The sequence below is a fragment of the Comamonas flocculans genome (assembly GCF_007954405.1).
Taxonomy (GTDB): domain Bacteria; phylum Pseudomonadota; class Gammaproteobacteria; order Burkholderiales; family Burkholderiaceae_C; genus Comamonas_C; species Comamonas_C flocculans.
The window spans coordinates 111,762-168,730 of the sequence record NZ_CP042344.1 but is presented as its reverse complement, the minus strand read 5'-3'; the positions used below and the strand labels follow the sequence as shown (position 1 = coordinate 168,730).

General features: G+C 68.5%; 46 protein-coding genes, 2 tRNA genes and 2 riboswitches (2 of these 50 cut by a window edge). Of the genes, 18 read left to right on the top strand and 30 right to left on the bottom strand.

The genetic code is table 11. The features are described 5' to 3' along the window. A protein-coding gene (locus FOZ74_RS00775) for an acyl-CoA dehydrogenase family protein (RefSeq protein ID WP_146911218.1) crosses the window boundary here: on the bottom strand, positions 1-1,297 show its 5' portion. The gene continues 392 nt to the left of window position 1, outside the view; 1,297 of the gene's 1,689 nt are visible here — the first part of the coding sequence; its start codon is at positions 1,295-1,297; its stop codon lies beyond the left edge, outside the window. Between the two features lie 278 nt (positions 1,298-1,575). Further along, positions 1,576-2,166, bottom strand: coding sequence for a TetR/AcrR family transcriptional regulator (locus tag FOZ74_RS00770; RefSeq protein ID WP_146911217.1), 591 nt, complete (start codon positions 2,164-2,166; stop codon positions 1,576-1,578). A 111-nt stretch (positions 2,167-2,277) separates the two neighbouring features. Here FOZ74_RS00770 and FOZ74_RS00765 point away from each other — a divergent pair, with 111 nt between their 5' ends. Genes FOZ74_RS00765 through FOZ74_RS16490 form a run of 4 tightly spaced genes read left to right on the top strand, consistent with a single transcriptional unit; the run spans position 2,278 to position 4,781 of the window. Beyond that, on the top strand, positions 2,278-2,934 hold the full coding sequence (locus FOZ74_RS00765) for an NADPH-dependent F420 reductase (protein WP_146911216.1): 657 nt from the start codon (positions 2,278-2,280) through the stop codon (positions 2,932-2,934). A 29-nt stretch (positions 2,935-2,963) separates the two neighbouring features. Further along, positions 2,964-3,734, top strand: a complete 771-nt coding sequence (locus tag FOZ74_RS00760) for an SDR family NAD(P)-dependent oxidoreductase (protein ID WP_146911215.1) — start codon at positions 2,964-2,966, stop codon at positions 3,732-3,734. 33 nt (positions 3,735-3,767) lie between these two features. Then, positions 3,768-4,556 carry an SDR family NAD(P)-dependent oxidoreductase gene (locus FOZ74_RS00755; RefSeq protein WP_349291074.1) on the top strand — a complete coding sequence of 263 codons (789 nt, stop codon included), beginning with the start codon at positions 3,768-3,770 and terminating at the stop codon, positions 4,554-4,556. A gap of 9 nt (positions 4,557-4,565) precedes the next feature. After that, positions 4,566-4,781: a hypothetical protein gene (locus FOZ74_RS16490; RefSeq protein WP_349291073.1), complete on the top strand. Its 216-nt coding sequence runs from the start codon at positions 4,566-4,568 to the stop codon at positions 4,779-4,781. A 63-nt stretch (positions 4,782-4,844) separates the two neighbouring features. On the opposite strand, the gene FOZ74_RS00750 is transcribed toward FOZ74_RS16490, so the two are convergent. The 16 genes from FOZ74_RS00750 to gcvT all read right to left on the bottom strand — a co-directional run bounded on the left by FOZ74_RS00750 (position 4,845) and on the right by gcvT (position 22,800). Beyond that, positions 4,845-5,750 (bottom strand): UbiA family prenyltransferase, encoded by a 906-nt coding sequence (locus FOZ74_RS00750; RefSeq protein ID WP_146911214.1) that lies wholly within the window; start codon positions 5,748-5,750, stop codon positions 4,845-4,847. 166 nt (positions 5,751-5,916) lie between these two features. Further along, entirely contained in the window at positions 5,917-6,633 is a 717-nt protein-coding gene (gene ubiG / locus FOZ74_RS00745; protein ID WP_146911213.1) for a bifunctional 2-polyprenyl-6-hydroxyphenol methylase/3-demethylubiquinol 3-O-methyltransferase UbiG, read from the bottom strand. After that, positions 6,605-7,762: a sedoheptulose 7-phosphate cyclase gene (locus FOZ74_RS00740; protein WP_146911212.1), complete on the bottom strand. Its 1,158-nt coding sequence runs from the start codon at positions 7,760-7,762 to the stop codon at positions 6,605-6,607. The genes ubiG and FOZ74_RS00740 overlap by 29 nt, the downstream gene beginning before the upstream one ends. Beyond that, positions 7,759-8,253 (bottom strand): S-ribosylhomocysteine lyase, encoded by a 495-nt coding sequence (locus tag FOZ74_RS00735; RefSeq protein WP_146911211.1) that lies wholly within the window; start codon positions 8,251-8,253, stop codon positions 7,759-7,761. Before FOZ74_RS00735 ends, FOZ74_RS00740 begins: the two co-directional genes overlap by 4 nt. 3 nt (positions 8,254-8,256) lie before the next feature. Next, positions 8,257-9,498, bottom strand: a complete 1,242-nt coding sequence (locus FOZ74_RS00730; RefSeq protein WP_146911210.1) for a sugar phosphate isomerase/epimerase family protein — start codon at positions 9,496-9,498, stop codon at positions 8,257-8,259. A gap of 104 nt (positions 9,499-9,602) precedes the next feature. Further along, positions 9,603-10,364 carry a Crp/Fnr family transcriptional regulator gene (locus FOZ74_RS00725; RefSeq protein ID WP_146911209.1) on the bottom strand — a complete coding sequence of 254 codons (762 nt, stop codon included), beginning with the start codon at positions 10,362-10,364 and terminating at the stop codon, positions 9,603-9,605. 102 nt (positions 10,365-10,466) lie between these two features. Then, positions 10,467-11,708 carry an acyl-CoA dehydrogenase family protein gene (locus FOZ74_RS00720; RefSeq protein WP_146911208.1) on the bottom strand — a complete coding sequence of 414 codons (1,242 nt, stop codon included), beginning with the start codon at positions 11,706-11,708 and terminating at the stop codon, positions 10,467-10,469. A gap of 36 nt (positions 11,709-11,744) precedes the next feature. Continuing rightward, positions 11,745-12,830: a phosphotransferase family protein gene (locus tag FOZ74_RS00715; RefSeq protein ID WP_146911207.1), complete on the bottom strand. Its 1,086-nt coding sequence runs from the start codon at positions 12,828-12,830 to the stop codon at positions 11,745-11,747. A gap of 112 nt (positions 12,831-12,942) precedes the next feature. Next, a complete protein-coding gene (locus FOZ74_RS00710; protein WP_146911206.1) occupies positions 12,943-13,662 on the bottom strand; it encodes a Crp/Fnr family transcriptional regulator in 720 nt (239 codons plus the stop codon). A gap of 95 nt (positions 13,663-13,757) precedes the next feature. Next, entirely contained in the window at positions 13,758-14,579 is an 822-nt protein-coding gene (locus FOZ74_RS00705; protein ID WP_146911205.1) for an SDR family NAD(P)-dependent oxidoreductase, read from the bottom strand. A 54-nt stretch (positions 14,580-14,633) separates the two neighbouring features. Beyond that, positions 14,634-15,389: an RluA family pseudouridine synthase gene (locus FOZ74_RS00700; RefSeq protein ID WP_146911204.1), complete on the bottom strand. Its 756-nt coding sequence runs from the start codon at positions 15,387-15,389 to the stop codon at positions 14,634-14,636. Next, on the bottom strand, positions 15,386-17,569 hold the full coding sequence (locus FOZ74_RS00695) for a PAS domain-containing hybrid sensor histidine kinase/response regulator (protein WP_146911203.1): 2,184 nt from the start codon (positions 17,567-17,569) through the stop codon (positions 15,386-15,388). The genes FOZ74_RS00700 and FOZ74_RS00695 overlap by 4 nt, the downstream gene beginning before the upstream one ends. Before the next feature lie 31 nt (positions 17,570-17,600). Beyond that, complete coding sequence (locus FOZ74_RS00690) at positions 17,601-18,014, bottom strand: FKBP-type peptidyl-prolyl cis-trans isomerase (protein ID WP_146911202.1); 414 nt, start codon at positions 18,012-18,014, stop codon at positions 17,601-17,603. Positions 18,015-18,193: 179 nt separating this feature from the next. After that, the gene (gene gcvP / locus FOZ74_RS00685) at positions 18,194-21,124 is read right to left on the bottom strand and encodes an aminomethyl-transferring glycine dehydrogenase (RefSeq protein WP_146911201.1); all 2,931 of its coding nucleotides are present in this window, start codon (positions 21,122-21,124) and stop codon (positions 18,194-18,196) included. A 135-nt stretch (positions 21,125-21,259) separates the two neighbouring features. Beyond that, positions 21,260-21,631, bottom strand: coding sequence for a glycine cleavage system protein GcvH (gene gcvH / locus FOZ74_RS00680; RefSeq protein WP_146911200.1), 372 nt, complete (start codon positions 21,629-21,631; stop codon positions 21,260-21,262). 41 nt (positions 21,632-21,672) lie between these two features. Further along, positions 21,673-22,800, bottom strand: coding sequence for a glycine cleavage system aminomethyltransferase GcvT (gene gcvT, locus FOZ74_RS00675; protein ID WP_146911199.1), 1,128 nt, complete (start codon positions 22,798-22,800; stop codon positions 21,673-21,675). Between the two features lie 46 nt (positions 22,801-22,846). Next, positions 22,847-22,960, bottom strand: a riboswitch (glycine riboswitch). A 12-nt stretch (positions 22,961-22,972) separates the two neighbouring features. Further along, positions 22,973-23,075: riboswitch (glycine riboswitch) on the bottom strand. Positions 23,076-23,221: 146 nt separating this feature from the next. Here gcvT and FOZ74_RS00670 point away from each other — a divergent pair. The 3 genes from FOZ74_RS00670 to FOZ74_RS00660 are packed head-to-tail and all read left to right on the top strand — an operon-like array spanning position 23,222 to position 26,433. Next, positions 23,222-24,286 carry an MBL fold metallo-hydrolase gene (locus FOZ74_RS00670; protein WP_146911198.1) on the top strand — a complete coding sequence of 355 codons (1,065 nt, stop codon included), beginning with the start codon at positions 23,222-23,224 and terminating at the stop codon, positions 24,284-24,286. Positions 24,287-24,310: 24 nt separating this feature from the next. Beyond that, entirely contained in the window at positions 24,311-25,492 is a 1,182-nt protein-coding gene (locus FOZ74_RS00665) for an acyl-CoA dehydrogenase (RefSeq protein ID WP_146911197.1), read from the top strand. Then, positions 25,492-26,433 carry a DMT family transporter gene (locus tag FOZ74_RS00660; RefSeq protein WP_146911196.1) on the top strand — a complete coding sequence of 314 codons (942 nt, stop codon included), beginning with the start codon at positions 25,492-25,494 and terminating at the stop codon, positions 26,431-26,433. Before FOZ74_RS00665 ends, FOZ74_RS00660 begins: the two co-directional genes overlap by 1 nt. Positions 26,434-26,530: 97 nt before the next feature. Here FOZ74_RS00660 and FOZ74_RS00655 read toward each other — a convergent pair whose 3' ends face one another. From FOZ74_RS00655 to FOZ74_RS00625, 7 genes are all read right to left on the bottom strand, one after another. Beyond that, complete coding sequence (locus FOZ74_RS00655) at positions 26,531-27,325, bottom strand: ABC transporter ATP-binding protein (RefSeq protein WP_146911195.1); 795 nt, start codon at positions 27,323-27,325, stop codon at positions 26,531-26,533. A gap of 17 nt (positions 27,326-27,342) precedes the next feature. Beyond that, positions 27,343-28,251: an ABC transporter permease gene (locus FOZ74_RS00650; protein ID WP_146911194.1), complete on the bottom strand. Its 909-nt coding sequence runs from the start codon at positions 28,249-28,251 to the stop codon at positions 27,343-27,345. A gap of 87 nt (positions 28,252-28,338) precedes the next feature. Continuing rightward, positions 28,339-29,304, bottom strand: a complete 966-nt coding sequence (locus FOZ74_RS00645) for an ABC transporter substrate-binding protein (RefSeq protein ID WP_146911193.1) — start codon at positions 29,302-29,304, stop codon at positions 28,339-28,341. 156 nt (positions 29,305-29,460) lie between these two features. Next, complete coding sequence (locus FOZ74_RS00640; protein ID WP_146911192.1) at positions 29,461-31,155, bottom strand: electron transfer flavoprotein-ubiquinone oxidoreductase; 1,695 nt, start codon at positions 31,153-31,155, stop codon at positions 29,461-29,463. 159 nt (positions 31,156-31,314) lie between these two features. After that, positions 31,315-31,390: transfer RNA gene (locus FOZ74_RS00635), tRNA-Asn, on the bottom strand. A gap of 48 nt (positions 31,391-31,438) precedes the next feature. Beyond that, positions 31,439-31,514 (bottom strand) — tRNA-Asn (locus FOZ74_RS00630). A gap of 58 nt (positions 31,515-31,572) precedes the next feature. Continuing rightward, the gene (locus tag FOZ74_RS00625) at positions 31,573-31,992 is read right to left on the bottom strand and encodes a YbaN family protein (protein ID WP_146914023.1); all 420 of its coding nucleotides are present in this window, start codon (positions 31,990-31,992) and stop codon (positions 31,573-31,575) included. Positions 31,993-32,033: 41 nt separating this feature from the next. On the opposite strand from FOZ74_RS00625, the gene def reads away from it, so the two are divergent. Then, positions 32,034-32,570 (top strand): peptide deformylase, encoded by a 537-nt coding sequence (def, locus tag FOZ74_RS00620; RefSeq protein ID WP_146911191.1) that lies wholly within the window; start codon positions 32,034-32,036, stop codon positions 32,568-32,570. Here def and FOZ74_RS00615 read toward each other — a convergent pair. Continuing rightward, entirely contained in the window at positions 32,525-32,893 is a 369-nt protein-coding gene (locus tag FOZ74_RS00615) for a thioredoxin family protein (RefSeq protein WP_146911190.1), read from the bottom strand. The genes def and FOZ74_RS00615 overlap by 46 nt on opposite strands. 17 nt (positions 32,894-32,910) lie before the next feature. After that, on the bottom strand, positions 32,911-34,059 hold the full coding sequence (moaA, locus tag FOZ74_RS00610) for a GTP 3',8-cyclase MoaA (protein ID WP_146911189.1): 1,149 nt from the start codon (positions 34,057-34,059) through the stop codon (positions 32,911-32,913). Positions 34,060-34,263: 204 nt separating this feature from the next. Here moaA and FOZ74_RS00605 point away from each other — a divergent pair, with 204 nt between their 5' ends. From FOZ74_RS00605 to FOZ74_RS00580, 6 genes are all read left to right on the top strand, one after another. Continuing rightward, on the top strand, positions 34,264-35,154 hold the full coding sequence (locus FOZ74_RS00605; RefSeq protein WP_146911188.1) for a DMT family transporter: 891 nt from the start codon (positions 34,264-34,266) through the stop codon (positions 35,152-35,154). 67 nt (positions 35,155-35,221) lie between these two features. After that, complete coding sequence (locus FOZ74_RS00600) at positions 35,222-36,913, top strand: type I restriction-modification system subunit M (RefSeq protein WP_146911187.1); 1,692 nt, start codon at positions 35,222-35,224, stop codon at positions 36,911-36,913. Continuing rightward, entirely contained in the window at positions 36,910-38,238 is a 1,329-nt protein-coding gene (locus FOZ74_RS00595; protein ID WP_146911186.1) for a restriction endonuclease subunit S, read from the top strand. Before FOZ74_RS00600 ends, FOZ74_RS00595 begins: the two co-directional genes overlap by 4 nt. Before the next feature lie 2 nt (positions 38,239-38,240). Then, complete coding sequence (locus FOZ74_RS00590; RefSeq protein ID WP_146911185.1) at positions 38,241-39,155, top strand: HipA domain-containing protein; 915 nt, start codon at positions 38,241-38,243, stop codon at positions 39,153-39,155. After that, complete coding sequence (locus FOZ74_RS00585) at positions 39,152-39,931, top strand: HIRAN domain-containing protein (protein ID WP_146911184.1); 780 nt, start codon at positions 39,152-39,154, stop codon at positions 39,929-39,931. The genes FOZ74_RS00590 and FOZ74_RS00585 overlap by 4 nt, the downstream gene beginning before the upstream one ends. Further along, positions 39,921-42,980: a type I restriction endonuclease subunit R gene (locus tag FOZ74_RS00580; protein ID WP_146914022.1), complete on the top strand. Its 3,060-nt coding sequence runs from the start codon at positions 39,921-39,923 to the stop codon at positions 42,978-42,980. The genes FOZ74_RS00585 and FOZ74_RS00580 overlap by 11 nt, the downstream gene beginning before the upstream one ends. 6 nt (positions 42,981-42,986) lie before the next feature. On the opposite strand, the gene lon is transcribed toward FOZ74_RS00580, so the two are convergent. The 3 genes from lon to FOZ74_RS00565 all read right to left on the bottom strand — a co-directional run bounded on the left by lon (position 42,987) and on the right by FOZ74_RS00565 (position 46,373). Continuing rightward, positions 42,987-45,290 (bottom strand): endopeptidase La, encoded by a 2,304-nt coding sequence (lon, locus tag FOZ74_RS00575; protein WP_255437825.1) that lies wholly within the window; start codon positions 45,288-45,290, stop codon positions 42,987-42,989. Between the two features lie 113 nt (positions 45,291-45,403). Then, positions 45,404-45,802 carry an Hsp20/alpha crystallin family protein gene (locus tag FOZ74_RS00570; protein WP_222434175.1) on the bottom strand — a complete coding sequence of 133 codons (399 nt, stop codon included), beginning with the start codon at positions 45,800-45,802 and terminating at the stop codon, positions 45,404-45,406. Between the two features lie 70 nt (positions 45,803-45,872). After that, positions 45,873-46,373, bottom strand: a complete 501-nt coding sequence (locus FOZ74_RS00565) for an SRPBCC family protein (RefSeq protein WP_146911182.1) — start codon at positions 46,371-46,373, stop codon at positions 45,873-45,875. A gap of 376 nt (positions 46,374-46,749) precedes the next feature. Between FOZ74_RS00565 and FOZ74_RS00555 the strand changes: the two genes are divergently transcribed. The 4 genes from FOZ74_RS00555 to FOZ74_RS00535 form a co-directional block, all read left to right on the top strand. Then, a complete protein-coding gene (locus FOZ74_RS00555; protein WP_146911181.1) occupies positions 46,750-48,129 on the top strand; it encodes an efflux RND transporter periplasmic adaptor subunit in 1,380 nt (459 codons plus the stop codon). 154 nt (positions 48,130-48,283) lie between these two features. After that, positions 48,284-51,544 (top strand): efflux RND transporter permease subunit, encoded by a 3,261-nt coding sequence (locus FOZ74_RS00550; RefSeq protein WP_146911180.1) that lies wholly within the window; start codon positions 48,284-48,286, stop codon positions 51,542-51,544. Positions 51,545-52,103: 559 nt separating this feature from the next. Further along, positions 52,104-55,310 carry an efflux RND transporter permease subunit gene (locus FOZ74_RS00540; protein WP_146911178.1) on the top strand — a complete coding sequence of 1,069 codons (3,207 nt, stop codon included), beginning with the start codon at positions 52,104-52,106 and terminating at the stop codon, positions 55,308-55,310. Between the two features lie 233 nt (positions 55,311-55,543). Continuing rightward, positions 55,544-56,969: the 5' portion of an efflux transporter outer membrane subunit gene (locus FOZ74_RS00535; RefSeq protein ID WP_255437824.1), read on the top strand. 26 nt of this gene lie beyond the right edge of the window; the window shows 1,426 of its 1,452 coding nt (coding positions 1-1,426); it begins with the start codon at positions 55,544-55,546; its stop codon lies off the right edge, out of view.

The following is a 56,969-nucleotide window of genomic DNA, read 5'->3' as shown; positions in this document are numbered from 1 at the left end:
AGCCCTCCCAAAGGCCGTTCAACGGCGCTTCGCGGTAGAGGCGAGCAGTGATGGTCTCTTCGACGAAACCGTTGCCACCGATGCTTTCCAGGGCCTCGGTCACGAAGTACGGAGTGCGCTTGCATACGAGGTACTTGGCCGCAGGCACCAGAATGCGAGCCAGCAGGCGTTCTGATTCGTTTTTCTCGGCCCTGTCTGTAGCTTGTGCCGCGCGCATGGCCAGAAGAGTAGAAGCCTCGCTTTCGATGGCCATGTCAGCCAAGGTGGATTGCATGAGCGGCTGCGCAGCCAGCAGACGTTTGAACGCTCGGCGATGGCGCGTATGGTTGATGGCTTCGGTCAAGGCACGACGCATGATGCCGGCCGAGCCCAGCGTCACGTCCAACCGCGTCAGATGGCCCATTTCGAGAATCACGGAGATGCCCTTGCCTTCGGGTCCGACCAGGTAGCCGCGGGTGTTGTCGTACTCGATTTCGCTGGACGCGTTCGAGCGGTTTCCCACCTTGTCCTTGAGCCGCTGGATGTGAAACGGGTTGCGGCTTCCGTCTGGCATCAGGCGGGGAACCAAGAAGCAAGAGACCCCATGCTCGGTTTGTGCCAATGTGAGGAATACGTCGCTCATGGGAGCGGAGCAAAACCATTTGTGACCGGTGATACGGTATTCGTTGCCCAGGTCGCTACGGCCAACCGGCACTGCATAGGTACGGGTGGCGCGCAGGTCCGAACCGCCCTGCTTCTCCGTCATGGCCATGCCGATGGTGCAAGCTGCCTTCTCGTACCCCGGAATCCGGCGGGCGTCATACCCGGGCTCGATGATCTTGGGCTCCCAGAATTTCGCAAGCTCGGGCTCCTTGCGTAGCGCCGGCACGGCCGCAAAGCTCATGGCCAGCGGACAGCAGACACCGTTCTCCGCCTGGTGCCACGTGTAGGCCATGGCGGCTCGAGCAGTGTGTGCTCCTTCTCGGCCTTCGGCAAGCCAGGCGGATGAGTGCACTGCAGACTCGTAGCTCATTTGCATGAGCTCGTGCCACGAAGGATGGAAGTCGACGACGTCGATGCGATGACCTTGCCGGTCATGGCTACGCAACTCGGGCTTGTGATCGTTGGCGGCCTTGGCCAACTCTTGGACATGCTCGCTGCCTGCCTGTGCGCCAAGGGCATCGAGGCGTTCACGGGCCCATGCGGCACCTGTGCGTTGCACGGCCTGCTGGATCGCGACATCTGCCTTATACAGATTGCCGGTGAATGTGGGGGATTGGTTGGTAGGCTCGCGACTCTCGGAAGGGGACAACTGCATCTGGGCTCTCCTGGTTGGCGGCTGCGCTCATTTGAGTTCAACAGATTGTCTCATATTTTAGAGTTTCATAATTTTATATGAGACATATATGGTCTTGATCCCAGGGTTGGCCTGACCCCTGGACAGCCTCGTTGACGCCGGCCTGACAGGCGGCGGAAATACTTCCGCCAACGCTCCATGCCCAGCAGCATTGAAGCGTTGAGTTGATACCAATTTGCGAGCACTTGAGTCACACCCGTCATGCGCGGAGCCGATACCGGATCGTTGTCCGGCTCTCTTCAGGCTCCGCGCTCTGGCCAGGTGGAAAGCGCCTGCTCGGCAATGGCTTCCAGCTTTTCTCGGCTGAAGCCGGCCTTGGCCTGGACAGCGATCCCGTGAAGCACGGTGCAGACGTAGGCGGCCAGTACCGCCGCGTCGGCAGCTTCGGGCAGATCTCCCTGTTGTCGGGCCCGTTCGAAGCGCTCGCGCAGCGCTGCCTCCCCGTCTGCGCGGGCTTGCACCAGGGCGCGCCGGATCGGCTCCGCGTCGTCCGAGCCCGCTAAATCGCCAAGGACGCCAAGACATCCGGTGTGGTCCGGATAGCGGGTGTTGAGTTCGGCCGCGCTGTGCAGGATGTGCGCTGCCACCTCTCGCGAGGTCGGCAACTGCAGCGCTGCAGGAATGAAGTCCAGATAGTGCTCGTAATAGCGCTCGAGCGCTCGGCGAAAGAGCGCCTCCTTGTTCCCGAACGCCGAATACAGGGCAGGCCGTTCCACGCCGGTCGCCTCGGTCAGGTCGGTGTACGAGGCCCCCTGGTAGCCCTTGCGCCAGAAGACGCAAAGCGCGGCGTCAAGCGCTTCTTCCACATCAAATTCGCGAGGGCGTCCCATCAGTCCAGTCCCGTGACTTCCAAGTTTGCTCGTCGGTACGAAGTCTCTTGACAACTATCATACCGATCGTTATCATACCGATCATTACGTTATTGCTTGAAGTCACTTCCAATGACAACCATCGGAATCATCGGCGCAGGCGAGATGGGCAGCCAGATCGCGCGTGCCGCCATCGCTCAGGGTTATCGGGTCGCCATCGCCAATTCGCGCGGCCCGCAAACCTTGGCGCCGCTGATCAGTGCGCTGGGGCCATCCGCACGTGCCGCCTGGGCGGCCGATGTGGCCGAGGCGGGCGATTTCGTCGTGGTAGCTGTTCCCCTCAAGAGGGTCAACGACTTGCCTGCGGCCGCGCTGGCGGCAAAGGTCGTGCTCGATACCAACAACTACATGAGCTGGCGGGATGGCCATTTTCCCGAGATCGACGCCGGTCGAAAGACCGTCCATGAGCTGCGTCAGGAACATCTTCCTTCTTCGAAGGTGGTCCAGGCCTTCTCGCTCATCCAGGCGCCCCGCATCACCACTGTCGGCAGGCCGCCGGGCGCCCCGGGGCGCTGGGCCTTGCCCATCTCCAGCAACTTTCCCGAAGCGATCCAGTTGGCAGCACGCCTGTACGACCAGTTTGGCTTCGACACCGTTGACAACGGCCCGCTCAGCGAGGCCTGGCGCAGTGCGCCAGGCCAACCCGCCTGGACGGCCGCATTTGAGGGCCAGAGCCGGGACGAGCTGATCGTGAACCTGGCCCGGGCCCGGCGCATCGTGGCGGCGTGACGCCATCAACACACTACGAAAGTTTTTTCATGCACGAATCGCAGAATTCATTGCGGGGCAAAGTTGCGCTGGTCACCGGCGGCTCGCGCGGACTGGGGGCAGCCATTGCGCTCGCGCTCGCACGGGAAGGAGCGGACGTGGCAATCAGCTACGTGGCGTCCGCCACGAAGGCCGAGGCCGTGGTCCGCAAGCTGGAGGCCCTGGGCGTGCGGGCACTCGCGCTGCAGAGCGACCAAGCCGACATGGCCGCCGCCAGGCCGCTGGTGGAAAAGGTGGTGGCGCACTTCGGCCAGCTTGACATCCTCGTGAACAATGCGGCGATCGTCGCGAACGGGCAGAGGGTGGACGATCCCGCCCTCGACGCGGCCGCGCTCGACCATCAGTGGCAAGTCAACGTCATGGGCGTGGTAGCGACCACCCGCGCGGCGGCGCCCCGGCTTTGCGATGGTGGGCGCATCATCTTCATCGGCTCGCTCAATGGCACCCACGCCCTGATTCCCGGCGTGGCGGACTATGCGGGGAGCAAGGCCGCGATCAACGGCTATGCGCGGGGTGTCGCCCGCGATCTGGGGCGGCGCAACATCACCGTCAACGTGGTTCAGCCCGGTGCCATGCCCACCGACATGATGGCGGCCGTCTTCGGCAGCACGGTGGCCCCCGCCGAACTTCTCGATCTCCTTCCCATTCGCCGCATCGCGACGCTCGACGAGGTCTCCGCCCTGGTCTGTTTTCTTGCGGGGCCGAACGGCGGCTACATCACCGGCGGCGTGCTGGACGTTGCCGGTGGCGCTGGGATCTGACAGTTTTTCAACAGCTGGAATCAAAGGCAGAAAATGACCAAGAAATTTGGTGCGAAATCGACCATCGATGAAGTGCTCGCCGGTGTGGACCTGAAGGCCAAGCGGTTTTTCATCACGGGGGTCTCGTCGGGCATCGGCCTGGAAACCGCTCGCGCTCTGGTGGCCCATGGCGCCAGCGTCGTCGGCACCGTCCGCAACCCGGCCGAAGCCGCCCATGCCCGGGACTCGACCCGCGATGCGGCCGCGCAGGGTGGCGGCGGCCTGCAAGTCGTCGAGCTCGATCTGGCCTCGCTGCAAAGCGTTCGCGCCTGCGCGGACACGCTGCTCGGTGACGGTCAGCCGTTCGATGTCATCATCGCCAACGCGGGGGTCATGGCCACGCCAAGGGGGCACACGGCCGAGGGTTTCGAGACGCAATTCGGCATCAACTATCTGGGGCATTTTTCCTTGATCAACCAGATCGAGGCGCTGCTCAAGGATGGCGGGCGTCTGGTGGTGGTTTCATCGCAGGCGCACCGCATTGCCGATGTCGATCTGGAAGATCCGGATTTCGAGCACCAGGATTACGACCCCTGGGTCGCCTATGGCCGATCAAAGACGGCGTGTGCGCTTTTTGCCGTGGAATTTGACCGACGCCACCGCGGCCGTGGTGTTCGCGCCGTGTCCGTGATGCCCGGGAACAGTTTCACCGGTCTGGTGGCGCATTTCTCCGACGTACAGTTGCAGGGGTTGTTCGAATCGGTTGCCAAGGCACGCGCCGACGCGGGTCTTGCGCCAGCCGAGTTGAAGGAGGTCGCGCGGGCGGCAGCAACGTCGGCCTGAGCAGCTGTGGTGGCGGACAAGGAGGCAATCGGCGGCAGCTATCTTGAAGACTGCGCCGTCGCGCCGCTCGACGATACGCCCAACCCTTTTGCCGACGGAGTCAAGTCCTATGCGCTCGATGCGGACAGGGCCAGGCGGCTTTGGGCGAAGAGCGAAGAATGGCTTGTCGCCGCATCGCGAGCTGATGGGGCACGCGTGAATCGCACGGAGGCGATTGACGCCTGAAAGAGGGCCGGATCGCAGCGCTTGCGGTTCGGCCTTTTTCATCGGCCTGCTTGTGCCGTCTTTTCAGCTCCAGGCCTTGGCAAGCACGAACAGCGTGATGATGCACAGCTGCGCCAGTGGGTAGAGGCTGGCGCGGTCGAACAGGCGGGCGGCGGCGCGCGGGGCGTGGGTGCGGGTCAGGTGCAGGCCGGGCAGGAGCAGCAGGTAGACCGCGGCGGCCAGTGTGGCGGCGAGGTAGGGCCAGCCCAGGGGCAGGGGCGACATCACGGGCAGGGCCAGGCTCAGGGCGGTGGTGGCCAGCAGGGCCAGGAGCACGGCGGCGCCGGCGATGCGCGGGCCGAAGACGAGGGGGATGGTTTGGGCACCGACGCGGCGGTCTTCTTCGACGTCGTTCCAGTCGGCAGGGATGTTCTGGCCGCCGATTTCCCAGCACATGAGCCAGGCGAGCATGAGGGCGAGCAGGCCGGGGTCGGGCCGGGGCACCACGACCAGCACGGCGGCTATCGGCCCCAGTGCCTTGACGATGCCGCTGACGAACACGCGCCACCAGCCGACCTTGAGCAGTTTGCAGTAGAGCGTCTCCAGCACCGGGGCGGCGAGCACGATGGGCACGAGCCGCGGGTTGAGCCACCAGGCTCCGGCCAGGGCCACGAGGTACCAGAGCGCGAACCAGAGCATGGCGGGGGCAAAGCCGAGCTTGCCCTGGGCGATGGGGTAGCGCAGGGCGGAGGCTTCGACGGAGTAGCCGGGGTTGATGCCGTTGCCGGCGAATTTCTCGCGGTCGGCCTTGACGCCGACCAGGTCGTTGAGCGCGTAGATGGCGGTGTAGCCGGCCACGGCGGTGAGCAGGGCCACGCCCAGCACGGTCAGCGGCGGGAAGGCGCCCAGCCAGAGCAGGGCGGCAAAGCCGGGCATGGCGATGTCCAGGATGCCGTGGGTGGAGCGCGAGAGGGCGAGGAATTTGCGCATGGGTTCAGAGCTTCAGAGGAAATTGTCCGTGCCCGAAAGGCGCGTCAAAACGCTGCCCATCGAGACGCAAAACGCAGTCATGGCTAGTGCCATGGCGAGTATTTGCAACGAAGAGTGGTGGTGTTTTGGCGTGCAGGGCGGGCATGGGGGATGGCCTCTCAAGCTCTCAGGCCTCCTTGACGCAGCTCATCATGTAGTTGACGTCTTCCTTGCCCGCGGCGACGCGAAAGCGCTTGAACAGCGGGTGGTACATGAGGCTGGCGCTGCGCAGGTGCTTCAGGCCGGCCTGGCCGGCCCAGCTGCGCAGCTCGTCCGGGCGGATGAGTTTGGCGTAGTCGTGCGTGCCGCGCGGCAGGATGCGCAGGATGTATTCGCCGCCGATGATGGCGAACAGCCAGGCTTTGAAGTTGCGGTTGATGGTGGAGAAGATGGCGTGCCCGCCGGGTTTGAGCAGCTGGGCGCAGGCCTGGATGATGGCGGCGGGGTCGGGCACGTGTTCGAGCATTTCCAGGCAGGTGACGACGTCGTAGCTGCCGGGTTCCTGCTGCGCCAGCGTTTCCACGGTCTGGAGGCGGTAGTCGATGGACAGGCCCGCCTGGGCGGCGTGCCGGCGTGCCACCTGCAGGGTGAGTTCGGACTGGTCGAGTCCGATGACATCCGCACCGGCCTTGGCCAGGGTTTCGGTCAGGATGCCGCCGCCGCAGCCGACATCGACGACGCGCTTGCCACGCACGTCCACGTGGTCGAAAGTGAATTGGCTGCGCAGCGGATTGATGACGTGCAGCATGCCCATCTTGCCCTTGGGGTCCCACCAGAGCCGGGCGATGCGGTCGAATTTGTCGACCTCCCGGCGGTCAACGTTGGAGGGTGGGTTCGTCGTCATGGAGCAGTCTTTCTTGCAGTTCGGCGCTGGCGCGCGCGATTTCGGCGCGCGTGATGTCGTGCGCGAAGGTGCATTGGCCAATGGCGGTGGGCAGGGGTACGCGCTGCAGGCCGTTGCGGTGTTGCACGCGGTCTTGCAGGGCCTGCCACATCAGCTCGACTTCGAGCACGTCGGGCTTGGGCGCGATGGCCAGCTGCCGCACCAGAGCGAGGATGCGTTGCAGCGCAGCGTCGGGCAGCAGGCCGCGATGGGCGGCGATGAGGCTGCAGAGCAGGCAGTCGAGCAGGACGGCTTCGCCGTGCAGCAGGCGTTGCGGATGGCGGGTTTCCAGGCCGTAGCTGAAGGTGTGGCCGAAGTCCACCTTGCGCGAGAGTTCTTCTTCGTGCAGGTTGGGGGCAAGTTCTGCCAGCATGCCGGTGATGGCGCGGTCCAGGAGGGCGTCGCCCTCGGGCGTGGCGAAGGCCAGGCGCAGGCTGCGTGCGCCGTGGGTTTCGAGCTGGGTGAACAGGGTGGCGTCGGTGACGATGGCGAGTTTGATGATTTCGCACAGGCCGTTGGCCAGGTGCCGCCGGGGTAGGGTGCGCAGAAAGGCCGGCTCCAGCAGCACGGCCAGCGGCGGCTCGAAGCTGCCCAGGCGGTTTTTGCTGGTGCCGAAGTTGATGCCGTTCTTGATGCCCAGGGCGGCGTCGATGTAGCCCATGAGGGTGGTGGGCAGCTTGACGTGCGGGATGCCGCGCCGGTAGCTGGCGGCAAGGTAGGCGGCGACGTCGGTGAGCACGCCGCCGCCGATGGCGATCAGGGGTTCGTCGCGGCGGTGGACGGGGAAGGCGTCGAGCGCGCGGGCGAGGTCTTGCAGGGCGTCGATGTTCTTGTGCTCTTCACCGCCGGGGAAGATGGCGTAGTGGGCCTCGATGCCGTGCGCGGCAAACCAGGCGCGGATCTGGCTGCCGTGCAGTTGCCAGACGCGGGCGTCCAGCACCACGAAGCGCCGCCCGCCGGGGCGGCCGTAGCCGAGCAGGGTGGTGTTGCCGGGGGCGAACAGGCCGGGGGTCTTGACAACGTCGTAGGCGATGGGGCGCTGGCTGCGCACCTGCCAGAGGGTGGTGTGGTGCGGGGAGGCGGGGCTCATGCGGCGTCCAGCCAGGTGGCGCGGTGGGCGAGGATTTCCTGCGCGAGCTGGCGCGCAGCCTGCAGGTCGTGGTCTTGCCAGTGGCCGCATTGCCCGATGTTGGCGTAGGGCACGGCGGCTGCGGTTTGCATCTCCTGCAGGATGCGCTCCAGCGTGGCGCAGAGCACTTCGGGGCGGCCTTCGTTGACGAAGCCGAGGTAAAAGCCCGTGCGGCAGCCCATGATGCCGACCGAGAGGAAGTGGCGCGGCAGCAGGCGGCTGAAGCCTTCGAGCAGGAAGTGCTCGGTGGAGTGCAGTTCGCTGCTGCTCAGGAAGGCGTTGCGGTTGGGCAGGCGCACGCGCAGATCAACGGCGTAGATGACGTCGCCACCGGGGGTGGGCAGGGCGCTGCGCAGCTTGACGGTGGGGGCTTTCAGGCGGCGGTGGTCCAGCTCGCCGGTGAGGCCGGCGGGCCACAGGCCGGTGTGCGGATGCAGGGCGGGGCCGGGCATGGCTCAGGCCAGCAGCGGAGCGAGGTGGCGGTGGCTGGCATGCAGCGCGGCCTGCCAGCCGTCCACGTGGTGGTACAGCTCGATGGCGCCCCAGCCGTCAAAACCGTGGTCGCTCAGTGCCTTGAAGCTGGCGGCAAAGTCCAGCGTGCCTTCGCCGGGGACTTCGTGAAAGTGCACGATGCCGGTGCGCGTGTGGGCCACCATGCGGTCGACGAGCGGCTGGCCTTGCGCGCCGCGCAGCCAGGCGATGGCGGGGCGGGCGCGTTCGAGCACGTCGTAGCTCAGGCCGGGCACCGAGATCAGGTAGGTGAAGATTTCATCGTCCAGCGGGCCGCGTGCGGTGGGCAGGCTGGCGTAGTCCACGGTGTGCAGGGGGGCGCTGGTGCCGGCCTGTTGCAGCAGTGCGGCGATGCGCCGCTGGCGCGCGGGGGTGGGCTGGCCGTCGGCAAAGTGGATGGCGTGGGCCGGGTCCACCAGCAGGAAGTCTGCCGTGTCGGGGAAGTGCACCAGGGTGCTGGCGTGGGCCAGATCAAAGCGCAGCAGCTCGCTGTCGTGGCAGATCTGCAGGTTCCAGCCCTGGCGCGCGTCGGAGATGTGCAGGTAGCGCGCGTGGGGGGCGGCGTCGGCCAGGGCCTCAATGTAGTTGGCCTCGGAGCAGTAGGCGTGGCAGATGTCGATGTGCAGCTTGAATTTGGGGGAATCGACCGCCTGCATCAGCGCCAGGCCCTGGGCCAGAGTTTCGATGTGCATGCCGGGTTCGGGCTCGATCAGGAGGGTGATGTCCTCTTCGGCGTGGATGGCGCCCAGGCATTCGCGGATGGAGTCCACCAGCAGTTCGGTGGGGTTGGTTTCGGGGTGGGCCGCGTGGTCGTCGCGCACGAAGCCGCTGCCGAAGGTGACGAGCTTGACGCCGAGCATGCGCGCGACGTGGATGCCGCGCTTGACGAGGTCGATGCGGCGCTTGCGCGCGGCGTATTCCAGCGCCATGAGCGAGGGCTCATGCGGGCGCTGCGGGTCAAAGAAGTGCGAGGCGGTGGCGACGCAGGCGGGCTGGGTGCGCAGGCGCGCGAAGTGCCGACGCACGGCGAGCAGGTCCTGGTCGCCGAGTTCAAAGGGGTTGAACTGGCGGCGGTGAAACGAGACTTCAACGCCTTCGTAGCCTGCGGCATCGACGGCGTCGAGCGCGGCGCAAAAGTCCAGATTGGTCAGCCCGAAAGTGCTGTATGCGAGGTGTATCTTGCCCATGCGTGGCCGGCCGCGTCGGTGGCGGGACGGCAACCGGCAACCGGCAACTCTGCCACGCGGGTGCGGCGCGGCGCTTGCCAAAAGGCAAGAAAGCGGGTGCGGGCTCAGGCGCTCAGGTGGTAGTCGCGCAGGCCGGGCTCGTCCAGCACCAGGATTTCGCGCCCGTTGACGCGGATCAGGCCGCGCTCGCTCAGGTCGTGCAGGATGCGTGAAAAATGCGCCGGCGTCAGGTTCAGGCGCGAGGCGATGGTGCGCTTGCTCACGTCCAGCGTGAAGGGCAGGCCGGCGCTGGCGGTGGATTCGCGCAGCAGGTAGCCGATGAGCCGCTGCGGCCCCGAATGCGTGGTGAACGCGCCGAAGTCGGCAATCGCCATGTACAGCTGTTCGCTCAGGCGCGCGATCAGGCGTTGGGCAACCTGGTTGTTGCCCGCCACCAGCTGGCGGATGGCGGCCTCGCTCACCTGCAGCACCAGCGTGTCGGCAAGGGCGGTGGCGGTGACGATGTGCTCGCGCCCGCTGAACAGCGCGGCCTCGCCGAAGCTGGCGCCCGCTGCCAGCAGGCGCACCGTGCGCTCGCTGCCGGAGGCGGCGTTGTACACCAGCTGCACCGAGCCGTAGATCACGAAGTACATGGCGCTGCAGCGCTCGCCGCGGCGCACGATCGTCTCGGCGGGCGCGAGGCTGCGGCGCTGCGTGGCGGCGGCCAGCTGCGCAAGCTCGGACTCGCTCAGGCTGGCAAACAGCGGCAGTTGCGACAGCAACGCGCGCACGCGCTGCTCGGGGTTGCCGGCGGCGGCATCGCCGCTGCGCGCAGCGGTGGGCGCTGTGGCTGCGGGCGTGGGGCGCGGGGCGGGTGGTGGGCTCATGGCGGGACTGCGGGGGCTGACAGCCCGGGGCGCGGATGCCGGCGGGCAGGCGGTATTTTCACCTGCGGCGCAGCGGGCAGGGCGCGGGCGCGCGCCTCGCGCTCAGGCGCCGGCCGCGTGCTTGCCCAGCTCCCACTTGGCGATGGCGTTGCGGTGCACCTCGTCGGGCCCGTCGGCAAAGCGCAGCGTGCGCGCGTTGGCGTAGGCGTAGGCCAGCGGGAAGTCGTCGCACACGCCCGCGCCGCCATGCGCCTGGATGGCCCAGTCGATCACCTGGCAGGCCATGTTGGGGGCGACGACCTTGATCATCGCGATCTCGGTGCGCGCGGCCTTGTTGCCCGCGGTGTCCATCATCCAGGCGGCCTTGAGCGTGAGCAGGCGTGCCATGTCGATCTTGCAGCGCGCCTCGGCGATGCGCTCCTGCGTCACGGTCTGCGCGGCGATCGGCTTGCCGAAGGCCACGCGGGTGCTGGCGCGCTGGCACATCAGTTCGAGCGCGCGTTCGGCCTGGCCGATCAGGCGCATGCAGTGGTGGATGCGCCCCGGCCCCAGGCGCCCCTGCGCGATCTCGAAGCCGCGGCCTTCGCCCAGCAGCACGTTGGCCGCGGGCACGCGCACGTTGTCGAAGATGACCTCGGCGTGGCCGTGCGGCGCGTCGTCGTAGCCGAAGACGTTGAGGTTGCGCAAGATGGTGATGCCGGGGGTGTCGGCGGGCACGACGATCATGCTTTGCTGCGAGTGGCGCGGTGCCTCGGGGTCGGTCTTGCCCATGGTGATGAAGACCTTGCAGCGCGGGTCGTTGGCGCCGCTGGTCCACCACTTGCGCCCGTTGATGACGTAGTCGTCGCCGTCGCGCTGCATGCGGGTGGTGATGTTGGTGGCGTCGCTGCTGGCCACTTCGGGCTCGGTCATCGCGAAGGCCGAGCGGATGCGCCCCTGCAGCAGCGGCTTGAGCCATTCGCTCTTGATCGCCTCGCTGCCGTAGCGCGCGATGGTTTCCATGTTGCCGGTGTCGGGCGCGGAGCAGTTGAACACCTCGCTGGCCCAGAGCACGCGGCCCATGGTTTCGGCCAGCGGCGCGTATTCCTGGTTGGTCAGGCCCGCGCCGTGGTAGCCCGAGGCTTCGGCGGTATCCACCGGCAGGAACAGGTTCCACAGCCCCGCCGCCTGGGCCTTGGGTTTGAGGTCTTCGATGGTCTTGAGCGGCGTCCAGCGCTTGCCCGCGGTGGTGTTGCGCGCCAGCTCCGCGGCGTGCTGCTTTTCAGCGGGGTAGATGTGTTCGTCCATGAACTGCGCGAGGCGTGCCTGCAGTTCCAGGGTCTTGGCGGAGTAGTTGAAGTCCATGTCGGTCCTTGCACTGGGGGTGGCGGGTGGCCGGGCTCAGCCGCGGCGCGCGAACGACCAGGCCAGCTCGGCCATGGGCCGCGCCTGCGCACCCGCGGCCTGGGCCTGGCTGCTGGCCGCCGTGCCCGCCTGCACGCGCTTGGCGATGCCCTGCAGGATGGCGGCAATGCGAAACAGGTTGTAGGCGAGGTAGAAGTTCCAGTCGGCGTGCAGGCTGTCGGTATCGTGCATGCCGGTGCGCTCGCAGTAGCGCTGGATGTAGGCGCGCTCCTGAGGTATGCCGAGCGCGGCCAGGTCCAGGCCCGCGATGCCGCGGCTGAGCGCGGCGGGGATGTGCCAGCTCATGCAGTGGTAGGCGAAGTCGGCCAGCGGATGGCCCAGCGTGGACAGCTCCCAGTCCAGCACCGCGGTCACGCGCGGCTCGCTCGCGTGGAACATCAGGTTGTCCAGCCGGTAGTCGCCATGCACGATGGCCACGCGGTTGGCGTCGCGCGCGCTCTCGGGCATGTGCGCGGGCAGCCAGTCCATGAGCCGGTCCATCTCGGCGATGGGTTCGGTGACGGAGGCGCGGTACTGCTTGCTCCAGCGGCCGATCTGGCGCTCGAAGTAGTTGCCCGGGCGGCCGTAGTCGGCCAGGCCCAGGGCGGCAAAGTCCACGCGGTGCAGCGCGGCGATGACGCGGTTCATCTCGTCGTAGATGGCACCGCGCTCGGCGGGCGTCATGCCGGGCAGGGATTGGTCCCAGAGCACGCGCCCCTGCATGTGCTCCATCAGGTAGAAGGCGCGGCCGATGACGGCTTCGTCCTCGCACAGCGCGAGCATGTGCGGCACCGGCACGTCGGTGGCGGCCAGCGCCTGCATCACGCGGTATTCGCGCTCGATCGCGTGGGCCGAGGGCAGCAGCTGCGCCACCGGCGCGGGCTTGGAGCGCATCACGTAGCGGGCGCCCGGGGTGCTCAGCAGGTAGGTGGGGTTGGACTGCCCGCCCTTGAACAAGGCCGCCTGCACCGGACCGGCAAAGCCCGGCACGTGCGCCGCGGCCCAGTCGGCCAGGGCCTGCGCGTCGAAGGCGTGCTTGCCGCCGACGGGGCGCGTGCCGATGAACTGGTCGTAGTTGGACACGGGGACCTTTCAAAAAGCCTAGCTGCTAGCGCTTGCCAGCAAACGATTTGCAAGTGTTTTCATGCTGAAACCCTTGCTGGACAAGCGCAAAGAGCTATGTTTTTATGCCAGCCTAACCCACGCTTTCGGTGATGCGCATCAGCGCCTGGCGGTCGCGCAGCACCAGACCGCCGGGCTCGATGCGGATTGCGCCCTCGCGCTCCATGGACTTGAGTTCCTGGTTCACGCGCTGGCGCGAGGCGCCCAGCAACTGCGCCAGCTCTTCCTGCGCCAGGTGCAGGCCGATGCGCACCTCGTCCTCGCACGACAGGCTGGTGATGCCGTAGCTGCGCGCCAGGTGCAGCAGCTGCTTGGCCAGGCGCGCGCGCAGCGGCAGGGTGTTGAGGTCTTCCACCAGGCCGAAGAGCTGGCGTATGCGCCGCGCCTGCAGGCGCAGGAGCGCCTCGTAGAGTTCGGAGTGCTGCGCCAGGATCTTGCGAAAGTCCGCGCGCGCCACGCAGACGATGGTGGTTTCGCCATGCGCATAGGCGTCGTGCGTGCGCTGGTCGCCGTCCAGGATGGCCACGTCGCCGAACCAGATGCCCGGCTCCACGTAGGTCAGCGTGATCTGCTTGCCCGACAGCGAGGTGGAGCTCACGCGCACCGCGCCCTTGGCGCAGGCGATCCATTCCTCGGGGAACTCGCCTCGGGCGGTGATCAAGGTGCCATCCTTGTAGCGTTTGACGTAGGTGCATCGAAGAATGTCGTGCCGCAGCGAGGGCGACAGGGAAGAAAACCAGCGACCGGAATTGATCGCCTCTCGTTCTTCGATCGTAAGGATGGGCTCATCCATGGTCTGTCTTTTGAGCGACTGCGCCGCTGGCGCCGCCCCGGTAATGCCAAACCCCCGATGATGCACCAGAGCCCCGCCGCGCGGGCGGGCGCTCGTCAGCGGCGCGCGCCGGCGGGGCTGGGCCCGCCCTGGGGCATGGCGCTGGCGCCGGTGTCGAGGCTGCGCACGTCGGCCACCGGCTCGCGGCCGAAGGCCGGGTGGCGCAGCCAGGCGAGCACGCGCGCCGCGCTGGCGCCGGCGCTGCTGAGCTCTTCTTGCGCGTTCAGCCGGGCAAAGCGCGGCTGATCGGGGAAGTGCGCCGGGTCGGCGCTGCGCAGTTGCAGCTGCATGTCGGTGTCGATCACGCCCGGCGCCAGCGAGCACACGCGCGCGCCATTGGGCCGTGCCGCCTCTTCCAGCGCCAGGCAGCGGCTGAAGTGGTCCATGCCGGCCTTGGCCGCGCAATAGGCGGCCTGCGCGGCCATCGGACGACGCCCCAGGCCCGAGGAGATGTTGAGCACCTTGCGCGCCCCGGGCCATTCGGCGGTCGCGCCCAGGAAGCTGGCGCTCAGCAGCATCGGCGCCTCCAGCCCCACGCGCAGCGCGTTGGCGATGCTGGCCTGGGCCGGCGCCTGCGCGCACTCGCGCAGCGGCGCGATCTGCGCCAGCGCTCCGGCGTTGTTGATCAGCGTGGCGCTGGCATGGCGCCCGGGCGGCTGCTGCGCGAGCCACTGGCCCAGCTGCTGTGCGGCGGCGCGGGCGTCGCCCAGGTCGTGCTGCCACTGCGTCAGCTGCGCGCCCGGCGGCGCGTGCAGGCCGGGGGCGGCGCTGCGGGCGATCAGCACCAGACAGTGCCCGGGCTGCAGCAGCTCGCGCGCCAGCGCCAGGCCCAGGCCGCGCGAGGCGCCGGTGAGGATGTAGAGGTGGGAAGCGGACATGGCGGCAAGTGGGCAGAAAGAAAGGACCAAACGGCGCGCAGGGCGCCAGCGCTGTCAGAACGGCAGCGGGCAGGCAAGTTCCAGCCACTGCCCGGTGCGTGGATGGGCCAGCGCCAGGCGCCAGGCGTGCAGCAGCAGGCGCGGCGCCTCGTCGGCCTGCCCGGGCGGACCGTAGAGCCGGTCGCCGACGATGGGATGGCCGATGTGCGCCAGGTGCAGGCGCAGCTGGTGGGTGCGCCCGCTGAGCGGCTGCAGCAGCAAGCGGCTGCGCGTGCCGCCGGCGTCGCTGGCGAGTGTGCGCCACAGCGTCTGGCTGGGTTTGCCGGCGGCGTGATCGACCTTCTGCAGCGGGCGGCGCGGCCAGTCGGGCGTGAGCGGCAGCTCGATCAGGCCCCAGCCGGGGCCCTGGGCGCGCGGGTGCGCGAGCGGCGCGGCGCGCGGGCGCCCGTGCACCAGCGCCTGGTAGTGCTTGTGCACCGCCTGCGCGGCGAAGGCCATGCCCAGGCGCCGCTGCGCCTCGGGGTGGCGCGCCATCAGCACCAGGCCGGAGGTGGCCTGGTCCAGCCGGTGCACGACCAGCGCGCCCGGCCAGTGCCGCTGGGCGCGCGTGCTCAGCGCATCCTGCTTGAGCGGCCCGCGCCCCGGCACGCACAGCAGGCCGGCGGGCTTGGCCAGCGCAAGCAGGTCCTCGTCGGCATACAGGCAGTGCGGCGCCTGGGCGGCCAGGGCCCGCGTGTCCGCCCCTGGCGCGCCGGCGGGTGCGATGGCGCCGTTGGCAGCGGAGGCAGCGGAGGCAGGGGCGGCGTTCATGGCGCGCCGCGCACCAGCCGGTCCACCGTGTCGCACAGCTCGTGCACGTCGTTGGGCTTGTGTATCAGTGCGCGCGCGCCTTCCAGCAGGGCGCTTTGCTCGATCTCGGCGGTGATGTAGCCCGAGGCCAGCGCCACCGGCAGGTCGGCGCGGACCTTGCGCACCTCGCGCAGCAGCTGCACGCCCGAGAAACCGGGCATGTTGTAGTCGGTGACCAGGAGGTCAAAGCGAGCGGGCTCCTGCGCCAGTGCGCGCAGCGCGGCGCGCGGGTCGGTGAAGCCGGCCACTTCATAGGAGCGCCGCCCGAGCAGGCGGCGCACGAGGAAGACCAGCGCCTCGTCGTCGTCCACATACATCACGCAGGGGCGCTTGCGCGTGCTCGCCGGCCGGTCGTCGGCCAGCACCATGAGCGGCATGGGGGCGCTCTCGGCCTCCACCTGCGCGGCATCGGCCAGCGGAAAGAACAGCGTGAACAGGCAGCCGCGGCTGGGCGCGCTTTGCACGTCGATGGCGCCGCCGTGGGTGCGCATCACGCCATGCACCACCGGCAGGCCCAGGCCCGTGCCCTGGCCCACGGGCTTGGTGGTGAAGAAGGGCTCGAAGATGCGCGCGCGCGTGGCCGCGTCCATGCCGGGGCCGTCGTCGCTCACCTGCAGCGCCACGTAGGTGGCGGGCGCAAGCTTCAGGCGCTCGCGCAGCGCCGCGTTGGGCCGCAGGCACTGCGCCTGCATCATCACGCGCCCGGGCCGGGTGCCCACGGCCTGGATGGCGTTGGTGCACAGGTTCAGCAGGGCCTGTTCCACCTGGGTGGCGTCCGCCAGGATGGGCGGCAATTGCGCTGCGCATTGCACCTGCAGATGGATGTGCGCGGGCAGGGTCACGCGCAGCAGGCGCTCGGTCTCGCGCATCAGCTCGGCCAGTTGCACCGCGCCGCGCGGCGGTGCCTCGTTGCGGCTGAAGGCGAGGATCTGGCGCACCAGATCGCGCGCGCGCCGCGCGGCCTTGTCGATCTCGTGCAGGCTTTCAAGCACCCGCGGGTCGGTGCCCGGCGTCTGCGCGTCGGCCTTGGCCAGCTCCACGTTGCCCAGGATGGCGTGCAGGATGTTGTTGAAGTCGTGCGCTATGCCGCCGGCCATGGTGCCCACGGCCTGCATCTTCTGCGATTCGCGCAGCTGCACCTCGAGCTCCTGGCGGCGCTCCTCGGCGCGCTTGCGCGCCGTCAGGTCGCGCGCGAACACGGTGGTGGTGACGCTGCCCTCGTGGTGCTCGAAAGTGACGCTGACCTCCACCGCCAGCTCGCGCCCGGTGGCGCTGCGCGCCTGCATCTCGCCGAGCGCCGCCTGCGTGGTGAGCTGCGCATAGCCCGGGGCGCGCGCCAGCTCGGGCAGGAAGCGCGACAGCGGGCTGCCCAGCGCGTCGCGCGTGGGGCACTGGAACAGGGCGGCCGCGGTCGGGTTGAAGACGGTGATGCGCTGGTGCTGGTCCACGCAGATGATCGCGTCCAGCGCCGAGTTGATCACCGCCTCCAGGCGCCGCTCGCTGGCGTGCAGCTGCTCGTTCCTTTGCTGCAGCGTGTGGCGCTCGGCCAGCAGCGGGCCCTGGTCTATGACCGCGCAGAGGAACTGGCGCAGCGGCTCGCCGCTGCCCTGCAGAGTTTCGAGGTAGGCGATGTGCAGGTCGCCCGTGATGCGCCGCTCGCCGCCGATCTGGAACACCACCTCGGAGGCGTCGCTGCGCCCCTGCGCGCGCGCCAGCGCAAAGGCGCTGTGCACGCGGTCGGCGTCGGCGTCGCTCACGAAGGGCATGAGCGAGGTCAGCGGCCGGTCGAATTCGGTGGGCTGGAACGAGCGGTGGGCCATGGCGTTGGCCTGCACCACCATGTCGTGCTCGTCGAGCACCATGAGCGACAGCGGCACGCTGGAAAACAGCGCCTCGAAGCGTTCGGAGGCGCTCTCGGCCGCCGCCTGGCTGTAGCGCAGCTCCTTGTTCTGCGCCTCCAGCTCGGCCTGGTAGCCGCGCAGCTCGGCCACCAGGTCGGCAAAGGCCGGGCCCTGGACGGACGCCCGGCCGGTGGCCGGTGCGGCGGGCGCCGGCGTTGGCTGCGGCGCCGGCGCGGGCGTGTCCTTGCCCGGCGGCTGCGCTTCGCCGCGAAACAGGAAGGACAGGTCGGGCTCGGTCATGGCGGTGGTGCGCGCAGTGCGCGGGCGGGCCTCAGCGCTGCACGCCCAGCAGTTCGATCTCGAAAGTCAGCGTGGCATTGGGCGGTATCACCCCGCCCGCACCGCGCGCGCCGTAGGCGATCTCCGGCGGGCAGGTAAGCTTGGCCTTGCCGCCCACCTTCATGCGCTGCACGCCTTCGGTCCAGCAGGGGATGACGCGGTTCAGCGCGAACTCGGTCGGCTGGCCGCGCTGGTAGGAGCTGTCGAACTCCTTGCCGTCGGCCAGCTGCCCCTTGTAGTGCACCTTCACCGTGTCGCTGGCCTTGGGCGCATCGCCCGTGCCTTCGTGCAGCGACTGGTAGATCAGGCCGCTTTGCGTGGTGACGGGTGCGGCGGGCGCGCCGCTCTGTGCCTGGGCGGCGCCGGCGAGGAGTACGGAGGAAAGAAGCAGGAGCGGGGTGCGCATGGCGTGGGGCGACCTGTGAAAGCTTGAAGCCGCAATGTTAGGGCAATGCCCGCGGTGGGCCTTGCCGTGGGCGCTGCGCCGGCCACCGCCTCGGGGTGGCGCTTGACCCCCGCGCTTGCCGGCCTTGCCACGGCAAGCAGTGCGATGGTGGAAACGGCGGCGGGTGCCGCCGGTGGTGTTCAGGCGAGCTCTTGGATGGGCGGACAACTGCAGAACAGATTGCGGTCCCCATAGACGTTGTCCACACGGCCCACGGGTGCCCAGTACTTCAGCCGGCGCAGGCTGGCCACGGGGTAGGCGGCCAGTTCGCGCGGGTAGGGGTGCTTCCATTCATCCGCCAGCAGGGCTTCGGCGGTGTGCGGGGCGTTCTTGAGCGGGTTGTCGTCCTGCGGCCAAGTGCCGTTTTCAATCTGACGGATCTCCTGGCGGATGGCGATCATTGCGTCCACGAAGCGGTCCAGTTCGGCCAGGTCTTCGCTTTCGGTGGGCTCCACCATCAGCGTGTTGGCCACCGGGAAGGAGAGCGTGGGCGCGTGAAAGCCGTAGTCGATCAGGCGCTTGGCCACGTCCTCGGCCATCACGCCGCTGGTGTCCTTGAGCTGGCGCAGATCCAGGATGCATTCGTGCGCGACGTGGCCGTTGCCCGACGCGTAGAGCGTGGGGTAGTGGTCCGCCAGGCGCTTGCTGATGTAGTTGGCGCTGAGGATGGCCACCTCGGTCGCGGCGGTGAGACCGTCGGCGCCCATCATGCGGATGTACATCCAGCTGATGGGCAGCACGGCGGCGTTGCCCAGCGGCGCGGCCGACACCGCGCCGACGCGCGGGCCGGGCGCCATGCCATCGCCCGCAGCGGGTGCAGGCATGGAGCCGCTGGCTTGGGCCGTGGCGTGACCGGGCAGGAAGGGCACGAGGTCTTCGACGACGCAGACCGGACCCACGCCGGGGCCGCCGCCGCCATGCGGGATGCAGAAGGTCTTGTGCAGGTTCAGGTGGCTCACGTCGCCGCCGAACTCGCCCGGCGCGGCCACGCCGACCAAGGCGTTCATGTTGGCGCCGTCCAGGTACACGCGAGCGCCATGGCGGTGCACGATCTCGCACAGCTCCTTGACCTGGGTCTCGAACACGCCGTGCGTGCTGGGGTAGGTGATCATCACGCAGGCGAGGTCGGCAGCGTGCCTTTCGCACTGGGCCTTGAGGTCGGCCATGTCCACGTTGCCGTTGTCGTCGCACTGGACCACCACCACCTGCAGCCCCACCATCTGGGCGCTGGCGGGGTTGGTGCCGTGGGCGCTGCTCGGGATCAGGCAGACATTGCGGTTGGCCTGGCCGCGCGATGCATGCCAGGCCTTGATGGCCAGCAGGCCGGCGTATTCGCCCTGGCTGCCGGCGTTGGGCTGCAGGCTCACGCCGGCGTAGCCGGTCGCCTGGCACAGCCAGTCGCGCAGCAGCCGGTCCAGCTCGGCGTAGCCGGCGAGCTGGTCCGCCGGCGCGAAGGGGTGGATCTGGGCGAATTCCGGCCAGGTGATGGGGATCATCTCGCTGGTGGCGTTGAGCTTCATGGTGCAACTGCCCAGCGGGATCATGCTGCGGTCCAGCGCCAGGTCCTTGTCCGAGAGCTGGCGGATGTAGCGCAGCATCGCGGTTTCGCTGTGGTGCGTGTTGAACACCGGGTGCGTGAGGAAGGGGCTGGCGCGGCGCAGCTCGGCCGGGATCAGCGCGGGCGCCTGCTGCTCCAGCGTGGCGAAGTCCGGCAGCGCGCGGCCGTCGCCCGCGAAGATGCGCCACAGCAGCTGCACGTCGGCGCGGGTGCTGGTTTCATCAAGCGAGATGCACAGATAAACGTCCCAGGCTTTCCTGAGGTTTGCGCCCATCTGCACGGCGCGTGCAGCTATGGAGTCGGTAGCATCGTCGGTCTTCAGGCAGAGGGTGTCGAAGGCGCTGGCATGGTGGTGGTGGCTGAAGCCCAGTTGCGTGAGGCCCGCCTTGAGGATGGCCGTCAGGCGCGCGGTGCGCTCGGCGATGCGCGTCAGGCCCTCGGGGCCGTGGTAGACCGCGTACATGCTGGCGATGACCGCGGGCAGCACCTGCGCGGTGCAGATGTTGGAGGTCGCCTTCTCGCGGCGGATGTGCTGCTCGCGCGTCTGCAGCGCCAGGCGGTAGGCGGGCGCGCCGTGCACGTCCACGCTCACGCCCACCAGGCGCCCGGGCAGGCTGCGCTTGAAGCTGTCCTTGCAGGCCATGAAAGCCGCGTGCGGGCCACCCGCGCCCATGGGCATGCCAAAGCGCTGGGTGCTGCCGATGACGATGTCCGCGCCCATCTCGCCGGGCGACTTGAGCAGCGTGAGCGCGAGCAGGTCGGCCGCGACGATGGCGGCCGCGCCCTTGGCGTGGATCTTGGCGATCTCTTCGCTCCAGTCCTGCACCCAGCCGCTGCTGGCCGGGTACTGGATGAGCGCGGCGAAATAGTCGTCGCCCGCGATGGCCGCGTCCCACTCGGCGGCCGAATTGGCCAGCTTGAGCGTCAGGCCCATGGGCTCGGCGCGCGTGCGCATCACCTCGATGGTCTGCGGGTGGGCGTCGCCGAACAGCACCAGGGTGTCGCCTTTGGCCCGCACCGATCGGCGCGCCAGCGTCATCGCCTCGGCCGCGGCCGTGGCCTCGTCCAGCATGGAGGCGTTGGCGATGTCCATGCCGGTGAGGTCGGTGACCATGGTCTGGAAGTTGACCAGCGCCTCCATGCGCCCCTGGCTGATCTCGGCCTGGTAGGGCGTGTAGGCGGTGTACCAGGCGGGGTTTTCCAGCACGTTGCGCAGGATCACGCCGGGCGTGTGCGTGCCGTAGTAGCCCTGGCCGATGAAGCTCTTCATCACCCGGTTCTTGCCGGCGATGGTTTTGAGCTCGGCCAGCGCCTCGGCCTCGGTGCAGGCGGGCGGCAGCCGCATGCTGCTCGCGCGCGCGATGGAGCGCGGCACGATGGAGTCCACCAGCGCGCGCCGCGAGGCGACGCCCACGACCGAGAGCATGTGCGCCTCGTCGGCTGCGGTGATGCCGATGTGGCGGGCGTGGAACTCGCTGGCGTTTTCCAGCGCGGACAGGGGCAGGGCAGGCATGGGAAGATTGAGGTCAAAAGTGCTTGAAACCCGCGCAGACAAAGCGCGGGATACTCTGTTTTCAATAGCTCTCAGGGCGGCGCTTCAGGCCTGGGGACGGCGGCGGGCTCCCGCCTGCCGGCTCCCGTGCGCGCCTCACGCCTTGGTGAAGTCCTGGTAGGCGGCCTCGTCCAGCAGGCCGGCCAGCTCGTCGGCCTGGCTCAGCTTGACCTTGAAGAACCAGCCCGCGCCCGTGGGGTCGGTGTTGGCCAGCGAGGGGTTCTCGCGCAGCTGCTCGTTGACTTCCACGACTTCGCCCGACACCGGCATGTAGATGTCGGACGCGGCCTTGACCGATTCGACCACGCCGGCCACGTCGCCGGCCGCATAGGTCTTGCCCACTTCGGGCAGGTCGACGAAGACCACGTCGCCCAGCGCATCCTGCGCATGCGCGGTGATGCCGACGATGGCGGCCGCGGCGTTGGAGGAATCGACCCATTCATGGTCCTTGGAATACTTGATGCTCATGGGGTGCTCCGTTGCTAGAGGGTGAAAAAGGGCGATTGTGACTATCCGCGGTGGTAGCGCGGCGCGAGAAAGGGGGTGGCGGCCACTTCCATGGGCACGGGCTTGCCGCGCACCAGGGCGTCCACGCGCGTGCCGACGGCGGCAAACGCCGGCGGCAGGTAGCCCAGGGCGATGGGTTTGCCCAGTGACGGCGCCAGCAGCCCGCTGGTGATGGTGCCTATCGCGGCGCCGCCCGCTTCGTGCAGCGGCGTGTGCTCGCGCACCGGCACGCGCTCCAGCGCCACCAGGCCCACGCGCTTGCGCGTGAGGGTGGCGGGGTCGGCGATCTGCGCCAGTACCTTGTCCGCGCCCGGAAAGCCGCCGGCGCGCTCGCCGCCGCTGCGCCGCACCTTCTGGATGGCCCAGTTCAGGCCGGCTTCGGGCGGGGTGGTGGTGGCGTCGATGTCGTTGCCGTACAGGCACAGGCCGGCTTCCAGGCGCAGGGAATTGCGCGCACCCAGGCCCACCGGCTTGACCTCGGGCTGCGCCAGCAGGGCGCGGGCCAGGGCCTCGGCCCGGTCGCCGGGCACGGAGATTTCAAAGCCGTCTTCGCCGGTGTAGCCGCTGCGCGTGATGAACAGCGGCGTACCCTGCCAGTCGGTGTGGATGCCGTTCATGAACACGAGCTGCTCCACGGCCGGCACCAGGCGCGCCAGTGCGGCGGCGGCCTGCGGGCCCTGCAGCGCCAGCAGGCCCTGCTCGGGCAGGGTCTCGATGGTGCAGCGTGCGCCGATCTTCTCGCGCATGTGGGCGATGTCGCCCAGCTTGCAGGCGCCGTTGACGATCAGGAAGAAGACGTCGTCGGCCTCGCGCAAGAACATCAGGTCGTCGATGATGCCGCCCGCGTCGTTCAGCAGCAGGCCGTAGCGCTGCTTGCCCAGGCCCAGACCCGCCACGTCCACGGGCATCAGAGTTTCCAGCGCGGCGGCGGCGTCAGCGCCCTTGATCCTGAGCTGGCCCATGTGCGAGACGTCGAACAGTCCCGCGTGTTCGCGCGTATGCAGGTGTTCGGCCATCAGGCCGGCGGGGTATTGCACCGGCATTTGATAGCCGGCAAACGGCACCATGCGTGCACCCAGTTCCTGGTGCAGGCCGGCCAGCGGTGTGGTGAGCAGGGCAGTATCGGACAAGCGCGGACTCCTTGATGGAAACGGCACGCCACACCATGGGGTGTGGGCATGCCCGGCTGTCCGCTTTACCTGAGAGATTCACGCGGATGATGCCGCGCTTGCTCCTTCGGTGGAGGCGCGCGGTGGATCACCACGAGCCCCTCTCTCCAGCAGGGATGCGCCCCGCCAGGCGGGGCACTTGCCAGTCCTTTTGCCTGAGCGTTTGGGCACATGGCCTCGCGCCTTCGGCGGCGCCGCACCGTGCGGGTGGTGGCGCTCTCTCCTGACGGGGGGCGATTCTACGTGGCTTTTGGGCGCCGCCCGCGCCTGCGCGAACCAAGGCGACAGCGCCGGCCCCACCGTGTGGCGCGATTGCCGCAAAATGTCCGGTTTGGCCAGTGATGCGGCCCGGGCGCGCCGCGCCAGGCCGGGAGAGAGCACGATGAGCAAGCAAACCGCCGCCGCGGCCCAGCCCCAGGGCTTGAGCTACCCCTGTGGCGAAGCCCCGGGGCTGGGGGAGGTCAGCGAGGTGGCCGATGGCGTGTACTGGATACGCATGCCGCTGCCGTATTCGCTCAACCACATCAACCTGTGGGCGCTGCGCGACGGCGAGGGCTGGGCGCTGGTGGATACCGGCATCTGGTCCACGGTGACGCTGGACGCCTGGCGCGCGCTGTTTGCCGGCGCGCTCGGCGGCCCGGTCACGCGCGTGTTCATCACGCACATGCACCCGGACCACATCGGCATGGCCGGCTGGCTCACGCGCAAGTTCGGCTGCCGGCTGTGGATCAGCCGCCTGGAATACCTGAGCTGCCGCGCGCTGGTGGCCGACACCGGGCGCGAGGCGCCGGAGGACGCGATCGACTTCTACCGCCGCGCCGGCTGGGACGACGAGGCGATAGAGACCTACAAGACGCGCTTTGGCGGCTTCGGCAAGACCATCTACACCATGCCCGACAGCTTCCGGCGCCTCACCGATGGCGAGGAGATCGACATCGGCGGCTACCGCTGGCGCGTGGTCATGGGCCGCGGGCATTCGCCCGAACACGCCTGCCTGTACTGCCCCGAGCGCAAGCTGCTGGTCTCGGGCGACCAGGTGCTGGCGGGCATCTCGTCCAACGTCTCGGTCTACCCGACCGAGCCCGACGCCGACCCGCTGGGCGACTGGCTCGCGTCGCTGGAGAAGCTGCGGCGCGAGGTGGCCGACGACGTGCTGGTGCTGCCCGCGCACAATCGGCCCTTCCGCGGCCTGCACGAGCGCCTGGCGCAACTGGCGCGCAGCCACCAGGAGTCGCTCGCGCGGCTCAGGCAGGCGCTGGGCGAGCCGCGGCGCGTGGTGGACGTGTTCGGCGCGCTGTTTGCGCGGCCCGTGACCGCGGACCAGATACTCATGGGCCTGGCCACGGGTGAGGCGCTGGCCCACCTGAACTACCTGCTGGTGCGCGGCGAGGTGCAGGCGCGCCAGGGCGAGGACGGCTGCACCTGGTACCAGCGCCGCGCTGCCTGACAACCGCTATCTGGAGGATTGCACATGACCAAGAGCCGACGGCCTTTCGACTGGAATGACCCGTTCGCGCTGAGCGAGCAGCTCACGCCCGAAGAGCGCGCGGTGCAGGACGCCGCCGCCGCCTACTGCAAGGACAGCTTGCTGCCACGCGTGCAGCAGGCCTTTCGCCACGAACAGACCGATGCGGCCATCTTCCGCGAGATGGGCGAGCTGGGCCTGCTGGGCGCCACCATCCCCGAGCAGTACGGCGGCGCCGGCCTGGGCTATGTCAGCTACGGCCTGATTGCGCGCGAGGTGGAGCGCGTGGATTCGGGCTACCGCTCGATGATGAGCGTGCAGTCCTCGCTGGTGATGGTGCCGATCAATGCATTTGGCAGCGAGGCGACGAAGCAGAAATACTTGCCCAGACTGGCTGCCGGCGAGCTGATAGGTTGCTTTGGCCTGACCGAGCCCAACCATGGCTCGGACCCCGGCAGCATGGCCACGCGCGCCAGAAAGGTGAGTGGCGGCTACCAGCTCACGGGCTCCAAGATGTGGATCACCAACAGCCCGATCGCCGACGTGTTCGTCGTCTGGGCCAAGGACGACGAAGGCGCGATACGCGGCTTCGTGCTGGAAAAAGGCGCCAAGGGCCTCTCGGCCCCGGCGATCCACGGCAAGGTGGGCCTGCGCGCGAGCATCACCGGCGAGATCGTGATGGACGAGGTCTTCTGCCCCGAGGAAAACGCCTTCCCCGAGGTGCGCGGCCTGAAGGGCCCGTTCACCTGCCTGAACAGCGCGCGTTTCGGCATTGCCTGGGGGGCACTGGGCGCAGCCGAGGATTGCTACGCCCGCGCGCGCCAGTACGTGATCGACCGCCAGCAGTTCGGCAAGCCGCTGGCGGCCAACCAGCTCGTGCAGAAGAAGCTCGCCGACATGCTGACCGAGATCACCCTGGGCCTGCAGGCCTGCCTGCGCCTGGGACGCCTGAAGGAAGAGGGCGAGCCGGCGGTGGAGCTGACCTCCATCGTCAAGCGCAACTCCTGCGGCAAGGCGCTGGACATCGCACGCCAGGCGCGCGACATGATGGGCGGCAACGGCATCAGCGACGAGTTCGGCGTGGCGCGCCATCTGGTGAACCTGGAGGTGGTCAACACCTACGAGGGCACGCACGACATCCATGCGCTGATCCTGGGGCGGGCGATCACGGGGATTGCGGCCTTTTGATGGCGGCGCATACCGCCGCGCGCCAGCGCCTGGGCTTCTGGCTGGGCGTGTTCGGCATGGTGCTGTTTTCCGTCACCGTGCCGGCTACGCGCCTGGCCACGGGCTCGGATGCCGACCCGCAGCTCAGCCCCTGGTTCGTCACCGCCGGCAGAGCGGCGCTGGCGGGGCTGCTGTCGCTCGCCTTTCTGCTCTGGACGCGCTCGCCCTGGCCGGCGCGCCACCAATGGCGCCCGCTGCTGCTGGCGCTGCTGGGCAACGTGCTGCTGTGGCCGCTGCTGGCGGCGCTGGCGCTGCGCAGCGTCACGGCGGTGCATGCGGCGGTGATCGTCGCGGTCATTCCGCTGGCCACGGCGGTGTTTGCCGCCGTCGTGCTGCATGAGCGTGAGCGCCTGGGCTTCTGGCTCTGCGCGCTGCTGGGCGTGGCGCTGGTGGTGGTGTTTTCGCTGATCCGCGCGGGCGCGGAGGGCGGCTTCGGCTTTGCTGCGGCCGACCTGCTGCTGGCCGGCGCGGTACTGGCATCGTCATTTGGGTACGTCTATGGCGCCCAGGTCACGCCAGAACTCGGCGCCGAGCGGGTGATCTGCTGGATGTGCGCGCTGGCGCTGCCCGCCTCGCTGCCGCTGGCGCTGTGGCTCTGGCCCGAGGGGCCGGCGCTCGCTGCGGTGCGTTGGCCGGCCTGGGCCGGCCTGGTCTACGTGGGGGCGGTGTCGATGTGGTCGGGCTTTTTCGCGTGGTTTCGCGGGCTGCAGTGGGGCGGCACGATGCGCGTGAGCCAGGTGCTGCTGCTGCAGCCGTTTCTGGCCATGGTGTTTGCCGTGCCCCTGCTGGGCGAGCACATCGACGCGCTGTCGCTGGGCTTTGCGCTGGCCGTCGTCGCCACCGTCTTCGTGGGGCGCAGGTTTTCCGGCGCGGCGCGGCCGGTCAGGGCCGAAGCTCCATAAAAAAAGGAGCTGCTTGCGCAGGTGCGGCAAGGGTTTCGGGATCTTTACAACCTGAAACCCTTTCCTGGTGCGCGCAGGCAGCTCCTGTTTTTGCGTATCAGCCCAGCAGCAGCGCGTCGTCCGCCAGCTCTTCGCCGCGCACCTTGGCGAACATCCTGAGCAGGTCGGGCACGTCCAGGCGCGAGCGCTCTTCGCCCGCGACGTCCAACACCACCTGGCCCTGGTGCAGCATGACGGTGCGATCGCCCACGTCCAGCGCCTGGCGCATGGAGTGCGTGACCATCATGGTGGTCAGCTTGTTCTCGCTGACGATGCGCTGCGTGAGCTTGAGCACGAAGTCCGCGGTGCGCGGATCGAGCGCCGCGGTGTGCTCGTCCAGCAGCAGGATGCGCGAGGGCTGCAGCGAGGCCATGAGCAGGCTCACGGCCTGGCGCTGTCCGCCCGAGAGCAGGCCGATGCGGTCGGTCAGGCGGTTTTCCAGCCCCAGGCCGAGGATGGCCAGGCGTTCGCGGAACATCTCGCGCTCGGACTTCTTCACCGCCGAATGCAGCCCGCGCTTGGTGCCGCGCTGCTGGGCCAGGGCCATGTTCTCCTCGATGCTCAGGTCTTCGCAGGTGCCGGCCATGGGGTCCTGGAAGACGCGGGCCACGCGCTGCGCGCGCGTCCACACCGGCTCGTTGGTCACCTCCAGGCCGTCGATCATGATGCTGCCCGAATCCACCGCCAGGCCGCCCGAGATGGCGTTCAGGAAGGTGGATTTGCCCGCGCCGTTGGAGCCGATCACGGCGACGAACTGGCCCGCCGGAATTTCCAGCGACATGCCGCGCAGCGCCTTGGTCTCGATCGGTGTGCCGGGGTTGAAGGTGATGAAGAGTTCTTTTGCGCTCAGCATGTCGGTATCCGTCCTCTTCACAGGCTCTTGGGCGCTTCGGGCAGCCGCTTGTGCTGCAGCATGCGCTTGAGGTTGGGCACCACGAGCGCCAGCGTCACCAGCACCGCGGTGACCAGGTTCAGGTCCTGCGCCTTCAGGCCGATGAAGTCGCTGTTGAGCGCGGCGGCGATGAAGAAGCGGTAGACGATGGCCCCGATGATGGCCGCCAGCGTCGCATACACCAGCCGGCGCGAAGGCAGGATGGCCTCGCCCACGATCACCGCGGCCAGGCCGATGACGATGGTGCCTATGCCCATGGAGATGTCGGCGCCGCCCTGGGTCTGGGCAAACAGCGCACCAGCCAGGCCCACCAGCGCGTTGGAGATGGCCATGCCCAGCAGCACCATGGCGCCGGTGTTGATGCCCTGGGCGCGCGCCATGCGTGCGTTGGAGCCGGTGGCGCGGATCGCCAGGCCGCGCTCGGTGGAGAAGAACCAGTCGGCGGCGAACTTGGCGATGATGATGATCACCAGCAGGATCATCGGGCGCGACCAGTAGTCCTCCAGCCCCTCGGGCTGCAGCAGCGTGAACATGGTCGGGTCGTTGATCAGCGGAATGTTGGGCCCGCCCATGATGCGCAGGTTGACCGAGAACAGCGCGATCATCATCAGGATGGAGGCGAGCAGGTCCATGATGCGCAGGCGCACGTTGAGCCAGCCGGTGATGTAGCCGGCCACGGCGCCCGCCAGCGTGGCACCTATCGTGGCCACGTAGGGGCTGTAGCCCGCCTGGATCATCACCGCGCAGACCGCGCCGCCCAGCGGGAAGCTGCCGTCCACCGTCAGGTCGGGAAAGCGCAGCAGCCGAAACGAGATATAGACACCCAGCGCGACCAGGGCAAAGATCAGCCCGATCTCGATGGCGCCGAGAAAGGAAAACAGGGACATGGGGGACTCACAGACGAAAACGGGCAGAAGCCATGGGGTGCACGGTTTCTGCCCGAGGGGGGTGGCGCAGCAGCTGCGCCCTCACACTTACTTGACGATGGTCGTCGCCGACTTGATGAACTCGTCCGAGAGCTTCACGCCCTGCTTTTCGGCGGCGCCGGGGTTCACGAACAGCTCGAGCTTGGTGCTGACCTCGGGCTTGATGTCGCCGGGCTTTTCGCCCTTGAGGATGCGCGCCACCATGCGGCCGGTCTGCTCGCCCAGGTCGCGGTAGTTCACGCCCAGCGAGGCGATGGCGCCGCGCTTGACGCTGTCGGAGTCGGCGGCGATCAGCGGGATCTTGGCTTCCTGCGCCACCTTCACCAGCGACTCGTAGGCCGACACCACGTTGTTGTCGGTGCTGTTGTAGATCGCGTCCACCTTGCCCACCAGGCTGCGCCCGGCGCTGCCCACGTCCACCGAGCGCGGGGCCGAGGCTTCGACCAGCGTCATGCCCATCTTGGGCAGCAGCTCCTTGAGCTCCTTGACGACGACCACCGAGTTGGCTTCGCCCGGGTTGTAGACGATGCCCAGGCGCTTGGCGTCGGGCACCACCTTCTTGATCAGCTCGACCTGCTTGTCCATGGCCAGCAGGTCGGACACGCCCGTCACGTTGGTGCCCGAAGCGTCCCAGCTCGGGACCAGCTTGGCGGCCACCGGGTCGGTCACGGCGGAGAACACCACCGGCACGTTCTTGGTCGCGGCCACCACGGCCTGGGCCGACGGCGTGGCGATGGCGATGATCACGTCGGGCTTGTCACCGATGAACTTGCGCGCGATCTGCGCGGCGGTGCCGGTGTTGCCCTGGGCGCTCTGGTACTGCCACTTCAGGTTCTTGCCTTCTTCAAAGCCGGCGGCCTTGAGCGCATCCTTGGCGCCGTCGCGCACCGCATCCAGTGCGGGGTGCTCGACGATGGCGGTCACGGCAACCGACTTTTCCTGTGCGCTGGCTGGGGCAATGGCGGCGAACGCCAAGGTAAGTGCACCCAGGGTCATCCAGGGCAATTGCTTCATGAAGATCTCCTTGTTGGGGAATTTGCTGGTGGTCACGCGGCCCGGCAGGGTGTGCCCGCCGGGACGCCGTGGGCGCGAGTGTACGTCAGTGACACCATGAAAAACGCCCCTGTCAGGGGCGTGTAAGGGAATACCCTTGTTTGATTTTCGTCAAATCTACATCGACGCATAGTTGGGTCCGCCGCCGCCTTCGGGCGCGACCCAGACGATGTTCTGCGTCGGGTCCTTGATGTCGCAGGTCTTGCAGTGCACGCAGTTCTGCGCATTGATCTGCAGGCGCTGGCCGCCCTTGCCGTCGTCGACGAACTCGTACACCCCGGCGGGGCAGTAGCGCGCCTCGGGCCCGGCGTAGGTGGCCAGGTTGATGTCCACCGGCACCGAGGCGTCCCTGAGCGTCAGGTGCGAGGGCTGGTTCTCCTCGTGGTTGGTGTTGCTCACGAAGACGCTGGAGAGGCGGTCGAAGGTCAGCTTGCCGTCGGGCTTGGGGTAGTCGATGGGCGTGCATTCGCTGGCCGGCTTGAGGTAGGCGTAGTCCGGCTTCTTGCGGTGCAGCGTCCAGGGGAAGTGCCCGCGCAGCACGTACTGCTCGAAGCCGTTCATCAGCGTGCCCACCGACAGGCCCCAGCGGAACCAGTTCTTGAAGTTGCGGTCCTTTTGCAGCTCGGGGTAGAGCCAGCTGTTCTCGAAACCCAGGGTGTAGTTCTTCAGTTCGTCGTGCTGGCGTCCGGCGGTGACCGCGGCAAAGGCCGCGTCGGCCGCGAGCATGCCGGTCTTGATCGCCGAATGGCTGCCCTTGATGCGGCTGACGTTCAGGAAGCCGGCGTTGCAGCCGATCAGCGCGCCGCCCGGGAAGACGAATTTGGGCAGGGCATTGATGCCGCTGGCGTTGATCGCGCGCGCGCCGTAGGACAGGCGCTTGCCCGTCACCTCGCCCTTGGCGTTTTCCAGATACCAGCGCACGTTGGGGTGGGTCTTCCAGCGCTGGAATTCCTCGAACGGACTCAGATAGGGGTTGCTGTAGTTCAGCCCGGTGACGAAGCCCAGCGCCACGCGGTTGCCGTCCAGGTGGTAGATGAAGCCGCCGCCGTAGGTGCTCGGGTCCATGGGCCAGCCGGCGGTGTGCACCACCAGGCCGGGCTGGTGGCGCTCGGGGTCGATCTCCCAGAGCTCCTTGACGCCCAGGCCCCAGGACTGCGGGTCGCGCCCTTCGTCAAGCTTGTAGCGCGCGATCAGCTGCTTGCCCAGGTGCCCGCGCGCACCCTCGGCAAACACGGTGTACTTGCCCAGCAGCTCCATGCCGAGCTGGAAGTGGTCGGTCGGCTTGCCGTCCTTGCCCAGGCCCATGTTGCCCGTGGCCACGCCCCTGACCGCGCCGTCCTCGGTGTACAGCACCTCGGCCGCGGCAAAGCCCGGGAAGATCTCCACGCCCAGCGCCTCGGCCTGCGCCGCGAGCCAGCGGGTGACGTCGCCCAGGCTGACGATGTAGTTGCCGTGGTTGTTGGCAAACGGCGGCAGGAACAGGTTGGGGATGCGAAACGAGCCGCCTTGCCCGCCCAGGAAGACGTAGGCGTCCTCGGTCACCGGCTGGTTCAGTGGTGCGCCCTTGGCCTTCCAGTCGGGAATCAGCTCGGTGAGCGCGCGCGGATCGACGATCGCGCCCGAGAGGATGTGCGCGCCCGGCTCCGAGCCCTTTTCCAGCACCACCACCGACACCTCCTTGCTGTGCGCCGCCGCCTGCTGCTTGAGGCGGATGGCCGTCGCCAGCCCCCCGGGGCCGGCGCCGACGATCACCACGTCGTATTCCATCGACTCGCGCGGTCCGTAGGTGCTCAGGAGTTCTTCGTTGGTCATGGTGGGTCTGTCCTCAGGGTGCGGTGCGGCAATACCCGATGGTATTGAACCTTGCATTGTATGTGCGCGACGGACAAAAAAGCACGATCGTTCTATTTTGTCCGGACCCTGCAAGCCGGCCGGGCCCGGGCGGCGGCTTTGCAGGGGAAGGCGGGGTGGTGGCTCCTCGACCTGGGCTCGAACCAGGGACCTGCGGATTAACAGTCCGTCGCTCTACCGACTGAGCTATCGAGGAATATGCGCTGCGGGCAGGCGCGCTGCGGGGGCGGCTGCGGAAATTCGGTGGCTCCTCGACCTGGGCTCGAACCAGGGACCTGCGGATTAACAGTCCGTCGCTCTACCGACTGAGCTATCGAGGAACAAGAGCGAGATTCTAGCGTGAAAACCGCGGGTTTCCGGTGCCCGGGGTGGCGCAGTTCATGCTTGGGGCTCAGGCCGATACCACAGCCAGACCAGCACGCAGGCCATGTTGATCCAGGCGAACCAGCGCGCCCAGTTCGGCGCGTTGACCATGGCCAGGATCAGCGCAGTGCTGCCCATGACCAGGGTGGCGCTCCACTTGGCGCGCCGGCTCACGCGCCCGCCGTCGGCCCAGTTGCGCAGCATGGGGCCAAACAGGCGGTGGCGCCACAGCCAGGCATGCAGGCGCGGCGAGCTGCGCGCCGCGGCCCAGGCGGCGATCAGGATGAAGACGGTGGTGGGCAGCCCCGGCAGGAAGATGCCGACGATGCCGGTGGCCAGGCTCAGCAGCGCCAGCGCCAGCAGCAGCCAGCGCACCGGCGCGGGAGGAGGGGGCGGCAGGTCGGGCAGCGCAGGCGGCTGTGGCGGGCTTTCCATCACGCCCACGATTGTGCCCACGATGTATGCTGCGCTGCACTATGACCATACACACCATCCTGAAAATGGGCGACCCGCGCCTCTTGCGCGTGGCCCAGCCGGTGCGCGAGTTCGACACCGATGCGCTGCACACCCTGGTGCGCGACCTGATCGAGACCATGCAGGCGGCCAATGGCGCGGGGCTGGCGGCGCCGCAGATCGGGGTCGATCTGCAACTCGTGGTCTTCGGCAGCGGCCAGCCCAATCCGCGCTATCCGGACCAGCCGCCCTTTGCGCGCACGGTGCTGCTGAACCCGGTGATCACGCCGCTGGGCGAGGAGGAGACGCTGGATTGGGAGGGCTGCCTGTCCGTGCCCGGCCTGCGCGGCAAGGTGCCGCGCTTCACGCGCATCCGCTACAGCGGCTTCGACCCTTTTGGCGAGCCCATCGAGCGCGAGGCCGAGGGCTTTCACGCCCGCGTGGTGCAGCACGAATGCGACCACCTGATCGGCAAGCTCTACCCGATGCGCATGCGCGACCTGACGCAGCTGGGCTATATCGAGGTCTTGTTCCCGGGGCTTGCGCCCGAGGACGACTGAGGCGCGAGCGCCGCAAGCGCCTCGCCGATCGCGCTCTGGCTCTGCGGGCGCACCAGGCGCGCGACTTCCGCGCCGTCCTTCAGGAAGATCAGCGTCGGCCAGAGCTTGACGCCGTAGCTGCGTCCGAGCTTGCGCCCCGGGCCGTCTTCCACCTTCAGATGCTGCACCTCGGGATGGGCGCCGAGCGCCGCCTCGATCAGCGGCTGGGCGCGCGCGCAGTGGCCGCACCAGGGCGTGCCGAACTCCAGCAGCGCGGCGCCCGCCAGCTGGTCCACGGCTTCGCGCGTGGGGGCCTGGGCAAGGTGGGTGGGGTTGTAGCTCATGCGAGTGTCTGCGGGTATCAACCGCCGATGTAGCTCATCTCTATGCGCCGCGGGCCATCGCCGTCGCCCTCCTGGTGCGGCAGGCTGGCGCGCAGTTCGGAATAGCGGTCGTTGCGCCCATGCCAGATGTCGGCGATGGCTTGCGAGAGCTGCGCATCCGTCGCGCCGCCGCGCACCAGGGCGCGCAGGTCCCAGCCCTGGGTGGCGAACAGGCAGGTGAAGAGCTGGCCTTCGGTGGAAAGCCGTATGCGGTTGCAGGTGCCGCAAAACGCCTTGGTCACGCTGCTGATGAAGCCGACCTCGCCCAGCGCCGGGTCGAACTGGCCGTCCGCACCCGCATAGCCCCAGCGCTCGGCGGTCTCGCCCGCAGCCGAAGGCTGCAGCGGCACCAGCGGAAACTCGGCCTGCAGGCGCGCCAGCACCTCCCGAGAGGGCAGCACCTGCTGCATGCGCCAGTGGTTGGTGCTGCCCACGTCCATGAATTCGATGAAGCGCAGCGTGATGCCGCTGCCGCGAAAGTGCCGCGCCATCGGCACGATCTCCTGGTCGTTGGTGCCGCGCTTGACCACCATGTTGACCTTGATGCGCTCGAAGCCCGCCGCCTGTGCCGCGTCGATGGCCGCGAGCACGCCCGCCACCGGAAAGCCCACGTCGTTCATCGCCTGGAACACCGCTTCGTCCAGGCTGTCCAGGCTCACCGTCACGCGCGACAGGCCGGCGGCCTTCAGGCCGCGCGCCTTTTTGGCCAGCAGCGAGCCATTGGTGGTCAGCGTGATCTCGGGCGGCTGGCCCTCGGTGGTGCGCAGCCCGGCCAGCATGGCCACCAGGTCTTCAATGCCCTTGCGCACCAGGGGCTCGCCCCCGGTCAGGCGGATCTTGTGCACGCCATGCGCCAGGAACAGGCGCGCCAGCCGGGTGATCTCCTCGAAGGTGAGCAGGCTTGCCTGCGGCAGGAAGGCGTAGTCGCCGCCGAAGATCTCCTTGGGCATGCAGTAGGTGCAGCGGAAGTTGCAGCGGTCGGTGACGCTGATGCGCAGGTCGCGCAGCGGCCGCCCACGCAGGTCGCGCAGTTCGCCGGTGGCCGCTTCGAGTGCGCCTTCGTGCGCCGGCGGCAAGCGGCCGATGCGGCGGGAATCAACGATGGATGCGCGCTTGCCTGTGCTCATGCGGACATTGTGCCGCCTGCGCCGCGCCGCTGCAGTGCGCGCTGCGCTGCGCCCGTCGCCAGCCTGATGCGGGCCTGTCCCGGGCGGGGCGGCGGGCGCCTGAACGGTGTTCTAATGGCGCCATCCGCTCCGCATGGCAGCCTTCTTTTTAATAGCTGCCAGCGCTTGCCAGGCAAGCGTTTGAGCCCGTTTTAATTCAAACCCATGAGCCCATCCCGGCGTGCACAGCTGGCCGTCGCGCTGATCTTCGTCGTGCCCCTGCTGTGGGGCTTCAACTTCCTGATTGCCCGCAGTGCCCCCGGGGTGATAGCGCCCAACACGCTGGCCGCGGAACGCTGGCTGCTGGCGGGCCTGGCCTTTGGCGCCGTGGCCTGGCGCGAGCTGTGGCAGCACCGGCGCGCGGTGCTGGCCGACTGGCGCCACATGCTGGTGCTGGGCGCGCTGGGCATGTGGATCTGCGGCGCCTGGGTGTATCTGGCCGGGCAGAGCACCAACGCCACCAACATGGCGCTGATCTATGCGATCTCGCCGGTGATGATCGCGCTGATCTCGCGCCTGTGGCTCAAGGAATCCTTCACCGCCCTGCAGGCCTGCGGCGTGGCGCTGGCGCTGGCGGGCGTGGTGCACGTGGTGCTGCGCGGGCGCTGGGGCGCGCTGACGCAGCTGCAATGGGCGGCGGGCGACCTGTGGATGGTGGGCGCGATGCTGGCCTGGGCCTTCTTCACCATCTTGCTCAAGCGCTGGCGCTCGCCGCTGTCGGACATGGGGCGCCTGGCGGTGATGAGCGCCTGGGGCGTGCTGGTCATGCTGCCCATGGTGGCCTGGGAGGCCGCCACCGCAGCGCTGCCGACGCTCTCCTGGCAGGGCCTGGGCCTGGTGCTGGCCGCCGCCGCGCTGCCGGGCTTTGGCGCCTACCTGTGCTACGCCTTCATGGTGCGCGAGCTGGGCGCGGCCCGCGCCGGCGCCGTGCTCTACCTGAACCCGCCCTACGCGGCGGTGATGGCCTGGGCCATCCTGGGCGAGCCCGTCCACCTCTATCACGTGGTGGGGCTGCTGTTGATCCTGCCGGGGATCTGGCTGGTCAACCGGCGGTAGCAGACCCCCTTCGGGATGGTCGAAGCGACTTTGGTAACCTGCGCGGCGGTCCAGACCAGCAAGCACGATGAACCCCACCCAGCCCCACGATTCCGACCTGGCCTACGCCGACACCCTGTGGAAAGCCGCCGACACCCTGCGCGGCCAGATCGACGCCGCCGAATACAAGCACGTCGTGCTCGGCCTCTTGTTCCTGAAATACATCTCCGACTCGTTCGCTGCGCGCCGCGATGAATTGAAGGCGGAACTCGAAGCCGATGGCATCAAAGGCGCGCAGCTCGAAGCCCTGCTGGAAAGCCGCGACGAATACACCGCCGAGCGTGTCTTCTGGGTGCCGCCCGAGGCGCGCTGGCAAAACCTGCAAAACCAGGCCACGCGCGCCGACATCGCCACGCTGATCGACGACGCCATCCTGGCGGTGGAGCGCGACAACCCCAAGCTCAAGGGCAAGCTGCCGCGCGACTACGCCCGCCGCGGCATTGCGCCCGAGAAGATGAAGGGGCTGATCGACCTGATCGCTGGCATCGGCTTCAAGGGCAGCGCCAGCCGCGCGCGCGACACCCTGGGCCGTGTGTATGAATACTTCCTCGGCAAATTTGCCCAGGCCGAAGGCAAGCTCGGCGGCGAATTTTTCACCCCGCGCTGCATCGTGCGCCTGTTGGTGGAAATGCTCGAACCCTACAACGGGCGCGTGTATGACCCATGCTGCGGCTCGGCGGGCATGTTCGTGCAGTCCGAGCGTTTCGTCGAAGCACACGGCGGACAAGCCACCGATATTCACGTCTTCGGGCAAGAGTCCAACCCCACCACCTGGCGCCTGGCGCACATGAACCTGGCCATCCAAGGTATCGAGGCCAACCTTGGCGCGCAGCCGGCCGATTCCTTCCTGCGCGACCTGCACCCTGATCTGAAGGCCGATTACATCCTGGCCAATCCGCCGTTCAACATTTCCGACTGGTCGGCCAAATTGTTGGAAAACGACGTGCGTTGGAAGTTTGGCACCCCGCCCGCTGGCAACGCCAACTACGCCTGGATTCAGCACTTCATCCACCACTTGGCCCCGCCCAACGGCCACGGCGGCGGCGTGGCCGGCTTCGTTATGGCCAACGGCTCGCTGTCGTCGGGCAGCGGCGGCGAAGGCGAGATACGCCGCAAGATCGTCGAAGCCGATCTGGTCGATTGCATCGTGGCCCTGCCGGCGCAGCTTTTCCTGACCACCGGCATCCCCGCCTGCCTGTGGTTTCTCACCCGCGACAAGACCGGCCGCAACTTGAAGCACGGCGGCCGCAACCGCCAGGGCGAAACCTTATTTCTGGACGCGCGCAAGCTCGGCACCCTGCAGACCCGGACGCTGCGCGTGCTCACCGGCGGCGACGATGGCCAAACCCGGCTGCCCGATGGCCTGGGCGATCCGAACATGGACACCGACATTGGCCGCATCGTCTACGCCTACCGCCAGTGGCGCGGCGAGCCCGCGCCCGACTGGTGGAATGAGAGCGAGCACGGCGGCTGGTACTACGAAGACGAGCCGGGCTTCTGCAAGGCCACCACCATCGAAGGTATCGCCAAACAGGGCTTCGTCCTGACGCCGGGGCGCTACGTCGGCGCGGAGGCGCAGGAAGACGACGGGGAGCCGTTCGAGGAGAAATATCCGCGGCTATTGGCGGAGTTGGAGCGGTGCTTTGTTGAAGACCAACGGTTGACCGGCGAAATACGCCAGCAACTGGCCATGCTTAGCAGCGACGGAGTTGCTACGTGATCGGTGTGCACGCAAGCGAAAACTGGGTTCCCTGCACTACACGTAATCTGATCGCGGACGGAAAATTGGCTATTGGCGATGGCTACCGTGCGAAGAACTCCGAACTGTCCGGCGAAGGCCTTCCATTTGCACGCGCTGGAAACATCAATAGCGGTTTCCACTTTGTGGATGCCGATCGGTTTCCTGTGAAGGAAATCGCAAAAGTTGGAGACAAGGTTAGCCAGCCGGGTGACGTAGTGTTCACTTCTAAAGGTACTGTTGGTCGCCTTGCACTCGTCCGCTTGACTACGCCGCGGTTCGTCTACTCGCCACAACTCTGCTACTGGCGAAGTCTTAATCAGGAGGCTATCGATTCCCGGTGGCTCTATTTTTGGATGCACGGGAGCGAGTTCGGGTACCAAGTTGCTGGCCTGAAAGGCCAGACCGATATGGCGGACTATGTGAGTTTGTCGGATCAGCGAAACATGGAAATCTCGCTTCCGCCGATCGCCGAGCAACGCGCCATCGCCAGCGTCCTCGGCGCGCTGGACGACAAGATCGAGCAGAACCGGCGCACGGCGCTGGCGCTGGAAAAGCTGGCGCAGGCCATCTTCCGCGCCTGGTTCGTGGACTTCGAGCCGGTCAAGGCCAAGGCCGCAGGCGCCACCCGCTTTCCCTCCATGCCGCAGCCCGTCTTCGACGCGCTGCCCACCTGCTTCGTCGATTCCGACATCGGCCCTGTACCGGAAGGGTGGGAGGTAAAAGCGCTTGCGAACGCTGCGACCTTTCTCAACGGCTTGGCACTGCAAAAGTACCCGCCGCGCGGCGATGACGACGACCTGCCCGTCATCAAGATTGCGCAGCTTCGCAAGGGTTCCACCGATGGCGCCGATTTGGCCAATGGTGACGTGCCCGAGCAGTACGTGATTGGCGACGGTGACCTGTTGTTTTCGTGGTCAGGCACGCTGGAAGCGGCATTCTGGTTTGGCGGTAAGGGCGCGTTGAATCAACACCTGTTCAAGGTGGCCTCCGACGAACACCCGAGTTGGCTTTGCCTGCTTTGGGTTCAACAACATTTGCCGTGGTTCCGCACCATCGCGGCAGGCAAGGCCACCACGATGGGACACATCAAGCGCGGTCACCTCATGGAAGCGCAAGTGGTCACCGCGATGCCCAAGGTGTTGCAGGCGGCCGACGCCATCATTGGCCCTGTCTACGACTTGTACGCGCAGACCATGCTGGAATCCCGCAAGCTCGCCCAAATGCGCGACTATCTGCTCCCCAAACTGCTGAGCGGCCAAATCCGTGTCCGCGACGCCGAGCGCAAAGCCGCCACGGTGCCGTAGCCGTGTATCCCGTCGTTCGCATCCAGTCCTCGCGCGCCCAAGCGCTGGAAGACCTGGGCACCAAAGCCAAGTTCTGGTACCTGGAGGGCGACACCCGAATGCTGTTCAAGGCCGAAGAGCGCGGCACGGGCGAAGATTGGGCGGAAAAGATCGCCTGCGAGCTGGCCGCGCTGCTGGGCCTGCCGCACGTGCATTACGAGATGGCGCACGACGTCGATCAGGATAGGCCGGGCGTGGTCTGCGCGTCGCTCGTGCCACCACCGCTGGCGCTGGCGCATGGCAACCAGTTGCTGCTGGCGCTCGACCCCGATTACCCGGGCGCGCAAGGGCCGCACTACCGCAGCCGCGCGCACACCATCGATGCGGTGTTCGACGTGGTGCGCAGGCTGCGCATGCCGACTGCGGGCTGGTGCGTGAACCTGCCCGACGGCATCGACGATGCGGCGGGCGTCTTTGCCGGCTACCTGCTGCTTGACGCCTGGGTGGCCAATCAGGACCGCCATCACGAGAACTGGGGTGCCGTGTGGGACGGGCAACATCTGCTGCTCGCGCCCAGCTTCGACCATGGCGCGGCGCTGGCGCGCAATCTCTCGGATGCCGAGCGCGCCGAGCGGCTGGCGTCCCGCGACCACCATCGGCAAGTGGCGCACTTTGTCCGCCGTGCGAGGTCGGCGCTGTACGCCGATGCCGTCGCTCCGTCGCCCTTGTCCACGCTGGAGGCTTGGCGCGCCTGGGCCCAGCGCGTTCCGAAGGCCGCCCGGGCATGGCAGGAGAGGCTCGATGGTGTCGAGAGTGAAGCGGTGGCGGACATCCTGGAGCAGATTCAGCCAGAGCGGATGTCGGCGATCTGCCGCCAGTTCACCGCGGAGTTGCTGGCCCAGAACCGAAGGCGGATACTGCAACCGGAGGAACCATGAACACGACCGTATTCATCGCATGGCGCGGCGGCTCGGCCGAAAGGGGCGAGTGGTCGCCCGTGGCCAAGCTGGAACACGTTGACGGCGAATATCGCTTTGCCTACACGCACGGTGCGCTGACGCTGCCGGGGTTTCACCCCTTCCCGGGCATGGACGATCTGGGCACGGTGTATCGCTCGCGCACCTTGTTTCCGTTGCTGGCCAATCGCCTGCTCTCGCGCTCTCGCCCGGAGTACGAGGCCTGGCTGACGTGGAGCGGCTTTGACCCGAAGAATGCGCCGACGCCGCTTGCCGTGCTGGGTGTGACCGAAGGCATCCGCCAGACCGATGCGCTCGAAGTGTTTCCCCAGCCCGTGGCCGATGCCCAAGGCCGCTACAGCGACCACTTCTTTTTGCACGGCTTGCGCCATGCCGGCGCGTCGGCGCATGAGTGGCTGGCGACGCTGCGTGCGCAAGACGTTTTGCGTCTGGAGCTGGAAGACGACAACGCGCATGACCCGCGCGCCGTGGCTGTTCTGGACGATGGCGCAGAGCGGTTGCGCCTGGGTTACGTGCCGCGCTATCTGGCGCGCGACGTGCGCGCCCTGGTGGCGCGAAGCGGCATGCAGTCCATCGACTTGCGCGTGGCCCGCGTGAACCATGGCGCGCCCTTGCAAATGCGGGTGCTGTGTGTGCTGCGGGCGCCCTGGCCACACGGTTTTGCGCCTTGCACCGGGGCCGAATTCCAGCCGCTTGCAGAGGTGGCTGAAGCACCGCAGCTTGCCCATGCTACGTGAGCAGGACGTCGAGCTCGGGGCGCTCGGGCTGCTGCGCCAATCGGGATTCGATTTGCGCCACGGGCCTGAATTGGGGCCTGACGCGCCGCAGGCAGAGCGCGCGTCGTTTGCCGACGTGGTGTTGCAGGCCCGGGTGGCCGCCGCGCTGCAACGTCTGAACCCCCGCCTGCCGCGCGAAACCTTGGACGGCGTGGCGCGCACGCTGGCGCACCCGCCGCACCCAACGCTGATTCAAAACAACCGCTGGCTGCACGGCCTGCTGGTGGATGGCGTACCGGTGGAGTATCGCGACGCGAAGTCTGGCGAGATGCGCGGTGGTTGCGCACGCCTGGTCGACTTCGACCAACCGCAAGCCAACGACTGGCTGGCGGTGCGTCAGCTCACCATCACCGGCGCAGCGGGCAAGAGCATTCGCCCGGATCTGCTGCTGTTTCTGAACGGCCTGCCGGTGGTGGTCATCGAGCTGAAAGATCCGGCGGATGAACAGGCCGATCTGGGTGTGGCGATGGCTCAGCTCAAGCGCTACATGGCGACCACGCCGGACCTGTTCGTGCCCAACGTGCTGTGCGCGGTGTCCGATGGCCTGTTGACGCGCGTCGGCTCGATCACCGCTGGCGCGAGCCGCTACATGCCCTGGCGGCCGCTGGCCGATGAAGGCGGCGCGCCGACGCTGGAGGCCTTGATTCGCGGATTGCTGGAGCCGCGCACGCTGCTCGATTACCTGCGCGCTTGCGTCACCTTCGAGGAAGACGAGCGCGGCGACATCGTCAAGAAGATCGCCGGATACCACCAGTTTCGCGCGCTGCGCAAGGGGCGCGCCAGCGTGCTGGCGCACTTGAAGCCGGAGGGTGACGGGCGTGGCGGCGTGGTCTGGCACACGCAGGGCTCGGGCAAGTCGCTCACCATGCTGATGCTGGCAGGCAGCCTGATCCGGGAGCCGCGCCTGGCCAATCCGACGGTGGTGCTGATCACTGACCGCAACGACTTGGACGACCAACTGTTCGACACCTTCGCCGCGGGGCGCGCGCTGCTGCGCCAGCCGCCGGTGCAGGCTGCGGGCCGTGCGCACTTGAAAGACTTGCTTGACCGCGCCGCCGGCGGTGTGGTGTTCACCACCATCCAGAAATTTGCGGAAGGCGCTGGCGTGATTTCCGAGCGCCACAACGTGGTGGTGATGGCCGACGAGGCGCACCGCAGCCAGTACGGCTTTGTCGAGGGCGGCGCGCGCTGGATGCGTGAAGCCTTGCCGGGTGCCACCTTCGTGGGCTTTACCGGCACCCCGCTGGAGGGCGACGACAAGAACACCATCCACGTGTTCGGTGAATACGCCGACGTGTACGACATCCGGCAGGCGGTGGTGGATGGCGCCACCAAGCCGCTTTATTACGAGTCGCGCATCGTCAAGCTCAAGGTCGATGAAGAAGGCTTGCGGGTGGCGGAGCAAGAGGTCGAATACGCCGTCAACGCCGACCGTGACGGCGAGGTGGCGCCGGGCAGGTACCGGGTACCGCTGGAGTCGCTGGTCGGCGCGCCGGAGCGCATCGAGCGCCTGGCGGCTTTCATCGCCTGCCATTGGGAAGAGCGCCGCGCCGCCATGGAAGGCAAGGCCATGGTGGTGACCATGAGCCGCGACATTGCCGCCGGTTTGTATGAAGCCATCCGCGCGCTGCGCCCCGACTGGCACGATGCCGACGACGAGCGCGGCGCCATGAAGGTGGTGGTGACCGGCAGCGGCGATGACCCCGAGCCGCTGCGCAGCCACGTGCGCACCAAGGCCGCGCGCAAGCGCCTGGCGGAGCGCTTCAAGGACCCCGCCGACGATCTTCGGTTGGTCATTGTGTGTGACATGTGGTTGACGGGTTTTGACTGCCCACCAGCGCATACGCTGTACCTGGACAAGCCGCTGGCCGGGCACAACCTGATGCAGGCCATCGCGCGGGTGAATCGTGTGTACGGCGACAAGCCCGGCGGGTTGATCGTGGACATGCTGGGCCTGGCCGATCAACTGGCGGATGCGCTGGCCACCTATACCCAGGCCGGCGGCACGGGCGAAGCGGTGCGGCAGGTGCAAGGCGAGGCCGTACCGGCGATGCAAGCGGCGTTCGAGAAGCTGCGCGATTTCTTCCACGGCTGCGACTACGCGGCGGCCTTGCATGCCGAACCCCACGACGTGCTGGCGCTGTACCTGCGCGCCATCGACCACGTGCTGGGCCAAAACGACGGCTGGCCACGCTTTCGCGCACTGGTCAAGGAACTGGCAACGGCTTTTGCGCTGGCGGTGCCGCGACCTGAAACGGCGGCCATCACGCCGCACCTCGCGTTCTTCCAGCGCTGTGCGGCAATGATCCGCAAGCGCCTGGCCGACGACGACGGGCGCCATGCGGCCAACAGCCGACAGCGCGACGTGGATGCGGCGGTGCGCCAAGTCATTGGCGGCGCCGTGGATGCCGACGACGTGATCGACTTGTTTGCCGTGGCAGGGCTGGATGAAGCGCGGCTGGACATCCTGGGCGATGATTTTCTGCAGCGCGTGGCGGCGCTGGAGCAGAAAAATCTGGCGCTGCAAACGCTGCGCAAGCTGTTGAACGACCAGATCCGCATCACCGAGCGCAGCAACCTGGTGCAAAGCCGCAAGTTCCGCGAGGCGCTGGAAGATGCGCTGTCACGCTACACCAACAAAGCGATATCGACCGCCGAGATGATCAGCCGTTTGATCGACCTGGCGAAAAGCCTGCGCCAGGCCCGGTGGCATGGCGAGCAGTTGGGCCTGAGCCCGGAAGAAACCGCCTTTTACGACGCCCTGGCCGACAACGAGTCCGCGCGCGACGCCATGCAAAGCGACACCCTGCGCCTGATGGCGCGCGAGTTGACCGAGATGGTCAAGAAAATGCCCAAGCTCGACTGGACACAGCGCGAATCGGTGCGCGCCAGCCTGCGCCGCAACGTGCGGCGCTTGCTGGCGCGCTACGGTTACCCGCCCGACCTGGCCGAAGGGGCCACGCAACTCGTGCTCAAGCAGGCCGAGCTGTCCACCGACAACGCGCCGTAGGCGCGCTTAGCTCGCAGAGGCGGGCGCCGGCGGCTCCAGCGCCGCCTGCATCGCCTGGTCCACGCGCTCCAGCCAGATGAATTCGAGCTTGTCGCGCACCTCCTGCGGGATGTCCTCGTAGTCGCGCCGGTTGCGCGCGGGCAGCATCACGCGCGTGATGCCGGCGCTGGCGGCGGCGATGACCTTTTCCTTGATGCCGCCCACGGGCAGCACCAGGCCGCGCAGGCTGATCTCGCCGGTCATCGCGGTGTCGCTCTTGACGCTGCGGTGGGTCAGCAGCGAGACGAGGGCGGTGAACATGGCCACGCCCGCGCTCGGGCCGTCCTTGGGCGTGGCGCCCGCGGGCACGTGCACGTGGATGTCGATTTCAGCGAGCTTTTCGTCCTCCAGGCCCAGCTCCCGCGCGCGGTGCTTGACCAGCGAGAACGCTGCCTGCACGCTCTCGCGCATCACGTCGCCGAGCTGCCCGGTCAGGGTCAGCTTGCCCTTGCCGGGGTAGCTCGTCGCTTCGATGAAGAGGATGTCGCCGCCCACCGGCGTCCAGGCCAGGCCGGTGGCCACGCCGGGCGTGGCGGTGCGCATGGCCACCTCGTTTTCGAAGCGCGGCTGGCCGAGGATGGCGGCCAGGTCGGCGGTGTCCACGTCGATGTGCGCCGCCGAGCCGTCGGCGATGCGCACCGCCACGTGGCGCAGCACGCGGCCGATTTCGCGGCGCAGGTTGCGCACGCCGGCTTCACGCGTGTAGTCGCGGATGATGGCGTGCAGTGCCTCGTCGCTCACGCTGGCCTGCTCGGGCGTGAGGCCGTTGCTCTGGAGCTCGCGCGCGACCAGATAGCGGCGGGCGATCTCGAACTTCTCGTTCTCGGTGTAGCTGGCGAGCTCGATGATTTCCATGCGGTCGCGCAGCGGCCCGGGGATGCTCTCGAGCATGTTGGCGGTGGTGATGAAGACCACGCGCGAGAGGTCGAAGGGCACGCCCAGGTAGTTGTCGCGAAAGGCGTTGTTCTGCTCCGGGTCGAGCACTTCGAGCATCGCGGCGGCCGGGTCGCCCTGCACGCCCGCGCCCATCTTGTCGATCTCGTCGAGCAGCATGACGCAGTCGCGCGCGCCGGCCTTGCGCAGGGCCTGGATGATGTTGCCCGGCATGGCGCCGATGTAGGTGCGCCGGTGGCCGCGGATTTCCGCCTCGTCGTGCACGCCGCCCAGGCTCACGTGCGCGAAGGGCCGGCCCATGGCGCGCGCGATCGACTGGCCCAGCGAGGTCTTGCCCACGCCGGGCGGCCCCACGAGGCACAGGATGGGCGAGCGCCCCTGGGGCGCGAGCTTGCGCACCGCGAGGAATTCGACGATGCGCCGCTTGATCCTGCTCAGGCCGTAGTGGTCCTGCTCGAGCACCTTGCGCGCGGTCTCGATGTCGATGGGGCGCGGCTCGGGCTCGGCCCAGGGCAGGCCGGTGAGCCAGTCCAGGTAGGTGCGCACCATGCCCGCTTCGGTGGCCTCGGAGGGCATGCGCTGGTAGCGGCGCAGCTCCTTGCGCGCGATCTCGTCGGCCTCGGGCGGCAGCTTGGCTTCATCCAGCGCCTTGGTCAGCTCGGCCACTTCCTGCGACTTGCCGTCGTCGTCGGTTTCGCCGAGTTCCTTGCGGATCGCGGCCATCTGCTCGCGCAGGATGGCTTCCTTCTGGCGCTCGTCGAAGGTCGCCTTGGTGCGCTGGCCGATTTCCTGCGACAGGCGCATCACCTCGATGCGCTTGGCCAGCAGGGTGGAGACCTTGTCGATGCGCTCGGCCACGTCCAGGGTTTCGAGCAGCGCCTGCTTGTCCGCGCGCTCGAGCTCCATGTAGGCGGCCACCAGGTCGGCCAGCGCGCCGGCGCCGGCGGTGTTCTGCACCGCGGCCACCAGCGGCGGCGGCACGTTGGGCAGCAGCTGCAGGGCCTCGAGCGCCTGCTGGCGCAGGTGCAGCACGCGCGCCTCGATCTCGGTGCCGTGGGTTTCGGGCTCTTCGATGGCTTGGGCGCGCACCGCCAGCACGGGCGATTCGCTGATGAAGTCCCTGACGCGAAAGCGCTGCTGGCCCTGCACCACCAGGTGGTGCCCGCCGTCGGGCAGGGTGACGTAGCGCAGGATGCTGGCGATGGTGCCGGTGTGGTAGAGGTCCGCCGCGGTGGGCTCGGCCACGCCCGCGTCCTTCTGCATCAGGATGCCGATGGGCCGCTCGGCGCGCAGCGCCTGCTCGGCCGCTGCCACCGACGATGCGCGCCCCACGAGGAGCGGGAACACCGTGCCGGGGAACAGCACCGTGTCGGTCATCGCGACGATCAGCAGCGCGTCCTCGGGCAGGCCGGTGGCGGGCGGTGCGGCCGTGGCGTCCGCCGGGGTGGCCGCCGCGTGCACCGGATCGTCCTGGGGCAGGGTGGATTCACTCATGGCATCTTGTGCAGGCGGATGACCAGACAGCCCTGCTCGCTCGCGACGTCCACCGCGCCGTAGCGGCCGGCCGGCAGGGCGATGTGCCGCTCGAAGCGCCCCTGGGGCAGTTCCAGCCGGTGGATGGCGGCGGTGCGCAGCGCCGGCGGCAGGGTGCGCCGGCCCGAGACCACGAGCGTCGCATCCTCGATCATGGCCCCGACCTCATGCGCGTCCACGCCGGGCAGGGCCACGTAGATCAGCACCTCGTGCTCGGTCTCCAGCACGTCCACCGGCGGCTCCCAGGTGCTGGCGTGGCGCGGCTGGAACAGCTGGCGGTGCATGCGCTCGGCGCGGTCCAGCGCCGCGAGCGCGTCGGACCACATCCAGTCGGGCAAATCTTCTCGGCGTTTCATGTTCGTGCTTCTTTGCCTTTCGCCATCGATGGTACGACCGCCGCGCGCACCCTGCAGGCGCGCCTGCCGTTCAGGCGCCGAGCAGGGCCTGGTAGCCGGCGCGCGCCTGCAGGTAGGTCTCGAAGGGGAACTTGATCGGCACGCCTTCGAGCGCCGCGGCCAGCATCTGCAGGTGGCCTTCGAAGCCGGCGCAGGCCTTGGCCGCGTCTTCGCCCGCGGGTACACCCACGGTGAGCACGAGCTGCGTGCCGCCGGCCGTGGGGCTCAGTTCCCAGCGCAGCGGGCGCTGCGGCTCCTTGCCGCTGCTCCAGGAATATTGCAGCAGCTTGCCGGCCTCGAAGGCGGTGACCGTGCTGTCGATCACGATGCCGCTGTCCACGAAATCGATGCGCACCTTGCCGCCCAGGCGCTGCTCTATGGTGCCGCTGCTGAGCCATTGTGCCATTGCGGCCGGTTCGGTCAGCATGGTCCAGACATCGGCCGGGGGGTGCTCGAAGCTGCGCGCCAGGCGCCCCTGGTAGCCCTCGCCCTGCGCCGTGATGGTGCCGAGTTGCAATGCCTGCTCGCTCATGGTGTTGCTCCTTGCCTGGGTTGGATCGTCGTGGCCCATCCTAGCGCCGCGCGAATAGCCGCAAGGGTTTCAGGCCTGTGGCGGCGCACCGGGCAGCTGTTCATGGAGCGCCAGGTCCGCCGGGGCGCCGACACCGTGCCAGCAGCTGCGGCCCGGCCGCGCGGTGGATGGCGCCATCGACCCCGGCGGCGCTGGCCTGCCGCAGGCCGGGGCGCCGCTCGGGAAGAAAGCAGGCATTGTGCGCCGCTGGATTGCGCCTTGCCCCGCTTGCCGCAGGGCGGCGCGCGGGGCCTTTACATTTCTTCAAGTGCTCCATACCGCCTGCTTGCGCCAGCTGGCTACGATGCGAAGGCCCGAGGGAAAAACGAATTCGAACATGGCCGAACCTGCACAGACTCCCCCATCCGCGACGCCCGCGCCGCGCCCGCACCGCAAGGGCCTTTCACTCCTGCTCACGCTGCTGGCCATCGCGCTGCTGGTGGGCGGCGCGTGGTGGCTGGTGCAGCGCGGCAATGCGCCCGCACCCGGCGCGCCGGGCGCGGGGCCGCCGGGGCGCGGCGGGCCCTTCGGCGGTGGCGGCGGACCGGGCGTGACCGTGGGGGCGGCCGTGGCGCGCCAGGGCACGCTGCCGGTGGTGGTGGATGCGCTGGGCACGGTCACACCGCCGGTCACGTCCACGCTGGTGCCGCAGGTCTCGGGCATCCTCTCCGAAGTGCTGTTCACCGAGGGGCAGATGGTCAAGAAGGGCCAGGTGCTGGCGCGCATCGACGTGCGGCCCTACGAGCAGGCCTTGGCCCAGGCACGCGGGCAGAAGGCGCGCGACGAGGCGCAACTCACCGCAGCCAGGCTGACGCTGTCGCGCTACCAGACGCTGCTTGCGCAGGACTCCATCGCCCGCCAGGACGTGGACACGCAGGCGGCGCTGGTCAAGCAGCTCGAAGGCGCGGTGCAGGCCGACGAGGCCAGCGTGCGCGCGGCGGCGCTGAACGTGGATTTCGCGACGCTGCGCGCACCCATCAGCGGGCGCATCGGCCTGCGCGCGGTCGATCCGGGCAACCTGGTTTCCAGCGGCAGCGCCACGGGCATTGCGGTGATCACCCAGGTGACGCCGATCGACGTGGTGTTCTCCGTGCCGCAGGAGCGCGTGGGCGCGGTGCTGGCGGCGCAGAAGGTGGGCGAGCTGCCGGTGGCGGCGCTGGACAGCGCGCGCACCCAGCCGCTGGCCGAGGGGGTCTTCCTCACGCTGGACAACCAGGTGAACACCGCCACCGGCACGGTGCGCGCCAAGGCGCGCTTTGCCAACGCCGACGGCGCGCTGTTCCCCGGCCAGTTCGTCAACGCCCGGCTGCGACTGGGTCAGGAAACGGGCGTGCTGGTGCCGGTGACGGCGGTGCGCACCGGGCCGCAGGGCGACTACGTCTATGTGGTCGATGCCGACGACACGGCGCGCACCCGGGTGGTCAAGCGCGGCCTGGCCGACGCCGCGCAGGTGCTGCTCACCCAGGGCCTGCAGGCCGGCGAGCGTGTGGTGACCGAGGGCGGCGACCGCGTGAAGGATGGCGGCAAGGTGCGCCTGAATGATGAACAAAAAGCGGCGCAAACGCAGACAGGACAAGCGCGAGCAGCTACTGAAAATGAATCACCCGACCTGAGTCGCCTGCCGCCCGAGCTGCGCGAGAAGCTGGAGAAGATGACGCCCGAGGAGCGGCGCGCGTTCTTTGCGCAGCGGCGCGGGCAGCAAGGGGCGGCGCGGTGATGGCGGGCTTTGGACTCCCTCGCCCCTTTGGGGAGAGGGTGGGGCAGAGGGGTTGGCGGCGCGAGCATGACGGCTCGGGCTGTGCTGGGCATCGCGCGCCCCCACCCCGGCCCTCTCCCAAAGAGGGAGGGAGGAACACCAGAGAGGCGGGCGCATGAACATCTCGCGCCTGTTCATCCAGCGTCCGGTGGCCACGGCGCTGTTCATGGTGGCCATCGTGCTCGCGGGTCTCGTCGGCCTGCGCTTTCTGCCGCTGGCCGCGCTGCCGCAGGTGGATTACCCCACCATCCAGGTGCAGACGCTCTACCCCGGTGCCAGCCCCGACGTGATGAGCCGCACCGTGACCGCGCCGCTGGAGCGCCAGTTCGGCCAGATGCCGGGCCTCACGCGCATGGGCAGCGTGAGCAGCGCGGGGGTGTCCATGGTCACGCTGCAGTTCGACCTGCAGCTCAGCATGGACGCGGCCGAGCAGCAGGTGCAGGCGGCGATGAACGCGGCCGGCTCCCTGCTGCCCGCCGACCTGCCCACGCCGCCGATCTACGCCAAGGTGAACCCGGCCGACGCGCCCATCCTGCAGCTGGCGGTCACCAGCACCAGCCTGCCGCTCACCGAAGTGCAGAACATGGTGAACACGCGCCTGGCGCTGAAGATCAGCCAGATCAACGGCGTGGGGCTGGTGACGCTGGCCGGCGGGCAGCGCCCCGCCGTGCGCGTGCAGGGCGACGTGCAGCAGCTGGCCAGCATGGGCCTGGGGCTGGACGCGATCAGCAGCGCCATCACCGCCGGCAACGCCAGCGGTGCCAAGGGCACGTTTGACGGGCCCACGCGCCAGTACAGCATCAATGCCAATGACCAGTTGCTGACCGCCGAGGACTACCGGGAGCTGATCGTCGCCTACGTCGATGGCCAGCCGGTGCGCCTGAAGGACGTGGCGCAGGTGGTGGATGGCTCGGAGAACGACAGGCTGGGGGCGTGGACGGGGATCAAGGGGGAAGGCGGCGCGGCGCAGGCCCCTCACCCCTCCCTCTCCCCAGAGGGGCGAGGGCGATCGGCCGCACCTGATTCACGCTCTGCCACGCCGCTCAACCCCGCCATCATCATCAACGTGCAGCGCCAGCCCGGCGCCAACGTCATTGCCACGGTGGACGCGATCAAGCGCCAGTTGCCGCTGCTGGAGCAAGGCCTGCCGCAGAGCGTGCAGCTGGCGGTGCTGTCGGACCGCACGCTGGGCATACGCGCATCGGTCGAGCATGTGGAGATGGAGCTGATCCTGGCCATCGTGATGGTGGTGCTGGTGATCTTTGCCTTCCTGCACAGCCTGCGCGCCACCCTGATTGCCAGCATCGCGGTGCCGATCTCGCTGCTGGGTACCGTGGGGGCGATGTACCTGCTGGGCTATTCGCTCAACAACCTGAGCCTGATGGCGCTGACCATTGCCACCGGCTTCGTCGTCGATGACGCCATCGTGATGATCGAGAACATCGCGCGCCACCGCGAGATGGGCAAGCCGCCGCTGCAGGCCGCGCTGGCGGGCGCGGGCGAGATCGGCTTCACCATCATCTCGCTCACCGTCTCGCTGATCGCGGTGCTGATACCGCTCTTGTTCATGCAGGAGGTGATAGGGCGGCTGTTTCGCGAGTTTGCGGTCACGCTGGCGATCACCATTTTGTTTTCCGCGCTGGTCTCGCTCACGCTGGTGCCGATGATGTCGGCGCGCGTGCTGGGGCCGCTGGACGAGGCCCAGGGCCGCATTGCGCGCACGCTGCAATCGGGCGTGGACGCCATGATCCGCTGGTACGACGGCGGCCTGCAATGGGTGCTGCGCCACCAGGGCTTCACGCTGTGGCTGGCGCTGGCCACCTTTGCGGTGACGGCGCTGCTCTACGTGCTGATTCCCAAGGACTTGTTCCCCACGCAAAGCACCGGCCAGCTGCAGGGGCAGGTGCAGGCGGCGAGCGACGTGTCGTTCGCCCGCATGTCGCAACTGCAGGGCGAGGTGGCGCGCATCGTGCTGGCCGACCCGGCGGTCGCCTCGCTCAGCTCCGTCGTGGGGGTGGATGCGGCCAACAACGCGGCGCTGTCGTCCGGGCGACTGGTGCTCAACCTCAAGCCGCGCGCGCTGTTTGGCGATACCGAAGCGGCCATCATGCAGCGCCTGCGCACGCGGGTGGCCGAGCAGGTGGCGGGCGTGCAGCTGTATCTGCAGCCCACGCAGGACCTGACGATCGATTCGGATACCGGCGCAACGCAGTACCGCTTTGACCTGGAGGGCGTGGATACCCGGCTGGTGGGCGAATGGGCGCGCAAGCTCGTCGCGGTGATTGCCGACCTGCCCGAGGTGCGCCACGCCACCACCGACGCGGGCAAGACCGCCCCCTCGGCCATGGTGCGCGTGGACCGCGACACCGCCGCCCGCCTGGGCGTGGCCACCAGCACGCTGGACAACACGCTGTACAACGCCTACGGCCAGCGCATCGTCTCCACCATCTTCAGCGAGACCAACCAGTACCGCGTGATCCTGGAAGCCGCCCGCCCCGAGGCCGCCAGCCTGCAACTGCTGCGCGACCTGCCGGTGAAGACCAGCGGCGGGGGTAGCACGCCGCTGTCCTCCTTTGCCGAGGTGCTGGAGCAGCCCGCCGCGCTGACGGTGCAGCGCGTGGGCCAGTACCCCGCGGCCACCGTCGGCTTTGACACCGCCCCCGGCGTGAGCCTGGGCGCGGCGGTGCAGGCGGTGAGCACGGCGGCGGTGCAGGCCGGCCTGCCCGCGAGCCTCACGCTGCGCTTTACCGGCGCCGCAGGCGCGTATGAAAAGTCCCTGGCCAACCAGCTCTGGCTGATTCTGGCGGCCGTGGTCTGCGTCTACATCGTGCTGGGCGTGCTGTACGAGAGCTACGTGCATCCGCTCACCATCCTCTCCACGCTGCCCTCGGCGGGCGTGGGCGCGCTGCTGGCGCTGGAGTTCACCGGGCATGCGCTGGACGTGGTGAGCATCATCGGCCTGGTGCTCCTGATCGGCATCGTCAAGAAGAACGCCATCATGATGATCGACTTCGCCATCGAAGCCGAGCGCCACGAGGGCAAGAGCGCGGTGCAGGCCATCCACCAGGCGGCGCTGCTGCGTTTCAGGCCGATATTGATGACCACGCTGGCGGCGCTGGCGGCGGCCGTGCCCCTGATGCTCAGTTGGGGGGATGGGGCGGAGTTGCGGCGGCCGCTGGGGATTTCGATTTTTGGCGGGTTGGTGTTGTCGCAGTTGCTGACGCTGTTCACCACGCCGGTGATTTACATCTGGTTTGATCGTTGGGGGGAAAGGTTTGGCGGGCGGCCGGTGGAAGATGCTCTTCCTTTGGGAGAGAGCCGGGATTCACTCCCTCCCCCTCTGGGGGAGGGCGGGGGTGGGGGCCAGCGGCGATGAAAAATTCAGAGCTGTTTGTCTTGCAGACGCCGGAGGCCGGGTCTCGCCCCGGCGGGCGAGGCACTTTTCTTTGCTTCGCCAAAGAAAAGTGCCCAAAAGAAAGGCGACCCCGCTGTCGGTGTCCCCTGCACTGCGCTACGGGGCAACCTGCGGCGCTCGCGGTCGGGGTGTGCCGCGAAACTCACTGCGCGCTGACGCGCTGCGTTCAGACAGACGCGGCAAGTCAGATCACGAAGCGAATGCGTCCTGCGGCGCATTCGCCCACCCCGACTGCTGCGCTCCTCGGCACAGCCAGAGGGGACCCCGAAAACGGATACGGGTACCAGTCCGGGGTACATGGAACGCAGGGGCGCTCGCACACCCCCATCCCCTCGGCTGCGCCTGCGGCGGCTCGCTTGCGCGGTGAGCATGTGCGTCGGAGCGCACATCCCGGCCTCGGACGTCTGCAAAGACAAGACATTGGCAATGCCCGCGCCGCAGGCCCCCGCCCCAACCCTCCCCCAGCGGGGGAGGGAGTCAATCCGCAGAGGGCAAGCTCCCGGTGCAGAGGGGATCAACCATGAACCTCTCCCGCCCCTTCATCCGCCGCCCCATCGCCACCATCCTCCTGACCATAGGCCTGGCGCTCGCCGGCATCGCCGCCTTCCTCACGCTGCCCGTGGCGCGCCTGCCCGCGGTGGACTTTCCCGTCATCTTCGTCTCCGCCAGCATGCCTGGCGCGAGCCCCGCCGACATGGCGCGCACCGTGGCCACGCCGCTGGAGCGCCGGCTTGGCACCATCGCCGGGGTCAACCAGATGACCAGCTCCAGCAGCACCGGCTCCAGCCGCGTGGTGCTGCAGTTTGATCTGAACCGCAACATCGACAGCGCCGCGCGCGACGTGCAGGCGGCCATCAATGCCGCGCGCATCGATCTGCCGGCCAATCTGCGCTCCAACCCGACCTACCGCAAGGCCAACCCCGCCGCGCAGCCCTTCATGATCCTGGCGCTCACGTCCAGGACGCGCTCGCCGGGGCAGATCTTCGATGCGGTGAACAACATCGTCAGCCAGCGCCTGCTGCAGGTGCCGGGCGTGGGCGACGTGACGCTGGGCGGCGGCTCGCAGCCAGCCGTGCGCGTGGAGCTCAACCCCTTCGTGCTGCACGACCTGGGCATCAGCAGCGACGACGTGCGCGCCGCACTGCAGTCGAGCAATGCCAACCGGCCCAAGGGCGTGGTGGAGACCGGCGGCGCGCAGGACGGGCGGGCGTTTCAGGTGCTGACGCCCGCGCCGGGGCTGCGCGCGGCGGACTATCGCGATCTGGTGGTGGCCGTGCGCGACGGGGCCGAGGTGCGCCTGTCGCAGGTGGCCACGGTGAGCGACAGTGTGCAGGACGTGCGCACGCGCGGCATGTTCAACGGCCAGCCGGCCATCGTCGTCAACATCACCCAGCAGCCGGACGCCAACCTCATCGCCACCGCCGACGCCATCGAGGCGCTGCTGCCGCAACTGCGCGCGCAACTGCCGCAGGACGTGCAGCTGCAGGTGGCGATCGACCGCACCGGCTCGGTGCGCGGCTCGGTGCACGAGGTGGAGATCACCCTGGCCGTGGCCGTGCTGCTGGTGGTGCTGGTGGTGGGCCTGTTCCTGGGCAACCTGCGCGCGGCGCTGATTCCGGCGGTGGCCACGGTGGTCTCGCTGCTGGGCACCTTCGCGGTGATGGCGGGGCTGGGCTATTCGCTGAACAACCTCACGCTGATGGCGCTGACGGTGGCCACGGGTTTCGTGGTGGATGACGCCATCGTCGTCATAGAGAACATCTCGCGCCACCTGGAGCAGGGCGTGGCGCGCGGCAAGGCGGCGCTGGATGGCGCGCGCGAGGTGGGCTTCACGGTGCTCACCATCAGCGTTTCGCTGGTGGCGGTGTTCATTCCGCTGCTGTTCATGGGCGGGCAGCCGGGGCGGCTGTTTCGCGAGTTTGCTGTCACGCTGTCGGTGGCGGTGATGATTTCGCTGGTGATCTCGCTCACCACCACGCCCATGCTGTGCGCGCTGCTGCTGCCGGCGCACCAGGCCAGGCGCGCGGCGGATGCGCCGCCCCGGCGCAGCGCGGCCGGCTGGCTGCGGCAAAGGCTCGGTCGTGGCTGGGGTGCGCTGATGCGCGGCTACGGCCATGCGCTGGATTGGACGCTGGCCTTCCCCTGGCTGGTGGTGCTGGTGCTGGCGGTGGTCGTGGCGCTCAGCGGCTATCTCTTCGTGCATATCCAGAAGGGCTATTTCCCGGACCAGGACAACGGCCAGTTCTTCGCCGGGCTGCGTGCCGACCAGAGCATCTCTTCGCTTGCCTTTGGCGAGAAGCTGCAGCAGGCGGCGGACATCATCGGTGCCGACCCTTCGGTGGGCACCATCGTCGCCTACGCCGGTGGGCGCAGCGGCGGCGGCTTTCTGTTTGGCGCGCTCAAGCCCGCCGCCGAGCGGCCCAAGGGCGAGAAGACGCGCACCGTCATCAACCGCCTGCGGCCCAGGCTGGCCACCATCACCGGGCTGAGCATCTTCCTGAACCCCGCGCAGGAGCTGCGCATGGGCGGCAGAAGCAGCAACGCCACCTACCAGTACACGCTCAAGGCCGACAGCCAGGGCGACCTCAAGACCTGGACGCAGCGCCTGGCCGCCCAGCTCAAGCAGGACGCGCGCCTGAGCGACATCGACGACGACATGAGTGACAACGGCGTGGAAACCTTCATCGAGGTAGACCGCGCCAAGGCCGCCAGCCTGGGCATCGCGCCCTCGGCCATCAACGATGCGCTCTACAACGCCTTCGGCCAGCGCCAGGTGGCCACGATGTACAGCGAGCTGAACCAGTACAGCGTGATCATGGAATGGGCGCCGCGCTACGCCCAGTCGCCCGCCACGCTGCGCGACGTGATGGTGCCCGCGGGCAAGACGAGTGGCAGCGTGGTCAACCCGGCGCTGCGCGCCAGCTCCACCGGCGCGGCGATCTCCACCAGCGGGCGCACCATGGTGCCGCTGTCGGAATTCGCGCGCTTTTCCGAGCGCGCCGTGCCCGCCAGCGTGTTCCATGACGGCGGCGAGCTCTCCAGCACGCTGTCCTTCAACCTGGCCGATGGCGTATCGGAGCAGCAGGGCCGCCAGGCCGTGCTGGACGCGGTGGACGCCGTGGGCATGCCCAACAAGGTGCGCGGCGCCTTCGACGGCGCGCTCGCCATGGGGCAGCAACAGCAGTCCGAGCAGGGCCTGCTGATCCTGGCCGCCGTGGTGGTGATCTACCTCGTGCTCGGCATGCTCTACGAGAGCCTGATCCATCCGCTGACCGTGCTCACCACGCTGCCCAGCGCGGGCTTTGGCGCGGCGCTGGCGCTGATGCTGCTGAAGATGGAGTTTTCCATCATGGCGCTGATCGGGGTATTCCTGCTCATCGGCATCGTCAAGAAGAACGCCATCCTGATCATCGACTTCGCCATCGAGGTGCAGCGCACGCGCGGCCTCGGCGCCGTGCAGGCGGTGCGCGAGGCCTGCCTGCTGCGCTTTCGCCCCATCCTCATGACCACGCTGGCCGCGGGCCTGGGCGCGCTGCCGCTGGCCGTGGGCTTTGGCGAGGGCGCGGAGCTGCGCCAACCCCTGGGCGTGACCATCGTCGGCGGGCTGATTGCCAGCCAGTTGCTCACCTTGCTGACCACGCCCGCCGTCTACGTGCTGCTGGACAAGCTGCGCCGCGCCAGGCCCGAAGCCGCACCCACACACCGCCCCGCATTGGAGGGAGCATGACCCTGCCCGATCTGCCTTCTGCCTCCTTCCCCCAGCGGGGGAAGGCCGGGATGGGGGCCGCCAGCTCTTTCAACGGCAGTGGAAAAAGCCCACGCCGCTGGCCCCCACCCCAGCCCTCACCCGAAGGGGGAGGGAGCAGGGTGTCCTCTGTTTTGCTAGCTGCCAGCGCTTGCTGGGCAAGCGTTTCAGCCACTTTTCATGTAAATTTTTGGCATACCGCAAAACCCCGCAAGCTGCCCGCCCTGCTGCTCGCCAGCGCCCTGCTGGCCGCCTGCTCCAGCACCACCTTGCCACCCACCGCGCCTGAGCCGCCTTTGCCCACGCAGTGGAAAAGCGCTGCCCCCAAAGGCTGGGTCAGCACCTCGGACTACCGGCGCTGGCAGGACGGCCAGTGGTGGCAGCTGTTTGGCGATGAGGCGCTCGACGCGCTGGTGGCGCAGCTCGACGCCGGCAACCAGAACATCGCCGTGGCCGCGGCCAACGTCGCCCAGGCGCAGGCGCTGCTGCAGCAAAGCGAGGCCCAGCGCCTGCCCACGCTGGGCCTGCAGGCCGCAGCGCAGCGCGGCGGCGAGCCGGCGCGTGGCAGCGCCAGCCTGGGCCTGGCGGCGAGCTGGGCGCCTGACCTCTGGGGGCGCATTACCGCGGGCGTGCGGGCGCAGCAGGCGGCGCTGCAGGCCAGCGAGGCGGACCTGGCCGGCGCCCGCCTGGCGGCGCGGGCCAGCCTGGTGCAGGCCTATCTGCAGGTGCGCGAACTGGACGCCGAAATGCGCCTGATGGACGAGATCATCACCGGCTACGAGCGTGCCCGCGAGATCACCGGCAACCGCTACCGCGCGGGCGTCGCTGCGCATGCCGACCTGCTGCAGGCGCAGACCACGCTGGAAAACGCCCGCGCCACGCGCGTGGGCCTGGCGCGCAGCCGCGCCAGCGCGGAGCACGCCATTGCGCTGCTGCTCGGGCGGGCGCCGGCGCAGTTCACGCTGGCGCCGGCCGGCTGGCGCGACGCGGTGCCCCAGGTGCCGCCGCTGCTGCCTTCCGAGCTGCTGCTGCGCCGCCCCGACGTGGCGTCGAGCGAGCGCGAGGTGGCCGCGGCCAATGCGCGCATCGGCGCGGCGCAGGCCGCGTGGTTCCCGAGCCTGAGCCTCTCGGCCGGGCTGGGCGCCGCGGGCGGCAGCATCGCCGATCTGCTGTCCGTGCCGGCGCTGACCTGGTCGCTGGGCACGGCGATTGCCCAAACCCTGTTCGACGGCGGCAGCCGCGACGCCGCGCTGCAGCAGGCCATCGCCGCGCAGCAGGCGGCCGGTGCGCGCTACCGCCAGAGCGTGCTCGGCGCGCTGGGCGAGGTGGAAGACCAGCTCACCGCGCTGGATGCGCTGGAGCGCCAGATCGTGCATCAGCGGGCGGCCGCCGATGCGGCGGCGGGGGCCGAGCAGCGCACGCTCAACAGCTACCAGGCGGGGCTTACGGCCTACACCAGCGTGGTGACGGCACAGGCGGCCACGCTGGGCGCGCGCCGGGCGCTGATGCAGCTGCAACTGCAGCGCCAGCAGGCCGTGGTGGCGCTGGTGCAGGCGCTGGGCGGCGGCTGGCAGGCGCCGTGGAGCGCGGATGGCGCAGCAGGCGCGCAACCGGCAGGCGCGCCCGCGGCGCAGGAGCCGC

Coding starts and splice junctions, on each gene's coding strand:
- FOZ74_RS00580 (WP_146914022.1), top strand. CDS start 39,921: ATGCTACGTGAGCAGGACGTCGAGCTCGGGGCGCTCGGGCTGCTGCGC.
- FOZ74_RS00695 (WP_146911203.1), bottom strand. CDS start 17,569: ATGACCGAGCCCGACCTGTCCTTCCTGTTTCGCGGCGAAGCGCAGCCG.
- FOZ74_RS00755 (WP_349291074.1), top strand. CDS start 3,768: ATGACCAAGAAATTTGGTGCGAAATCGACCATCGATGAAGTGCTCGCC.
- FOZ74_RS00640 (WP_146911192.1), bottom strand. CDS start 31,155: ATGACCAACGAAGAACTCCTGAGCACCTACGGACCGCGCGAGTCGATG.
- def (WP_146911191.1), top strand. CDS start 32,034: ATGACCATACACACCATCCTGAAAATGGGCGACCCGCGCCTCTTGCGC.
- FOZ74_RS00690 (WP_146911202.1), bottom strand. CDS start 18,014: ATGCGCACCCCGCTCCTGCTTCTTTCCTCCGTACTCCTCGCCGGCGCC.
- FOZ74_RS00710 (WP_146911206.1), bottom strand. CDS start 13,662: ATGGATGAGCCCATCCTTACGATCGAAGAACGAGAGGCGATCAATTCC.
- FOZ74_RS00625 (WP_146914023.1), bottom strand. CDS start 31,992: ATGGAAAGCCCGCCACAGCCGCCTGCGCTGCCCGACCTGCCGCCCCCT.
- FOZ74_RS00705 (WP_146911205.1), bottom strand. CDS start 14,579: ATGTCCGCTTCCCACCTCTACATCCTCACCGGCGCCTCGCGCGGCCTG.
- FOZ74_RS00550 (WP_146911180.1), top strand. CDS start 48,284: ATGAACATCTCGCGCCTGTTCATCCAGCGTCCGGTGGCCACGGCGCTG.
- FOZ74_RS00565 (WP_146911182.1), bottom strand. CDS start 46,373: ATGAGCGAGCAGGCATTGCAACTCGGCACCATCACGGCGCAGGGCGAG.
- FOZ74_RS00770 (WP_146911217.1), bottom strand. CDS start 2,166: ATGGGACGCCCTCGCGAATTTGATGTGGAAGAAGCGCTTGACGCCGCG.
- FOZ74_RS00735 (WP_146911211.1), bottom strand. CDS start 8,253: ATGCCCGGCCCCGCCCTGCATCCGCACACCGGCCTGTGGCCCGCCGGC.
- gcvH (WP_146911200.1), bottom strand. CDS start 21,631: ATGAGCATCAAGTATTCCAAGGACCATGAATGGGTCGATTCCTCCAAC.
- FOZ74_RS00570 (WP_222434175.1), bottom strand. CDS start 45,802: ATGAAACGCCGAGAAGATTTGCCCGACTGGATGTGGTCCGACGCGCTC.
- ubiG (WP_146911213.1), bottom strand. CDS start 6,633: ATGACGACGAACCCACCCTCCAACGTTGACCGCCGGGAGGTCGACAAA.
- FOZ74_RS00750 (WP_146911214.1), bottom strand. CDS start 5,750: ATGCGCAAATTCCTCGCCCTCTCGCGCTCCACCCACGGCATCCTGGAC.
- FOZ74_RS00655 (WP_146911195.1), bottom strand. CDS start 27,325: ATGCTGAGCGCAAAAGAACTCTTCATCACCTTCAACCCCGGCACACCG.
- FOZ74_RS00645 (WP_146911193.1), bottom strand. CDS start 29,304: ATGAAGCAATTGCCCTGGATGACCCTGGGTGCACTTACCTTGGCGTTC.
- FOZ74_RS00725 (WP_146911209.1), bottom strand. CDS start 10,364: ATGAGCCCACCACCCGCCCCGCGCCCCACGCCCGCAGCCACAGCGCCC.
- FOZ74_RS00765 (WP_146911216.1), top strand. CDS start 2,278: ATGACAACCATCGGAATCATCGGCGCAGGCGAGATGGGCAGCCAGATC.
- FOZ74_RS00555 (WP_146911181.1), top strand. CDS start 46,750: ATGGCCGAACCTGCACAGACTCCCCCATCCGCGACGCCCGCGCCGCGC.
- FOZ74_RS00760 (WP_146911215.1), top strand. CDS start 2,964: ATGCACGAATCGCAGAATTCATTGCGGGGCAAAGTTGCGCTGGTCACC.
- FOZ74_RS00740 (WP_146911212.1), bottom strand. CDS start 7,762: ATGAGCCCCGCCTCCCCGCACCACACCACCCTCTGGCAGGTGCGCAGC.
- FOZ74_RS00605 (WP_146911188.1), top strand. CDS start 34,264: ATGAGCCCATCCCGGCGTGCACAGCTGGCCGTCGCGCTGATCTTCGTC.
- FOZ74_RS00730 (WP_146911210.1), bottom strand. CDS start 9,498: ATGGGCAAGATACACCTCGCATACAGCACTTTCGGGCTGACCAATCTG.
- gcvP (WP_146911201.1), bottom strand. CDS start 21,124: ATGCCTGCCCTGCCCCTGTCCGCGCTGGAAAACGCCAGCGAGTTCCAC.
- FOZ74_RS00665 (WP_146911197.1), top strand. CDS start 24,311: ATGACCAAGAGCCGACGGCCTTTCGACTGGAATGACCCGTTCGCGCTG.
- FOZ74_RS00600 (WP_146911187.1), top strand. CDS start 35,222: ATGAACCCCACCCAGCCCCACGATTCCGACCTGGCCTACGCCGACACC.
- lon (WP_255437825.1), bottom strand. CDS start 45,290: ATGACCGACACGGTGCTGTTCCCCGGCACGGTGTTCCCGCTCCTCGTG.
- FOZ74_RS00700 (WP_146911204.1), bottom strand. CDS start 15,389: ATGAACGCCGCCCCTGCCTCCGCTGCCTCCGCTGCCAACGGCGCCATC.
- FOZ74_RS00585 (WP_146911184.1), top strand. CDS start 39,152: ATGAACACGACCGTATTCATCGCATGGCGCGGCGGCTCGGCCGAAAGG.
- FOZ74_RS00720 (WP_146911208.1), bottom strand. CDS start 11,708: ATGGACTTCAACTACTCCGCCAAGACCCTGGAACTGCAGGCACGCCTC.
- moaA (WP_146911189.1), bottom strand. CDS start 34,059: ATGAGCACAGGCAAGCGCGCATCCATCGTTGATTCCCGCCGCATCGGC.
- FOZ74_RS00650 (WP_146911194.1), bottom strand. CDS start 28,251: ATGTCCCTGTTTTCCTTTCTCGGCGCCATCGAGATCGGGCTGATCTTT.
- FOZ74_RS00540 (WP_146911178.1), top strand. CDS start 52,104: ATGAACCTCTCCCGCCCCTTCATCCGCCGCCCCATCGCCACCATCCTC.
- FOZ74_RS00660 (WP_146911196.1), top strand. CDS start 25,492: ATGGCGGCGCATACCGCCGCGCGCCAGCGCCTGGGCTTCTGGCTGGGC.
- FOZ74_RS00670 (WP_146911198.1), top strand. CDS start 23,222: ATGAGCAAGCAAACCGCCGCCGCGGCCCAGCCCCAGGGCTTGAGCTAC.
- FOZ74_RS00615 (WP_146911190.1), bottom strand. CDS start 32,893: ATGAGCTACAACCCCACCCACCTTGCCCAGGCCCCCACGCGCGAAGCC.